This window comes from Microbacterium sp. Z6_144 (assembly GCF_057197625.1).
Genome location: NZ_JBXVPT010000001.1, coordinates 2,021,894 through 2,078,941, shown reverse-complemented (window position 1 = coordinate 2,078,941; position 57,048 = coordinate 2,021,894). Strand labels below are relative to the sequence as shown.

Below are 57,048 nucleotides of genomic sequence, written 5' to 3'. Positions count from 1 at the left end.
CGACGACAACGACGACGACACCCTGATCGTGCCCTACGGCGAGGGCCAGCTGGTCTACCGCCGCGAGGGCGAGTTCGAGAACACCGGCGATGACGACGGTCCTACGCGGGCGACCTACCGTTACGCCGAGGAGACCGAGGACATCAACCCGAATGAGGATGGACGCCTGGGGTGACCGAGGCCGCCGAGCCGCACCGCTCCGTCGAGGTCGAGCGCAAGTACGACGTCGATGCGCACACCGCGCTTCCGGACTGGTCGGCTCTGCCGGGGGTGGTGCGGGTCGGGGCACCGGAGGTACGCGAGCTGGACGCGCGCTACCTCGACACCCCTGACGCCGCGCTCGCGCGAGCCCACGTCGCGGTGCGGCGCCGATCCGGCGGCCCCGACGCGGGATGGCACGTGAAGGTGTCGGCCCCGGACGGCCGCCACGAATGGCAGTGGCCGCTGGATGACTCGGACGGCGACCCCGTTCCCCCCGAGGGGCTGATCGCCGCGATCGCGGCGTGGGCGGCGCCGCCGCTGGCCCCGCTGGCGCGCGTCCGCAACACGCGCACCGCGTACGCGCTGCGGGATGCGGACGGGGAACTCGTGGCGGAATTCGTCGACGACCGCGTCCGGGCGCTGGACGAACGAGCGGGCCGAGAGACCCGGTGGCGCGAGTGGGAGGTCGAACTCGGCCCCGCCGCCCCCGCCGATCGGGCCTGGCGCGACGCATTCTTCGTGGCCGTGGACGCCGCGGTCGCTGCCGCCGGCGGCCGCCCCGCCGCATCCGATTCGAAGCTCGCCCGCACGCTCGGCCACTGACCCGTCGAGTCGCCAACAAACGCGCGGTTTCGCCCGCAACCCGACGTTTTCCGGCGACTCGACTGCGTGTGAAACGCCACGGCGCCGCCCCCGGCTTCGGACGGGGCGGCGCCGCAGGTCTGCTGTCCGGTCGCGCGGAGAGCGGCGACCGGGCGCGTCAGATGTTGATCATGTGCCCGGCGAGGCCGTGGAACGCTTCCTGAAGCGCCTCCGACAGCGTCGGGTGGGTGTGGACGTTCCGGGCCAGTTCGACCGCGGTGAGGTCCCACTTCTGCGCCAGCGTCAGCTCGGGCAGAAGCTCGGAGACGTCGGGGCCGATGAGGTGACCGCCGAGGAGTTCGAGGTGCTCGGCGTCGGCGATGAGCTTGACGAACCCGACGGGCTCGCCCAGGCCGTTGGCCTTGCCGTTGGCGCTGAAGGGGAACTTCGCGACCTTGATCTCGTGGCCGGCATCCCGGGCCTGCTGCTCGGTGAGGCCGAACGACGCCACCTGCGGGGTGCAGAAGGTCGCCCGCGGCATCATCCGGTAGTCGCCCAGCGTCATGGTCTCGGCCTTGCCGATGGTCTCGGCCGCCACGACACCCTGCGCCTCGGCGACGTGCGCCAGCTGGAGCTTCGCGGTGACGTCACCGATCGCGTAGATGTGCGGCACGTTCGTGCGCATGTAGTCGTCGATGCCGATGGCGCCGCGCTCGGTGAGCTTCACGCCGGTGCTCTCCAGGCCGAAGCCCTCCACGCGCGGCGCGAAGCCGATCGACATGAGCACGCGGTCGGCCTCGATCGAGCCGGCGGCGCCGTCCTTGCCGGTGTAGGTGACGGTGACCTTGTCACCGGAGTCGACGACGGTCTCGACCTTGGTCGAGGTGAGGATGTCGACGCCATAACCCTTGTACTGCTTCTGGATCTCCTTGGAGACCTCGGCATCCTCGTTGGGGAGGGCCCGGTCGAGGAATTCGATGATCGTGACCTTGACGCCGTAGTTGGTCAGCACGTAGGCGAACTCCATGCCGATTGCGCCGGCGCCCACGATGACCATCGATTCGGGCAACTCGCGGTTGAGGATCTGCTCCTCGTACGTCACGACGTTCTCGCTGAGGGTCACACCGGGCAGGAGCCGGACGGTGGAGCCGGTGGCGATGATCGCGTTGTCGAAGGTGACGCGCTCGACTGCGCCGTCGGCCTTGGCCACATCGATCGAGTTCGCGTCGACGAAGGTGCCGCGGCCGTCGTACTCGGTGACCTTGTTCTTCTTCATCAGGTAGTGGATGCCCTTGACGTGGCCGTCCGCGACCTTGCGGCTGCGATCCCACGCCGCGCCGAAGTCGAACGTGACGTCTCCGGAGATGCCGAAGAGGTCGGCCTTCGCGTGGAAGGTGTGCGCCAGGTCGGCGTTGCGCAGAAGCGCCTTGGAGGGGATGCAGCCCACGTTGAGGCAGACACCGCCCCAGTACTTCTCTTCGATGACCGCGACCGAAAGGCCGAGCTGAGCACTGCGGACCGCCGCGACGTAACCGCCGGGACCCGCGCCAAGGATGACGACGTCGTAGTGAGGCATGACTCCCAGCCTATCGGTCGGCGGAGGGGTCGGAGACGGCTCGGTTGCGCCGTGGACGCACCACGAGGAGGTAGAGCACGAGGGCGATGACGAGCAGCAGGACGACCACCCCGATGATCCACGGCAGCGGAGCGGCGGCATCCTCGGCCGGGGCGTCAGCGGGCGTTGCCGACGGCTCCGGCGCGGCGCTGGGGGTCGCGGTCTCGCGCGGCTCCGCGGTGGCGGCGCTCTCGCTCGGCGAAGCGGTCGGCTCGGGCGAGCCGGTGACGGTGAAGGCGAACTCGCCGGAGATGGGATGGCCGTCGCCGGACACCACCCGCCACAGCACCTGGATGCTGCCGCTGGCCTCACCGGCGAGGGTCTGGGTGAGCGTGGTTCCGTCCACGACCGCGGGCCCCTCGCTCAGCGTCGCCCCCGCCGCATCCGTCACCTGCACCTCGTTCGCGTCCTCGCCGCCGAGCAGCTCGCCGCTGAAGGTGAGGGTCACGGTCTCGGGGAGGGCATCCACGGCGGCGTCGGCCCCGGGGTCGCTGGAGAGCAGCTCGTCGTGGGCGGCAGCGGGGGAGGCGAACGCCCCCAGCAGGACGACGGCCAGCACGGCAGCGGCCACGAGAGCGGCGGCGGGACGGATTCGGAGCTGCGCGGTGATCACGTTCCGAGCCTAACTGGGGCTTCTGCGCGACGGTCCGGCGCCCTACCATGACGGGCAGGCGGGCGGTCCTGCCCGCCGCCGGAGAACACGGAGGCGCGCAATGGATGCTCGGATGATGGACGTGATGTCGGCCGACGGGATGTCGATGCCCGGCATGGACACGATGGACATGGAGGTGCTGCAGGCGTGCCTGGACGCGTGTGCGGCGTGCGAGCAGGCGTGCACCGTGTGCGCGACGCAGATGCTCTCGTGTGCGCCGGCCTGCATGAACTGCGCGGACATGTGCAACACGATGATGCGCACGCTGCTGCGGATGCAGGGCACCACTCCGGCGGCGATGATGGCGATGCTCGACGCATGCATCGCGATGTGCCAGGTGTGCGAGGAGGAGTGCCTCGAGCACGCCCCGCATCACGTGGTGTGCGACATGTGCGCTCAGGCGTGCCGCGCCTGCATCGACGCGTGCATGGCGCTCAGGGACTCGATGATGGCCGCGGCCTGACCGCGCCCCCGCGGGCGCTCAGCCGAGCCGTGCGACGTTCAGGCGCCGCCCGCGGGTCGCGAGCACCGCATAACGGGAGTGCAGCGTCACGGGCTCCCCGACGGTGAGGCCGAGCGGTGCGGCGTGCCACACGGTGAAAGGCGTGCCGTCGGCCACCGCCCGCAGCTCCACCTCACCGGCGCCGGCATCGACGGCGGCCACCAGCGCGTCGACCCACTCCGACGGCGTCGCCGCCGCCAGGCGCGCCTGGATGAGGTGCAGCGCGTGCCCGGGAGCGAACGAGGAGCACGCATCACCGGCCACGCACCTGCACGCCGCCCGCTCCCTCACCTCGAGGGGCGGGCGGCGGGGGGACGGGCTCGACACGGCGGACTCCTTGTCAGTAGGTTCGAAGTCCCGCCAGGCTAGGCGGAGACGACACACGGCGCTCCCGACGCCGTTACACAGCGCAACACTCCCTCTCGCCCGCCCTGGGGACGGACCTGGTGACACCCGGGCGATCGGATAGTGTGGACGCGGAAGGAGGACTCGTGGACGAAACACGTCGACCCGAGCCGGGCGAGATCCGGCGTGACGCCGATGACGGTACGCCGCAAGCGCGCTCACATGACACCACGCAGACCTTCGGCCACGACGCCGATCTGTCCTTCGTGCCGTTCGGAAGCGAACTCAACGAAGCCGAGGTCGAGGCGATCGGCGCCCTGCCTTCGGGCGCCGCGCTGCTGATCGTCCGTTCCGGGCCGACCGCGGGTGCGCGCTACCTGCTCGACACCGATGTGACCACGGTGGGGCGCCACCCCGAGGCCGACATCTTCTTCGACGACGTGACCGTGTCGCGCCGCCACGCCGAGATCATCCGCGAGACGCCGCGTTTCGACATCGTCGATCAACGGTCCCTGAACGGCACCTACGTGAACGGGGAACGGGTCGACCGCACCGCGCTGACCAACGGCGCCGAGGTGCGGATCGGAAAATTCCGGCTCACCTTCTTCGTCTCGCCGGCGGATCTCCCGCTGGTCGCCGACGCCTGATGCCCGCCGCCTCTGCCCGCGGTCGATCCTCTTCGTCCGCGGGACTTCTCAGCATCGGTCAGGTCCTCGCCCGGCTGACGCCGGAGTTTCCCTCCCTCACTTCCAGCAAACTGCGTTTCCTCGAGGTTCAGGGCATCGTCACGCCCACGCGGACCGACTCCGGGTACCGCAAATTCTGCGCGGACGACCTCGATCGGCTCCGGCTGGCACTGACCCTGCAGCGCGATCACTACCTGCCCCTGAACGTCATCCGCGACTACCTCGGCGAGCTCGATGCTGGGCGCGACCCGTCACCGCCCAACGCGGTCCCCTCGATCGTGCCGGCGGCGCGTCGCTATCGGCGCCCCGAGCTGCTGGCCGCTGCCGGTGCGGCTCCGCAGCTGCTCAATGACGCGATCAGCACGGGTGTGATCGCCGCGGCGGAGTCCTACACCGACCAGACCGTGGCCTTGCTGCGCGCGCTGGTGGCGCTGGACCGGCATGGGATCGAGCCGCGCCATCTGCGTTCACTGCGCCAGAGCGCCGAGCGCGAGGCCGCGCTCATCGAGTCGGCGCTGGCGACGCTGATGCGGCGGACGGATGCCGCGTCGCGCGCCCGTGCGAGCGAGCTGGCGCCCGAGCTCGCCAAGCGCCTGGAGGACGTCCGAGCCGTCTTCGTGCGCGACGCCATCGAACGCATCATGTCGTGATCGCTCGACACGCCGCGCCGGGGATGTCGTTGCCCGGGACCCCTCGCTCATCTAGCGTGGAGCTATCCAATTCGGTGAGGAGGTTTCCGGCATGACCGCTGATGAAGCTGTCGGCGAACCTCGGTTCGTCTCGGATCTTCTCTTCACCGATGGGTTGCCCGCGATGGATGACGAGGTCGGCTACCGCGGCGCCGTCGCCGCTCGGGCCGCGGGGATCACGTATCGCCAGCTCGACTACTGGGCCCGCACCGAGCTCGTCGAGCCCACCGTGCGCGGTGCGACCGGGTCCGGATCCCAGCGGCTGTACGGCTTCCGCGACATCCTGGTTCTCAAGCTCGTCAAGCGGCTGCTGGACACCGGCATCTCCCTGCAGCAGATCCGCACCGCCGTGGATCAGCTCCGTGCCGCCGGCATCCGCGACCTCGCCGGGACGACCCTCATGAGCGATGGCGCATCGGTCTACCTGTGCACCTCCAACGACGAGGTGATCGACCTGGTCAGCCGCGGTCAGGGCGTCTTCGGCATCGCCGTGGGCAAGGTGCTCCGCGAGGTCGAGTCCACGCTCGTGGAGTTCGACGCGACCGTACCCGACCCGGTCGACGAGCTCGCCGCTCGTCGGGTCAAGCGCAGCGCCTAGGCTCCCGGAACCGTCCCGGATTCCCGATCTCCCGGGATTGGGGAACGTCCGACGTGCATCTGTCCGGAGTCGGGCGGAGGGGACTGATCGGAGTGCGCCGCGGCGATCAGACGCTGGCGGCGTCGCCGGGAACCGGGATGCGGCCGGTGCGCATCACGCGGTCCAGTAGCGCATCGAAGTCCGCGGCCAGCTCCTGGGCCGAGTCGCCGGGCCATACGTGGAGGGGCTTGGCGGCGCCCTGCGCCTGCTGCAGCGACGTGCGCTCGGGCAGCTGCGGGTTCAGGACGAGCGGGCCGAACATGTCGCGCAGCTCCTTGATACGGAACTGGTGCTCGATCGACTGGGGACGCACGCGGTTGACGACCACCCCGAGCGGCTGGAGACGGGGGGACAGGCCGCGGCGGATCTCCTCGATCGCGCGCAGCGCGCGGTCGGCGGCGGCGACCGAGAACAATCCGGGTTCGGTGACGACGATGACCCGGTCGCTCGCGGCCCACGCGGTACGCGTGAGGGCGTTCAGCGACGGAGCGCAGTCGATGAGGACGAGGTCGTAGTCGGCCTCGATCGTGGCGAGGGCCTCTTCCAGCTTCCAGACGTCGCGCACACTCGGATGTGGGCCGTCGAAGTTGATCGCGGACGGGCTGCCGATGAGCACGTCGATCGTGCCGGGGTGCACCTTCGCCCAGCCGCTGCTGGTGATGGCCTGACGCACCACCTTCTCCCGGGGATTGGCGAGGACATCCGCGACGTTCAAACGCCCCGCTACCTGGATGTCCATCCCCGTGGAAACGTCCGATTGCGGGTCGAGATCGACGACGAGGGTGCGCACGCCGCGCGCGAAAGCCGCGGAGGCAAGCCCGAGTGTGACGGTGGTCTTGCCTACGCCGCCCTTGAGGGAGCTGACGGAGAGTACGTGCACAATCGTCTACGTTACCGTCCCATAAGCTGTGAGCACATTCCGGCCACCACCACCGTGAGGTGCGCATGTTCAAGAAGATCCTGGTCGCCAACCGCGGCGAGATCGCCATCCGTGCTTTTCGAGCCGCGTACGAGGTCGGCGCCCGAACGGTCGCCGTCTATCCCTATGAGGATCGCTTCTCGCTGCACCGGCTGAAGGCGGATGAGGCCTACCAGATCGGCGAACGGGGCCACCCGGTCCGGGCGTACCTCGATGTGGACGAGATCATCCGCGTCGCCCGCGAAAGCGGTGCGGACGCGATCTACCCCGGGTACGGCTTCCTCTCGGAGAACCCCGACCTCGCCGAGCGCGCGGCGGCCAACGGCATCGCCTTCATCGGCCCGCCCGCCCCTGTGCTGGAGATGGCCGGCAACAAGGTCACCGCCAAGGAGCACGCCACCTCCGCGGGGGTCCCGGTCCTCCGCTCCACGGGCGCCTCCGACGACGTCGACGCGCTGGTGGCACAGGCCGAGGACATCGGCTTCCCGTTGTTCGCCAAGGCGGTCGCCGGCGGCGGCGGGCGCGGCATGCGGCGCGTCGAGTCCCGGGGAGAGCTCGCCCCCGCACTGGCGGAGGCCATGCGCGAAGCGCAGAGCGCCTTCGGCGACGCGCGGATGTTCTTGGAGCAGGCCGTGCAGCGGCCCCGTCACATCGAGGTGCAGATCCTCGCCGACCGCACCGGGCACACCGTGCACCTGTTCGAGCGCGACTGCTCGCTGCAGCGGCGTCATCAGAAGGTCATCGAGATCGCGCCGGCACCCAACCTGTCCGACGACATCCGCACCGCCCTGCACCGCTACGCGGTCGCGTTCGCCGAATCGATCGGCTACCAGAACGCCGGCACGGTGGAATTCCTCCTGGAGACGGCCGGTCCCCGCACCGGCGAGGTCGTCTTCATCGAGATGAACCCCCGCATCCAGGTGGAGCACACCGTCACCGAAGAGGTCACCGACGTCGACCTCGTCCAGTCGCAGATGCGCATCGCCGCGGGGGAGACGCTCGACGAGCTGCACCTCGCCCAGAACGAGATCCGACTGCGGGGCGCCGCGCTGCAGTGCCGGCTCACCACGGAAGACCCCTCGCACGGGTTCCGTCCCGACACCGGCAAGATCACGACGTACCGCTCGCCCGGCGGCGCCGGCATCCGGCTGGACGGCGGGACGACGGCGGCCGGTTCGCAGATCAGCCCGCACTTCGACTCGATGCTGGCCAAGCTGACCTGCCGCGGACGTGACTTCCCCGCGGCCGTCGCGCGCGCCCGGCGGGCACTGGCGGAGTTCCGCATCCGCGGGGTCTCGACCAACATCCCGTTCCTGCAGGCGGTGCTGGATGACCCCGCCTTCCTCGCCGGCGATGTGAGCACGTCGTTCATCGACGAGCGCCCGGAACTGCTGCGCGGCCGGGAGTCGAAGGACCGGGGCACGAAGATCCTCAGCTGGCTCGTCGACGCCACGGTGAACCGCCCGAACGGGGAGAACCCGGTGACGGTGAACCCGAGGCTCAAGCTCCCCGCGCTCGACCTTCTGACACCCGCGCCGGCCGGTTCCCGCCAGCGCCTGGACGAGCTCGGCCCCGCCGGGTTCGCGCGGGCGCTGCGAGAGCAGACGGCCCTCGCCGTCACCGAGACGACGTTCCGCGACGCGCACCAGTCGTTGCTGGCCACGCGGGTGCGCACGAAGGACCTGGTCACCGTCGCCCCGTACGTGGCACGGCTCACGCCGCAGCTTCTGTCGGTGGAGGCGTGGGGCGGAGCCACCTACGACGTCGCGCTGCGATTCCTCGCCGAAGACCCGTGGGAGCGCCTCGATGCGCTGCGCACCGCTCTGCCGAACATCGCCGTCCAGATGCTCCTGCGCGGCCGCAACACCGTCGGGTACACGCCGTACCCGACCGAGGTGACCGACGCCTTCGTGGCCGAGGCATCCGCCAGCGGCATCGACATCTTCCGCATCTTCGACGCGCTCAACGACGTGTCGCAGATGCGTCCGGCCATCGACGCCGTGCTCGCGACGGGGCGTTCGGTCGCGGAGGTGGCCGTCTGCTACACCGGCGACCTGCTCGACCCGGACGAGACGCTGTACACGCTGGACTACTACCTGCGTCTGGCCGAGCAGATCGTGGATGCCGGCGCCCACGTGCTGGCGATCAAAGACATGGCGGGGCTGCTCCGGCCGGCCGCGGCGACGCGGCTGGTCGCGGCGCTGCGCGACCGGTTCGATCTGCCCGTCCACGTCCACACCCACGACACCGCGGGCGGGCAGCTCGCCACGCTCCTGGCCGCCTCGGCGGCGGGCGCGGATGCGGTGGATGCGGCGTCCGCGCCGATGTCGGGGACGACGAGCCAGCCGTCCCTGTCCGCGCTGGTCGCCGCGCTCGCGCACACCGAGCGCGACACCGGGCTCGATCTTCGCGCCGTGTCGGATCTGGAGCCGTACTGGGAGGCCGTCCGGCACCTCTACCGCCCGTTCGAGTCGGGCCTTCCCGGCCCCACCGGGCGGGTGTACCGGCACGAGATCCCGGGCGGGCAGCTTTCCAACCTCCGCCAGCAGGCCATCGCGCTCGGTCTCGCCGACGACTTCGAGCTGATCGAAGACATGTACGCGGCCGCCAACGACATCCTCGGCCGCGTCCCGAAGGTCACGCCGTCGTCGAAGGTCGTGGGAGACCTCGCCCTCCACCTCGCCGCCGTCAAGGCCGATCCGGCCGACTTCGCCGCCCACCCGGAGAAGTACGACGTCCCCGACTCGGTCGTGGGCTTCATGGCGGGGGAGCTCGGCGACCTTCCCGGCGGCTGGCCGGAGCCGTTCCGGACGAAGGTCCTCGCCGGTCGCGACGTGAAGATCGGCGTGACGCCACTGACCGAGGAGGATGCCGGGGAGCTGGCGGCGGATTCGCCCAGGCGACGCGACCGACTCAACCGGCTGCTTTTCCCCGCGCCGACCCAGGCGTACGCCGAGGCCCGGGAGAACTACGGCGATCTCAGCGCTCTCGACACGGCCGATTACCTCTACGGCCTCATGCCCGGCGCCGAGCACGTGGTGGAGATCGAGCGCGGGGTGCAGCTGTTCGTAGGCCTCGAGGCGATCGGGGAAGCCGACGACAAGGGCATGCGCACGGTCATGACGACGCTGAACGGCCAGCTGCGACCGGTCTTCGTCCGCGATCGATCGATCGCGGTGGAGACCCGCGCGGCGGAGCGCGCGGACACCTCCAAGCCCGGTCAGGTCGCAGCCCCCTTCTCCGGGGTCGTGACGGTCAAGACGGCCGTCGGCGACACCGTGGCAGCGGGACAGCCGGTCGCCTCGATCGAGGCGATGAAGATGGAGGCCGCCATCACCAGCCCCCTGGACGGCGTCGTGGAGCGGCTTGTCATCGACTCGACCCGGCATGTGGACGCGGGGGACCTTTTGGTCGTCATCCGCCCCTCGCAGTAACCTGGGGGGATGGGCGCGGCGCGCCCGACCCCGTTTGGAGACCTGCTGTGACGCCCGATCGACACGACGAGACGCCCGACGAAGAGACCGAGCACGGCATGCTGACCGATGCCGGCAGCCTCGACACGGCCGGCATCGGCATCCTCGGAGCCCGTACGGCGCGCGTGAGCCTGTCTCTTCCGGTCGACGATGACAACCTCGCCGAGGACGAAGCGGTCGACGACGTCGCGGTCGAGGAGATCGCGACCGGCGACATCATCCTCGAGCACGCCCCCGAGTCGTACACGCCGACCGGCGACATCCACGACGCCGACGAGGTCATCGACGAGCCCGCCGCGGACGAGGAATCCACGTCGCCCGCCGCGGGCATGCCGGCTGAGACGGCGCCCACCGGTTCCGACACCACTGCGGTGCCCGTGGCGCGCGCGACCGGCTCGATCCCGGTGGGCGACCCCGTTCCGCTGACCGGGGTCGTCCCCTCCAGCCGCCGAGCCGCTCATCACTCCGACGAGCACGGTCGCGGTGAGCGCGCGCACGCTGTCGAGCGGGTCCACCCCCCGCAACCCGAACTGGATCTCGCGTCCAAGCGCCTGGGCGAGTTCGACGCGAGCCGGGAGACCCCCGACCTACTGACGGCCGACCGGCTGCTCGACCGCGGTCAGATCAGCGGTGCGGAGCCGGAGGGGCTGTGGCAGCAGCTGGTGTACTCCCTCTCCCGCCACCGCATCAACCTCGGCGACAGCCGCAAGGCCCGTGCACGCAAGCAGCTGGATGTGCGCATCAGCGCGCCGCTGCCGGGCGGAGCGCGCTTCGTCCCGGTGCTCTCGCGCAAGGGCGGGGTGGGCAAGACGACCATCACGACGCTCCTCGGCATGGCGCTGGCGTCGGCGCGGGATGACCGCGTCATCGCCATCGATGCGAACCCCGATCGCGGGACGCTCGCCGACCGCATCGGAGGCGCCCGCGGGCGCACCGTGCGAGACCTGGCCCGCGTGCGCGGCGAGGTCACGGGCTTCAACGACATCTCCACGATCGTCGCGCGTGACACCACGCGCCTGGATGTCCTGGCCTCCGATTCCGACCCGCGGGTGTCCGAGGCCTTCAGCGACCGCGACTACCACGACGTGGCCGCCGTCGCCGCCCACTACTATTCGATCGTCCTGACCGACACCGGCACCGGCATCGTGCACTCGGTCATGGGCGCCACCCTCGAGATGGCCGATGAACTCGTCATCGTCGCGGGGCTGAGCGTGGACGAGGCGCGGCTCGCGTCCGAGACCCTCACGTGGCTGGAGACCAACGGATACTCCGACCAGGTGCGCAGCGCCGTGGTGGTGCTCAACAGCGCTCGACCCGGCCCCCCGCTCGTGAACGAGGACGAGCTCGAGGCGCACTTCCGCACGCGCGTGCGCTCCGTGGTGCGGATGCCGTACGACCCGTTGATCGGCTCGGGCAGCCACATCACGTTCCGCGACCTTCAGCCCGGCACCCGGCAGGCCGCGCGCCGGCTGGCCGCCGCGGTCGTCGAAGGCTTGCGCGACCCCGGTCAGGCCGCGTGAGGCGATGACTGTCCGCAGCATCCGCCTCTTCGGCGACCCCGTCCTCCGCGCGCCCAGCGCCCTCATCACCGACATCGACGACGGCGTCCGCGCGCTCGTCCGCGATCTCCTGGACACCGTGGAGCCTCCGGGCCGCGCGGGGGTCGCCGCGCCACAGATCGGCGTCGGCTTGCGGGCCTTCAGCTACAACATCGATGGTGACATCGGCTACGTCCTGAACCCCGTGCTCGTCGAGACCGACGGCGACCTCGTGCCGACGGCGGAGGGGTGCCTCTCCATCCCCGGCGTGTGGCACGATGCTCCGCGCCATCCGTACGCGAAGGTCGTCGGGATGGACCTCGACGGCGAGGAGCTGATCCTCGAGGGGGAGGGGCTCATGGCCCAGGCCCTCCAGCACGAGACCGACCACCTCGACGGGATGCTGTTCGTCCAGCGTCTGCCGGCCGACGTGCGTCGCCAGGCGATGCGCGAGATCCGCGAGAGCGCCTGGTTCTGACCCGCCCCACACGCGAGAAACCACATCTCGGGCGAGACACCCCGCGACGCGGGGTTTCTCGACCCGGATGTGGTTTCTCGCGGCGGGCGCGGGATGCGTCAGGGGAGCGTGACGTTGCTCGTGGTCACCGGCGCGGCGTAGATCTCCTCGACCTCGGCGGCGAAGTCGGTCATGATGACGCTCCGCTTGATGCTGAGCTTGGGCGTGAGGTGACCGCTCGCCTCGGTCCACTCGATCGGGAGGATCGTGAACTTCCGGATCGACTCGGCCCGGGACACGTGGGCGTTGGCCTCGTCGATGGCACGCTGGACGGTCGCGTGGACCGCCTCGTGGCGCGCGGCGTCGGCGAGCGTCATGTCCGCTGAGAGCCCGTTGTTGGCCAGCCATGCCGGGAGCATCTCGGAGTCGAGCGTGATCAGCGCCGAGATGAAGGGCTTCTGGTCGCCGACCACCACGACCTGCCCGATGATCGGGTTGGCGCGGATGGGATCCTCCAGCGCCGCCGGCGCGACGTTCTTCCCGCCGGCGGTGACGAGGATCTCCTTCTTCCGCCCGGTGATGGTGAGGAAGCCCTCGCCGTCGAACGCGCCGATATCGCCGGTCTTGAACCAGTCACCGTCGAACGCCGCGGCCGTCGCCTCGGGATTGCGCCAGTACTCCTTGAAGACGTTGATCCCGCGCACCTCGATCTCGCCGTCGTCGGCGAGGCGGACGCCCACCCCGGGCACCGCCGGTCCGACCGAGCCGATCTTGGACTTGGTCGGGAGGTTCACCGTCGCGGGGGCGGTGGTCTCGGTGAGGCCGTAGCCCTCCAGGATCACCACGCCCAGGCTGTGGAAGAAGTGGCCGAGACGCTCGCCCAACGGTGCCGAACCCGACACGGCGTACTGCACGCGCCCGCCCATGGCGGCACGCAGCTTCGAGTACACCAGGCGATCGAAGAGCCGGAACCGGAGCGTCAGGCCGAGCGGAACCTTCTTGCCCTCCTGCAGGAGCTTGGAGTGCTCCACGGCCACATGCGCCGCGGACCGGAAGATCTTGCCCCGGCCGCCGGCCTCGGCCTTCTGCTCGGCGGAGTTGTACACCTTCTCGAACACTCGTGGCACCGCGAGGAGGAACGTCGGCTTGAACGATCCGAGCGCGGGGAGCAACTGCTTGGTGTCGGGCTGATGCCCCACCTTCACCCCCGCGTGAACGGAAAGGATCGAGATGAAGCGCGCGAACACGTGCGCGGTCGTGATGAACAGCAGGGTGGAGGCGCCGGGCGCCACGACCTCATGGAGTGCCTTGGCGGCGTTCCGCGAGAGCTCGACGAAGTTGCTGTGGGTCAGCACGCACCCCTTCGGGCGACCGGTGGACCCCGACGTATAGATCAACGTCGCGATGTCGTCGCCCTGGGCGAGGCTGCGGCGGCGCTGGATCTCGGCCTCATCGACGGATGCGCCGGCCCTGCTGAGCTTGTCGAGATCGCCCAGGTGCATCCCCCACACGTCGCGGACGAGCGGCAGGTCGGCGCGCACCTCGTCCAGTCGTGCGGAATGGTCGGGGGATTCCACGATGACGGCGATGGCCCCCGAATCCGACAGCATCCAGTGGATCTGCGCGGGCGAGCTCGTCTCGTAGACGGGCACCATCACGGCCCCCGCGTAGAAGAGCGCGAAGTCCACCAGCGTCCAGTCGTACGTGGTGCGGGCGAGGAAGGCGACCTTGTCGCCGGGCTGGATTCCGGCGGCGACGAAACCCTTCGCGAGGTCGATCACCTGGCGCTGGAACTCCGCCGCGGTCACGTCACGCCAACCAGGGCCGTCCGGAACCGCGAAAAGCGGGCGGTCGGGCGTGCCGGCGGCGCGCTCGGCGAGCAGGTCTGAGATGTTCGCACTCGGGTCGGCGGGCACGACCACAGGGACATCGAATTGAATCACGGCAACTCCTTCGGTACCGGGAAGAACAGCCTTCCGATACTTGAGTGTATCGGGACGCGGGGACCCTTCGTGGGTACCTGCCGCGTGACTAGACTTTCAGGCGCCGTCGTCGGTCGTCGGCGGGGAGGGAGCACGGTGCTCAACGTCGGGATCGACATCGGCGGGACGAAGATCGCCGGGGCCGTCGTCGACGCCGCGGGCGGCGTCATCGAGAAGCTCCGTGTGGACACCCCGGTGGATGTGGATGCGCTGGTGGACGCCGTCGTCGCGATGGCCGACGCCTTGCGCTCGCGCCACGACGTCTCCGCGATCGGCGTGGCAGCCGCCGGGTTCATCGACCGCACCCGTGCCACGGTCATCCACGCCCCGAACATCGCCTGGCGGAACGAGCCGCTGCGCGCCGTACTGGAGGCGCGGCTGGGCACGCGCGTCTCGATCGAGAACGACGCCAATGCCGCCGGATGGGGCGAGTTCCGCTTCGGGGCCGCGCGGGGGCGATCGGACATGGTGATGCTCACGATGGGCACGGGCGTCGGCGGGGCGGTCGTGGCGGAAGGAAAGCTGTACCGCGGAGGGCACGGCATTGGCGGCGAGCTCGGCCACATCCGGTTCGCCCGCAACGGACTCCCGTGCGGCTGCGGACAGAACGGATGCCTCGAGCAGTATGCGTCCGGGCGGGCGCTCCAGCGGGAGGCGTCGTCGCTGGCGACTCAGGGCGGGATCGGGCAGGCCCTGGCGGACGCACGGGACGTGGACGGCACCATCCACGGGTCGGAGATCTCGCGTCTCGTGCTGGCCGGCGACCCCGGTGCGCTGGAAGCGCTCCGCCGGGTGGCCACCGCCCTGGGGGAGGCGTGCGGCGGGTTCCAGGCCGTGCTCGACCCCGAGGTGTTCGTCATCGGCGGGGGAGTCGCCCAGCTGGGCGATGTGCTCCTCGAGCCGGTGCGGATCGCCTACGAGACATCGCTCCCCGGATTCGGCGACCGCCCGGTCGCGGAGTTCGCGGTGGCGCAATTGGGCAACGACGCCGGGGTCATCGGTGTCGCCGATCTCGCGGGCAGGGACGGCTGAGCATGTTCTATTGGCTGATGAAGTACGTCGTGATCGGGCCGTTCCTCAAGGCGGTCTTCCGCCCCTGGATCGTGGGTCGCCGCAACGTCCCCACCGAGGGCGCGGCCATCCTCGCCAGCAACCACCTGTCCTTCGCCGACTCGGTCTTCCTCCCCCTCATGATCGACCGCCGGATGGCGTTCCTGGCCAAGAGCGACTACTTCACCGGCAAAGGCATCAAAGGCTGGGCGACGCGCGGGTTCCTCAAGGCCACCGGTCAGATCCCGATCGACCGCACCGGCGGCAAGGCCTCCGAGGCGTCTTTGAACACGGGCCTGCGCGTCCTCGGCCGCGGCGAGCTCCTGGGCATCTACCCCGAGGGCACGCGGAGCCCCGACGGCAAGCTCTACCGCGGGCGTACCGGGATCGCCCGGATGGCGCTGGAAGCCCATGTCCCCGTGGTGCCGGTGGTCATGGTCGACACCGACACGATCCAGCCGATCGGCACGCGCATCCCGCGGATCGGACGCGTGGGGGTCGTCATCGGAGAGCCCCTGGACTTCTCGCGCTTCGCCGGCATGGAAAGCGACCGCTACATCCTGCGGTCGGTCACCGACGAGATCACGGTGGCACTCCAGCGGCTGGGCGAGCAGGAGTACGAGGACGTCTACGCCTCCACGGTCAAGGACCGCCTCCTGGCGTCCCGCGGGAGCACCGGGGACTCCCCGCGCCGATAGACTTCGAGGATGCTTCAGCACCTCGACGGCCTCGATCACTGGCGCACTCTGCCCATCAAGCAGCAGCCCCAGTGGTATGACGCCGATGCGGTGGCCGCGGCATCCGCGGAGATCGCGAGCCTACCCCCGCTGGTGTTCGCCGGTGAGGTCGATCTGCTGCGCGAACGCCTCGCCCGGGCCGCGTCCGGAGAGGCTTTCCTCCTCCAGGGCGGTGACTGCGCCGAGACGTTCGCCGGTGCGACGGCCGATGAGATCCGCAACCGGGTCAAGACGCTTCTGCAGATGGCCGTCGTGCTGACCTACGGCGCCTCGATGCCGATCGTGAAGATGGGCCGCATGGCGGGACAGTTCGCCAAGCCCCGCTCGAGCGACACCGAGACGCGCGGAGACGTGACGCTGCCGGCGTACCGCGGAGACATCGTCAACGGGTACGACTTCACGGAGGAATCCCGTAAAGCCGACCCCGCACGCCTGTTGAAGGGCTACCACACCGCCGCGTCGACCCTGAACCTCGTCCGCGCCTTCACCCAGGGAGGCTTCGCCGACCTCCGCGAAGTGCACAGCTGGAACAGGGGCTTCGCCTCCAACCCCGCGAACCAGCGGTACGAGCGACTGGCGTCGGAGATCGACCGCGCCATGAAGTTCATGGAGGCCGCCGGCGCCGACTTCGACGAGCTGCGGCGCGTGGAGTTCTACACCGGCCATGAGGGCCTGCTGATGGACTACGAGCGGCCCATGACGCGGATCGATTCGCGCACCGGGACGCCCTACAACACCTCGGCGCACTTCGTCTGGATCGGGGAGCGCACGCGTGACCTCGACGGAGCGCACGTGGATTACTTCTCCCGCATCCGCAACCCCATCGGCGTCAAGCTCGGCCCCAGCACGACGCCGGAGACCGCGCTGGCGCTCATCGACAAGCTCGACCCCGAGCGCGAGCCCGGGCGTCTGACGTTCATCACGCGCATGGGCGCCGGACAGATCCGGGACGCGCTTCCGCCGCTCCTGGAGGCCGTGAAGGCTTCCGGCGCGACCCCGCTGTGGGTGACCGACCCGATGCACGGCAACGGCATCACGACGCCGACCGGCTACAAGACGCGCCGCTTCGACGACGTGGTGGACGAGGTGCGCGGGTTCTTCGAGGCGCACCGCGCCGTGGGGACCTTCCCCGGCGGCATCCACGTCGAACTCACCGGCGACGACGTGACGGAGTGCCTGGGCGGCTCGGAGCGGATCGACGAGGCCACCCTGGCGACCCGCTACGAGAGCCTGTGCGACCCGCGCCTGAACCACATGCAGAGCCTCGAGCTCGCCTTCCTGGTCGCCGAGGAGCTCGAAAGGCTCTGACGACACCGCGGAGCCCGTGCGCGCCGCGGACAGCTCCCGCGGCCCGGCCGAGGTCAACCGGTGGCGAAGACCCGCACCGCGGTGCCGGGGCGGTGGGATGTCCCGGCCTCGGGGTCGGTGCGGTTGACGGTGAAGATGCCCCACACCAGTTCGGGGAGGGCCGTGCCGGGCTCGAAGCCGGCGCGGCGCAGCGTGTTCATCGCATCCGCGACCGTGCTGCCCACCACGTCGGGCACCTCGATCGGGCGAGGACCCTCCGACACGAGCAGCGTCACGGCGTCGCCGGGGCGCCAGTTGCCGCCCTCCTCGCGATCCAGGATGCCGATGACATCCCCCTCGGCGATCGAGTTGCTGTAGTCCGACGGGCGGTCGCCGGAGACCTCGAGGCCGACGTCGGTCAACCGCTCCGTGGCACGGTCGACGCTGACACCGGAGACGTCGGGCACCGGGCCGAGGGACACCAGCAGCGACATCGTGTCGCCCTCGTGGGCCTCGCATCCCTGTGAGCAGTCGGCGGGTTCGCCGGCCCGGGGGGTCAACGTCGCGCCGATGACGGACCCCGCGGGCGCATCGGTGAATTCGGCCTGATCCGGTTCGCTCACGACGAGATTGACGCCGGTGAGGATGCCGCGGGCCTGCTCGGCCGTCATCCCGGACACCGGCTCCACCGTCTGCGGCCGCGGTCCGAGGGAGACCAGCACGGTCACGCTCGTCTCGCGGTCGACGCGGGAGCCGGCCGGCGGGTCGGTGGTGACGACCGTGCCGGCGGGGACCTCGAGGTTGTAGACGCCCTCCTCGACGGCGACGAGCGTGTCTTCGGCCAGCCGGGCCTGCGCGTCGGCGAAGGTCCCGTCCGAGACGTCCGTGACGACCACGAGGGACCCGGGGCCCGAACCGAACCACCATCCCGCGCCGCCGGCGAGCCCGGCCAGCAGAAGCACGAGCACGAACAGCCATCCGCCCTTCGCCGACCGGCGCTTCGTCCGCGCACGCAGGCGCGCGCCGTTGTCGGATTCTTCCACCGCCGTCGGTGCGCTGACGACGGTGTGCGGCAGCACCTTGGTGAGCTCGCGGGAATCCACCTCATCCTCGGTCGCCGTGGTCCCGACCGCGACGGCGCGGGCGACCTGGGGCGCGACGCCGAGCTCGCGCTCGATCTCGCGGAGGCGGGCGAGCATGACGCCGGCGTCGAGCGGACGATCGTCGGGCACCTTCTCGGTGGCCCACAGGACGAGCTCGTCGAGCTGCTCGGGGACGCCGGGGTTCTTCACGCTCGGCCGGGGCACGGAGTCCGTCGCGTGCTGGAAGGCGATCTGCATCGGCTGCTCGCCCTTGTAGGGCTGCTCGCCGGTGAGCATCTCGTAGAGCATGATGCCGAGCGAATAGATGTCGCTGCGGGCGTCGGCTGTGCCGCGGGTGACGAGCTCGGGGGCGAGGTAGGCGATCGTGCCCATGAGCATCTGGCCGGAGGCGGTGTTGGCCGTGGTTGCTCGTGCGAGGCCGAAGTCGCCGATCTTGATCCGGCCGTCCTCGGCGAGGAGGACGTTCTCGGGCTTGACGTCGCGGTGGACGATCCCGGCGCGGTGGGCCGCTGCCAGGCCCGAGAGCACCGCATCCATGATCGTCACCGTCTGCGGAACGGTGAGCCGGCGGTGCTCGCGCATGAGCTCGCGCAGCGTGATGCCGGGCAGGTATTCCATGACGAGGTAGGCCATGTCGCCGTCCTGGCCCTGGTCGAACACGTTCACCACGTGCGGGTCGGCCAGGCGCGCGGCGGAGCGGGCCTCCTGGATGAAGCGGCTCTGGAACACGGCGTCGTCGCTGAGGTGCCCGTGCATGACCTTGAGCGCGATCCGGCGCTCCAGGCGGAGGTCGGTCGCGACGTACACGGTCGCCATCCCGCCCCGCGCGATGCGCGCGCGAACCCGGTATCGGCCGTCGACGAGACGTCCGATCAGCGGGTCGGCCTGAGTCGTGCTCACGGGGAGAGTCTACGGAGGAGGCTGTGCGAGCCCCGGGAGCGCCTCACCGGCGTTACCCAGTCGTTCCCGGCGGATTCCCGGCGTCAGCCCAGCGCGGCCAGCCACACCGTGGCCGGCTGCTCCCACTGGGCATATCGGTCGGGGAATGCGGAGATCTGAACGGCTTGCGCTGCGTCGGCGTAGGCCATCGTCTCCCACCCGGGGATGTCCAGGAGCCCGCGGGTGTTGCCGCCGTTGGGGTCGCCGGCCCCGCCGAAGAACGCACGGGTGGATCGGACGGGGTCGAGGATCTCGGCGGCCGTTCCCCATCCGGTGCTCGGGCGCTGCTGGAAGAGCCCGAGCGAGTCGCGGTCTCCCCCGTCGAGGTTGCGCAACCACGACTCCTGCATCGCGGTGCCCAGGGCGATGACGATGCCCCGGTCGGACACCCCGACCTCGCGCCCGACGCGGATGATCGTCTGGGCGTTGGCGGTCTGCTCCGCGTCGAGCCCGGCGGCAGGGGCAGCAGGCGTGGATGACGCGGCCGGCGCAGCGGAGAGGACCGGTGCCGGGAGCGCCAGGGTCTGCCCGGGGTAGATGATCGATGCCCGCGTCAGGCCGTTGGCATCGAGGACCGCCTGCGTGCTCACCCCGTGGGCGGAGGCGATCGCACTCACCGTGTCACCCGCTCGCACCGTGTGCGCGGCGCTGGGTGCGGCGGGCGCGGGGGCGGCCGCCGCCGGGGCCGCCGGGGCGGCGGCGGAAGCGGCCAGTCGCAGCACCTGACCGGGGTAGATGATCGACGACCAGCTCAGGCCGTTCGACCTGAGCACGTCGCCGGTGCGGAGCCCGTGGCGGCCGGCAATGCTGCTGATGGTGTCGCCGGCCTGGACGACGTACTCGGCCGGCGCTGACAGTGCCAGCGGGGCGGCGTGCGCGGCCCTGGCCTTTCCCGTGGGGGCGGTGACAGGGCCGGGGGAGTCGCCCGAACGCGCGGGCTCCGGCGCGGACGGCGGCGCGACCGCGTGCGCGGATTCGGGAGTGAGCGCGAGCGCGATGGACCCGGCCAGTGCCAGCGGCAGACCGGAGGCCAACGAGCGGACGCGGGGGATTCGCCCGGAATGTCGCATGGGATGCTCCGTTTCTCGACTGCGGTCACGCTGTCACGGATGTGTTAATGATGTCAACCACTGTGACTGCTGTGAAAACTGTGACACCGCGAGCGCGGACGCCGCGTGAATGAGACGCAGGAAACCGCGCGCGGAGCGGAGAAAGCGGAGGACGGCGCGGACGGGGTGAGATAGTGAAATGGTGACCGGTACCCCCCTCGAAACCACGTGGCTGACCCTCCCCGAACTCGTCGACGCGCTGGGCGAACCACTGGGCCGCGTCCGGCGGCTCATCGACGAGCACCACCTCATCGCTTCTCGCCGTGAGGGGCCGATCAAGGTCCCGGCGCTGTTCCTCGTCGACGGTCAGCCACTGTCGTCCCTGCGCGGGACGGCGATCGTGCTGCATGACGCAGGTTTCAGCGACGACGAGGCCATCGACTGGCTGCTGACGCCGGAGGAGTCGATCGGTGTCGCGCCCCTGGAGGCGCTTCGCGCGGGGCGCAAGGCTGAGGTGCGACGGGTCGCCCAGACCCTCGCCTGAGTCCGCAGCAGGTCAGGACGAGCGCGTCGTGGCCGCGCGTGCCAGTTCGCGCAACTCGCCGACGGCGGCGTTGTCCAGGTGCGCGCCCGACAGCGCCCGATCCGCCTCGCGGGCGAAGGTGGCGATCAGGTCCTCGGTGCGCTGAAGGGCACCCGTCTCGGCGATGGTGCGCTGCAGCGAGGCGATCTGTCCCTCGTCCAGCCCGCGGTCGCCCAGAAGCTCATCGAACACCTGACGCGCGCCCGGCGAGAGCGCCTCCCGCGCGTAGGCGACGAGCACCGTGCGCTTGCCCTCCCGCAGGTCGTCCCCCGAGGGCTTGCCGGTGACGGAGGCGTCACCGAACACCCCCAGCACGTCGTCCCGCAGCTGGAACGCCATGCCGACCGGATGCCCGAACGCCGACAGCGCGGCATCCTGCGCGGCATCGGCGCCGGCCAGGGCCGCCCCGATCAACAGGGGCTGCTGGATGCTGTAGCGCGCCGACTTCAGCGACGCCACCCGCAGAGCGCGGTCGGCGTGCGCGACATCCGGCTGGCTCGTGAAGGCCGACTCCTCGGCCACATCGAGGAACTGCCCGACCGTGACGTCGCGGCGCATCCGCGCGTACGCCGCACGGGTGGCGGCGGCGCGTCCGGGCGGGAGGGAGGCGATCGCCTCCTCGAGCAGATCGTCGCTCCACGCCACGAGGAGGTCGCCCAGGAGGATGGCACCCGAACGGCCGAACGAGGCGGCGTCGCCGTGCCACTGCCGGCTCGCGTGCGCGGCCTCGAGACCGCGGTGCGCGGAGGGACGGCCGCGGCGGGTGTCGGAGTTGTCGATGAGGTCGTCGTGCACCAGTGCGGCGGCGTGGAAGATCTCGAGGGCGGCGGCCGCGCCGATGGCGGCGGCCGGGACGGGGTCGCCGTGCCGCGGGAAGGCGACGGCGCGCCATCCGGTGAGACAGAAGCGGGCGCGAAGTCGCTTGCCGCCTTCCACCGCGTGGGCGGCGGCCTCGATGAGGAGAAGGGCTTCGTCGCCGAGGTCGCCGGCCTCGGCCCGTCGATCCGCGATGAAGGTGCTCAGACGCTGGGAAACAGCCTCGATGGGATCCGGGGAGGGCGACACGGGCCTAGCCTAGTAACTCACCGCGCGCGTAGAATCGACGCCAAGATACACCGAGGGGGTTCCATGCCACTCTCCGAACAGGAGCAGCGCCTGCTGGACGAGATGGAACGCCATCTCATGCGCAACGACGCCGACGTCGTCACGGCACCCGTGCGTGCGCTCAGCTACCGCAACATCGTCTACGGCACGATCCTCGTCCTCCTGGGCCTCGGCGGCCTCATCTTCGGCGTGACGGTCGGCATGAACCCCCCCGGCATCGTGGTCGGCGTCGTGGGGTTCGCCCTCATGCTCGGCGGCGTCATCCTCGCCGTGACCCCCCTGCGCGGCGCCGCACCTCCCGCGTCCTCCACTTCGCGCCCCCGCCCCGCTCAGGCGACCGGCTCCTCTTTCATGGATCGCATGAACGACCGCTGGGACCGCCGCCAAGAAGGGCGCTGACCCGCATCTGACCGGGCGGGCAGCCCGCACGACACAAGCACCGACTCTGCGGAGTCGGTGCTTTTTTTGTGCGCTCCCGCGCCCGCTCCGCGGGGAATTTGCCGCTCGACGGGGAAAAAGCCCGCGCTGGGGTGGATTGTGATGGTTAAGTGGAGGAGAGTGGAGTAAAGTGGAGTCACTTCGCAGGGCCGGACGGAGGGGGTGTACGGATGCTGCTCGGCACGCACAACCCCAAGCTCGACGACAAGGGCCGCGTCATCCTCCCGGCGAAGTTCCGCGACGACCTCGGTGCAGGCGTGGTCGTCACCCGCGGACAGGAGCGCTGCCTGTACGTGTTCAGCACGACGGAGTTCGAGCGGGTGCACGAGCGCATCCGCGAAGCGCCGTTGAACAACAAGCAGGCGCGTGACTTCCTGCGCATGTTCTTGTCCGCCGCCAGCGCGGAGAAGCCCGATAGCCAGAACCGCATCACGATCCCGCCGGCACTGCGGTCATACGCAGCGCTCGAGCGCGACCTCGTCGTCACCGGCGTCGGCGCACACGCGGAGATCTGGAACGCCGACGCGTGGACCGCCTACGCCGAGAGCAACGAAGAGACGTACGCCGAGATGGAGCAGGAGGTGATCCCGGGCTTGTTCTGACCCCCGGCTGTGATTCCCAGCCGCTCGCCCTGACGCACTTCCCCGGCGCCAGGTCGAAGCGGATGGGGATCAGAGCTCGGGGCCGAGGCCCCTGCATCATGGACTCCCGCGACATCCACACTCCCGTCCTCCTCGAGCGCTGCCTCGAGCTGCTCGCCCCTGCCCTGGGCCGCCCCGGTGCCGTCTTCGTCGACGCGACGCTCGGCATGGGCGGCCACTCCGAGGCCTTCCTCGAGCGCTTCCCGCAGCTGCGGATGATCGGCCTCGACCGCGACACGGATGCGCTGCGGATCGCGGGGGAGCGGCTCGCGCCGTTCGGTGACCGCGTCACGCTCGTCCACACCGTCTACGACGGCATCGCCGCGGCGGTCGCCGGGGTCGGCGTCGACCGCGTCGACGGCATCCTGTTCGATCTCGGTGTCTCCTCGCTGCAGCTGGATGTCGCCGACCGGGGATTCGCCTACGCGAAGGATGCTCCGCTGGACATGCGCATGGACCAGAGCGCGGGAATCACCGCAGCGGACGTTCTCGCGACCTACGGCGAGGGCGACCTGCGTCGAATCTTCGAGCGGTACGGCGAGGAGAAGCTCGCCGGCCGCTACGCGCGCGCCATCATCGCCGCGCGAGCCGAGGAGCCCATCGTGCGCTCGGGCCGGCTCGTGGAGATTCTGTCGGCGGCCACCCCGGCCGCCCTGCAGAACGCCGGGCATCCCGCCAAACGGGTGTTCCAGGCGCTGCGCATCGAGGTCAACGGCGAGCTGGCAGCGCTCGATCGGGCCCTGCCCGCGGCGCTCGATCTCCTGGGGGTCGGTGGGCGCATCGTCGTCCTGTCCTACCAGTCGCTCGAAGACCGGTTCGTCAAGCGGGTGCTGGCCGAGGCCAGCCGTTCGACGGCACCGGCGGGCCTCCCCGTCGAGCTCCCCGAACACGCACCGCGCTTCCGGCTCCTGGTGAAGGGCGCCGAACTCGCCTCCGACGACGAACGCGCCCGCAACCCGCGTGCCACCCCCGTGCGCCTGCGCGCCGCCGAGCGGATCAGGGAGGCGGCATGACCGATCTCGCCACCGCGGTCCCGCTCCGGCGGCCCGCGCAGACGCCGCCGTCTCGACGGCTGCACGTCGTTCAGGAGCCCGTTCGCCGCCGCCGCCCGAAACTGGCCTACGGGATCATCTCCGTCGCCGGTGCCGTCGCGATCGCCCTCGCGCAGATGGGACTGTCGATCCTCACGACCCAGGGGACGTACGAGATGGCCGCGCTGACGCAGCAGCAGCGCGACCTCACGTACGAGAAGCAGATCCTCGCCGACGACGTCGCCGGACTCAACTCCCCGCAGTACCTCGCCGCCAACGCCGCGGCGCTGGGCATGGTGATCAACGAATCGCCCTCCTACCTCCGCCTCAGCGACGGAGCGATCATCGGGGCAGGCCACGCCGCCGCCGGAACGTCGGCGGTGGATGCTCTGAACCGTGGCGCCGTGCAGAACGCGCTCATCACCGACACGCCGCTGATCACCGCACCGGAGGCGACCATCCAGGGCGCTCCGCTCGTGGTCGAGGACGGCGCCGAAGCCGGGACGGCCGCCGACGGCACCGGTTCGACGACACCCCCGCCGATCACCGACGGCCTGCCCACTCCCGCGACACGATAGCCCCATGACCACACGCAGCACGAGAAGCCCCCGACGCCGCACGGTGGTCGCCCTCGCGGTGGTCCTCGCGGTGCTCGTCGGCTTCGTGGTGCGCCTGGTGGACATCCAGGTCGTCAACGCCCGCGAGCACATCGACGACTCCCTCTCGCTCGGCTTCGCCGCCGAGCGCAAGCTCCACGGCACCCGCGGAGCCATCGTCGATGAGACCGGCGCGACCCTGGCCGGCAGCATCCTGCTGTACGACGCGCAGCTGGACCCCTACCTCGCGCAGCAGGGCGTGAAGCGGACAGACCCGAACGGCGAGCGCGTGGAGGTCACGTGGGCCGAGATCGCCGTCCTCCTGGCCGGCGTGACCGGCCAGGAGGCAGCGGAGGTGGAGAAGATCGTTCCGGACGCCCTGGCCGAGGATCCCGAGAACAGGTTCGCCTACCTCCAGCGCGGTCTCACGACAGAGCAGTACCGGGCCCTCGCCGACCTGGGCATCCCGTTCCTCACGTTCGTTCCCCACCCGTCGCGGATGTATCCCGACGGGGCCGTTGCGGGCAACCTCATCGGCTTCGTGGGAACCGACGGCCAGCCCCTCGCGGGTCTCGAGCAGGCCCAGAACGACTGCCTGAGCGCCACCGACGGGCTGCTGCGGTGGCAGCGCGGCAAGGACGGCGTCACGATTCCGGGCACGGCGGTGGAGGAGCCCGCCGTGGACGGGGGGACGCTGCAGCTGACGATCAACCGCGACCTCGAGTGGTACCTGCAGCAGCTGATCGCCGAGCAGGTGCAGAACACCGGCGCGCAGTCGGGAACGATCACCGTCGCCGAGGTCGACACCGGCAAGGTCCGCGCGATGGCGGAGTACCCCACGGTCGACCCCAACCACGTCGACGGCGCCGAGGACGACGACCGGTACAGCCGCATCTTCAGCGGGTCCTTCGAACCCGGTTCCACGTTCAAGGCGCTCACCGCGGCGATCGCGATCGACGCGGGCGGGGCCACCCCCTCGTCCACCGTCACCGCCGCCACGAAGGAGTCGTTCCCCAACGGCGCGAGCGTGCGCGACCCGTTCGTCCACCCCACGAACACGTACACGCTCACCGGGGTGCTGATCGATTCGTCCAACGTCGGCATCTCGAAGTTCGGCGACACCGTCAACGCTCAGACGCGCTACGACTACCTGAAGAGTTTCGGCATCGGCAGCGGCTCGGCCATCGACTTCAACGGCGACAAGAAGGCCAAGGGCGAGCTGCGCCCGTTCGACCAGTGGGACAACCAGACCTACTACAACGTGAACTTCGGGCAGGGCCTCACCACGACGGTTCCCGAACTCGTGAACGCATACCAGACGCTCGCGAACGGCGGCGTGCGCATGCCGCTGTCGCTCGTGGAGGGGTGCACGCGCGCCGACGGCACGGTGACGGACGTGCCCGACGCCACCGGGCAGCAGGTGGTGGGCGAGAAGGCCGCCGACGAGGTCTCCCTGATGCTGGAGAACGTCGCCGCGCAGGGAACCCTGTCCAAGCAGATCGAGATCCCCGGCTACCGCCTGGCGGTGAAGACCGGAACGGGTGAGAAACCCGACGGCGCCGGCGGCTACAAAGCGGGTGCGTACTACACGACGATGATCGGCTTCGCTCCCGCCGAGGACCCGCAGTACGTCGTCGCGGTCACTCTCGACGAGCCCGCGACGGTAAAGTCGTCTGCGGCCAACGCGCCGGCGTTCCAGAAGGCGATGACGCAGGTTCTCAAGACCTACCGCGTCATGCCGTCGGGCTCCGCCACTCCCGAACTGCCCAAGTTCGGCTGACGCTCCGCCGCACACACCATGATCACCCTCACCCTCACACAGCTCACGGACGCCGTCGGCGGCGTCCTCCGTCTCGCCGGATCCGACACCCCCGAGACGGTCGTCTCCGGCGCCGTCGACACCGATTCCCGGCTGATCGAGCCGGGCGGAATCTTCGTCGCCAAGCCCGGCGAGACCACCGACGGGCATCAATTCGTGGATGCGGCGGTCGCGCGCGGCGCCGCCCTCGCGGTCGTCGAGCACCCGGTCGATGCCGCCGTCACACAGGTGGTGGTCCCGGATGCGGTGGCCGCCCTCGCCGACCTGGCGCGCGAAGTCGTCGCCCGCGTCCGCGAGCGCGGAGACCTGCGCATCGTCGGGATCACCGGGTCCAACGGCAAGACGACCACGAAGAACCTTCTCGCCCGCATCCTCGACGGCGAAGGGGAGACCGTCGCCCCGCGCGCCTCGTTCAACAACTCCGTCGGCGCCCCCCTGACGATGCTGCGCGTGAGCGAGCGCACCCGGTTCCTCGTGAGCGAGTTCGGGGCGAGCGGCCCCGGGGAGATCGCCCGGTTGGCCGGCCTCGTCACCCCCGACATCGGCGTGGTGCTCATGGTCGGAATGGCGCACGCCGGCGGATTCGGCGGCATCGAGGCCACGTTCGCGGCGAAATCCGAACTCGTCCGCGCCGTCCGCCCGGGCGGACTCGCCGTCCTCAACGCCGACGATCCGCGGGTGAGCGCGATGGCGCCGATCGCCGCCGAGGGCGACGTGTCGGTGCGCTGGTTCGGACGCGGCCCCGGCGCCGAGGTCCGCGCGATCGACGTGGAGGTCGGCGCGAGGGGCACCCGGGCCGACCTCGTCGTGGACGGCGTGGCGATGCCCCTTCGCCTCCAGGTCCTCGGCGAGCACCACGTGATGAACGCCCTCGCCGCCATCGCCGCCGCCACCGCGCTCGGGGTCACCGCCGCCGACGCGATCGCCCGCGTCGAGACGGTCGAGATCGCCGAGCGCTGGCGCATGCAGCCGCTGGGTTCGGACCGTGTCCGCATCCTCAACGACGCGTACAACGCCAGTCCCGACTCGATGGCCGCAGCCCTCCGCACCCTCGCGCAGATCACCGCACCCCACGAGCGCACCGTCGCCGTCCTCGGCGCCATGAGCGAACTGGGGGAGTACTCCGGCGACGAGCACGACCGCATCGGCCTCCTCGCGGTGCGCCTGGGCATCCAGCGCATCGTCGTCGTCGGCTCCGACGCGCGACGGATGTACCTGGAGGCGATCTCTCAGGGCTCGTGGGACGGCGAGGCGGTGTTCTTCCCGGACGCCGACGCGGCATACGACTACCTCCTCGGCGAACTGCGCGACGGTGACCGCGTGCTGGTGAAGAGCTCCAACTCCGCGGGCCTCCGGTTCCTCGGCGATCGTCTGGGAGAATCGTTCTCGTGAGATCCCTCCTGACTGCCGCGGCGATCTCCCTGGCGTTCACGCTCTTCCTCACCCCCGTCTTCCTGCGGCTGTTCCGCAAGTGGGGCTGGGGTCAGGTGATCCGCACGCCCGAAGACATCCGCAACCCCTCCCACGGCGCCAAGCGCGGCACGCCCACGATGGGCGGCACGATCTTCATCCTCGGCACGATCGTCGGCTACCTCGTCGGTTCTTTCACCGGCAACAACCCGCCCACCATCTCCGGCTGGCTCGTGATCTGGATGATGGTCGGGTTCGGCGCCGTCGGCTTCATCGACGACTACATGAAGGTCCGACGGCAGCGCAGCCTCGGCCTCACCGGCTGGCGGAAGATCGTCGGGCAGGTGATCGTGACCGTGCCGTTCGGCATCGTCGCCCTGAACTTCCCCAACCGGGCGGGGCAAACCCCCGCATCCGCCTACATCTCCGTGTTCCGCGACGTCCCGCTGCTGTGGCTGTTCGCCCTCGGCCCCGTCATCGGCTGGCTCCTCTACCTCGCGTGGGTCTCGCTCATCGGGGTCGCCACCTCCAACTCCGTCAACGTCACCGACGGGCTGGACGGCCTCGCGGCAGGCTCGGGCATCTTCGTCGTCGGCGCGTACAGCCTCATCGCCTTCTGGCAGGTGCAGCAGGTCTGCACGAACGTCGCAGAGGCCGTGCAACCCGCCTGCTACGGCACCCGTGATCCGTTCGACCTCGCCATCATCTCGGCGGCCTTCGTGGGCGCGCTCGTCGGATTCCTGTGGTGGAACGCGCCCAAGGCGAAGATCTTCATGGGCGACGTGGGCTCCATGGCCATCGGCGGCGTGATCGCCGCGATGGCGATCCTCACCCGCACCGAGCTTCTGATGGTTCTCGTCGCAGGCGTCTACGTCATCGCGTCCGGGTCGGTCATCCTGCAGCGCGCGTACTTCAAGATCACGCGCGGCAAACGGCTCTTCCTGATGAGCCCCCTGCATCACCACCTCGAGATGCGCGGCTGGTCCGAGGTCACCATCGTGGTGCGGATGTGGATCATCGCGGGCCTGCTCGCCGTCTCCGGCGTCGGATTCTTCTACGTCGAGTGGCTGTCGCGGGCATGAGCGCCGAGCGCCTGGACACCCTCACCAGCTGGCATGCCGACTGGCGCGGCCTGCGCGTCGCAGTGCTGGGCATGTCGGTCACCGGATTCTCCGTCGCCGACACTCTCGCCGAGCTCGGGGCCGTCGTCTTCGTCTTCACCGAGTCCGTCGACGACGAGTACGAGCGGCTCCTCCCGGTGATCGGGGCGCGGTTGTGGACCGGCGCCCTCTCCTCGGTGCCGGAGGAGCTGGTCGCCTTCGCCCCCGACGTGGTCGTCGCCTCGCCGGGGTTCTCGCCGCAGCATCCGGTGGTCGCGTGGACCCAGGACACCGGCACGGCGCTGTGGGGCGACGTGGAACTGGCGTGGCGCGTCCGCGACAAGGTGCTGCGCCCCGACGGCACGCCGGCGGACTGGATGCTGATCACCGGCACCAACGGCAAGACGACCACGACCCGGCTGACGGCGTCGATGCTCGCAGCCGGCGGGCTGCGCGCTGCCCCGGTGGGCAACATCGGCGTGCCGGTGCTCGACGCCGTCCGCGACCCCGCCGGCTTCGACGTGCTGGTGGTCGAGCTCTCCAGCCACCAGCTCTGGTACCTCGGGCGGCAGAGCGGACCCGACCCGCTGTCGCCGTACGCATCGGTGTGCCTCAACCTCGCCGACGACCACCTCGAGTGGCACGGCTCGTTCGCGGCGTACCGTGCGGCCAAGGCCGTCGTGTACCAGAACGTGCGCGTCGCGTGCGTCTACAACAAGGCCGATGCCGCGACGCGGGAGATGGTCGAAGAAGCCGACGTCGTCGAGGGCGCGCGGGCGATCGGATTCGACCTCGGCGTTCCGGGACCCAGCGACCTCGGCGTGGTGGACGGCATCCTCGTCGACCGCGCGTTCCTCCAGGAGCGGCGCACCTCGGCTCTGGAGCTCACCACGGTCGCCGACCTCGCCGCGGCAGGGCTCGGCGCTGCGCACATCGTCTCGAACGTCCTCGCCGCCAGCGCCCTGGCTCGCTCCCGGGATGTCGCGCCCGCGGCCATCCGCTCGGCACTGGCGTCGTTCACGCTCGACCCGCACCGCATCCAGGTGGTCGCCGTGCACGACGGCGTGACGTGGGTGGACGACTCGAAGGCGACGAATCCGCATGCCGCGGCATCCTCGCTCGCAGCGTTCCCCGGTGCGCTGTGGGTGGTGGGAGGACTCCTCAAGGGCGTCGACATCGCCCCGCTCGTGGCCGGGCGCGGTGCGGCGGCCAAGGCCGCGATCGTGATCGGCGTCGAGCGCGGCGCCGTGCTGGACGCGTTCGCGCGACACGCGCCCGGGGTGCCGGTGTTCGAGGTCGACCCCGCAGAGACTGAGAACGTCATGGCACGGGTCGTCGACCTGGCGATGGACGTCGCTCGCGACGGAGACGTGGTGCTGCTGGCACCGGCGGCGGCATCCTTCGACCAGTTCTCCTCCTACGCCGACCGCGGCAGGCGATTCGCCGATGCGGTGAACGAACGTATCGCCGGCCGCCCGCCGGCAGGGAAGGGGGAACCGCGTGACCACGACGACACCGCCCCCGACCCAGGCGCCTGACCCTGCCGACCCCTCTCGTCGCGGTCTCGCCGCGAAGGTGTCGCTCGGACGGGTCTTCGCACCGGTGCCGAGCGAATTCCTCCTCATCGCCTCCACCGCGCTCCTGCTCACCGGGTTCGGGCTCATCATGGTGCTGTCGGCGACGTCGGCGCTCGGAGGGGCGCAGAACCCGTTCGAGCATGTGATCAAACAGGGCGTCTTCGCGGTGCTGGGCATCCCGCTGATGTTCGTCATCAGCCGATTCCCGGTGACGTTCCTCCGCAGGATCGCGTGGCCGGCCCTCATCGGCGCGACCGTCTTCCAGCTTCTCGTGTTCGTGCCCGGGCTCGGCATCGAGTCGTACGGAAACCGTAACTGGGTCTCGATCGCCGGCTTCCAATTCCAGCCCGCGGAGTTCCTCAAGATCGCACTGGCGCTGTGGATGGGGGCGGTGATGTACCGCAAGCGCACCCTTCTCACGTCGTGGAGCCACGTCTTCATCCCGATCGTCCCGGTCGCGATCATGGTCATCGCGACGGTCCTGGCCGGACGGGACCTCGGCACCGCGATGATCCTCGTGCTCATCGTGCTCGCAGCCCTATTCTTCTCGGGCGTGAAGCTGCGGATCTTCATCCTGCCCGCTCTGGCCGCCGTGATCGCCGTGGTCTTCTTCGCCGTGAGCAGCCCGAACCGCATGGCGCGCATCATGAGCTTCGTCAACGCCGGCTCGCTCGACTGCTACTACGACACCTGCTACCAGTCGCTGCACGGCGTGTGGGGTCTGGCGTCGGGCGGCATCTTCGGACTGGGGCTGGGGAACTCGAAGGAGAAGTACGACTGGCTCCCCGCGGCGGCGAACGACTACATCTTCGCCATCGTCGGGGAGGAGCTGGGTCTCATCGGCTGCGCCGTGGTGCTGGCCCTGTTCGCGCTGTTCGCGGTGGGCGCCTTCCACATCGTGCGGAAGACCCACGACCCTTTCGTGCGGATCGTCGCCGGTGCCATCTCCATCTGGATCGTCGGGCAGGCGCTCATCAACATCGGCGTCGTCCTGCGGGTGTTCCCGGTGCTGGGCGTTCCGCTGCCCTTCATGTCCCAGGGAGGCACGAGCCTGCTTTCGGTGCTGATCGCGTGCGGCGTGCTGCTCTCGTTCGCCCGCAGCCTCCCCGTCCGCGTCCGCTGACGCTGTCGCCCTCCCCATCCGGGCCCGCTGCCGCGCTGCCCCCGTACCGTACTCAGTCTGAACGGCACTGGGTGCGGGACGAGTCCGCGTGTTCCTGCGGCCGAGCGCTCCGCCTGCGCGGTTCAGACTGAGTACGGTACGTGGTGCGGGTGCGGGGTCAGGCAGGAACGCACAGGCGGCGGTTGTTAGGGTCGGATGGTGACGACCTACCTCCTCGCCGGCGGCGGCACGGCCGGCCACGTCAACCCGCTGCTCGCCGTGGCCGACGGCCTGCGTGAGCGCGACCCCGACGCCGCCGTGTACGTGCTGGGCACGCGCGAGGGCCTGGAGTCACGCCTCGTCCCACTGCGCGGCTACGAGCTGCTCGTCGTCGACAAGGTCCCCTTCCCGCGTCGCCCCGACCGCGCCGCGGCGATGTTCCCGGTCCGCTTCCGCCGCGCCATCGCGCAGGTGCGCGCCCACCTGCGCGACCGCGAGGTGGACGTGGTCACGGGATTCGGCGGCTACGCGTCGGCCCCCGCCTACGTCGCCGCCCGGCGCGCGGGCGTGCCGGTCGTGGTGCACGAGGCCAACGCCAGACCGGGCCTCGCGAACGTGCTCGGCGCTCGCGGCGCGGCCGCCGTGGGCGTGGCGTTCGCCGGCACGCCGCTCCGGGGCGCACGCGTCGTCGGGATGCCGCTGCGCCGCGAGATCGTCGACCTCGATGCCGCGGCCTCCCGCTCCGCGGCGGCCGAGCACTTCGGGCTCGACGCCGGTCGCCCCACGCTCCTCGTCTTCGGCGGCTCGCTGGGCGCCCAGCGGCTCAACGAAGCCTTCGGCGGCTCGTGGCAGGACGTCCTCGCCGCCGGCTGGCAGCTGCTGCACGTCACCGGCGAGCGGTCCGACCTCCCCGATCCCGGCGCGCCCGGTTACGCCGTCGTCCGCTACGTCGACCGGATGGATCTGGCCTACGCCCTCGCCGACGTCATCGTGTCGCGGTCGGGGGCGGCGACCGTCAGCGAGGTCAGCGCGCTCGGGATCCCCGCCGTCTACGTGCCCTACGCCGTCGGCAACGGCGAGCAGCGCCTCAACGCCGCCGCCGCCGTCCGCGCGGGAGCTGCCCGCATCATCCCCGACGCGGAACTCACGCCCGACCGCGTGCGGGCAGAACTGGTCCCGCTGCTGCAGGATGCCGGCGCACGGCGGGCGATGCGGGATGCGGCGGCCTCCGCCGGCACGCGCACCGGAACGCAGAACGTCATCGACCTGATCGACGAGGCCCTTGCGGGCCGGAGCGACGGTGCCTCCGCGCGCCGGGGCCGACGCCCAGGAACGCCGACCTAGGATGATCGGGTCATGATTCGACCCGACTTGAGCCTGCCCATCCCCGAGAACATCGAAGCCGCCCACTTCATCGGCATCGGCGGCTCGGGGATGTCGGGGCTGGCGCGCATGTTCCTCGAGCGCGGTATCCGCGTGTCGGGGTCCGACCGCGCCGACAGCCCCGGGCTGCGTGCCCTGGAGAGCCTCGGGGCGACCGTGCACGTCGGTCACGACGCCGCTCATCTGGGCGACGCCGACACGGTCGTCCACACCGGCGCCATCTGGCCGGAGAACCCCGAGTTCGTCACCGCCAAACAGCGCGGGCTCGCCGTGATCCACCGGTCGCAGGCGCTGCACTGGCTCATCGGCGGACGCCGGCTCGTGTCGGTCGCCGGTGCCCACGGCAAGACGACCTCCACCGGCATGATCGTCACGGGCCTGCGCGCCCTCGACGCCGACCCGACGTTCGTCAACGGCGGGGTGATCGCCGACTACGACGCCTCCAGCGCGACCGGCTCCGACGATCTGGTCGTGATCGAGGCCGACGAATCCGATGGCACGTTCCTGCTCTACGACACGGCGGTCGCGCTGATCACGAACGTCGATCCCGACCACCTCGACCACTACGGCTCGTTCGACGCGTTCGATGCCGCCTTCGCGCAGTTCGCCGACCGGGCGCGCGAGGCGGTGGTGATCTCGGCCGATGACCCCGGCGCGCAGCGCGTGCGCGCACGCCTGTCGCACCCTCGCGTCATCACGTTCGGGCTGGATGCTTCCGCCGACGTCCGCGTGGCCGACATCCGCACCGACGGACCCGTCTCCTTCACCCTCACGACCGCCGGCACGACCGTTCCGTTGCAGTTGCGGGTTCCCGGCGCGCACAACGCCGTCAACGCCGCGGGCGCCGTCGCGGTGCTGGTCACGCTCGGGTACGACGTCGCTGCGGCGGCCCGAGCGGTCTCCGGGTTCGGGGGCACCGCGCGGCGGTTCGAGCTGCACGACGTCCGGCGCGGGGTGAGCGTGTACGACGATTACGCGCACCATCCGACCGAGGTCGCCGCCGCCCTCGCGGCCGCCCGTACCGTCATCGGCGACGGCCGCATCATCGCCCTGCACCAGCCGCACACCTACTCGCGCACTCAGGCGATGTACCGCGAGTTCGCCGAGGTGCTGGAGTCGTACGCCGATCACACCGTCGTGCTGGACGTGTACGGCGCCCGCGAAGATCCGGTACCCGGTGTCACCGGAGAACTGGTCAGCGGTGCCTTCCGCGATCCCGACCACGTCCACTTCGTCGCGGACTGGCAGGAGGCCGCCGACTACACCGCGGCGGTGGCGCGCGGCGGCGACTACGTCATCACCCTCGGCTGCGGCAACGTGAACCTCATCATCCCGCAGGTGCTCGAGGCGCTCTCGCGCACCGCCGAGATCGCCGAGGAGTGACGCGGATGCGCCGGCCGAGCCCCCTGCCGCCGCCGCCCGCGGAATCGTCGCCCGCCCGACGGACCACCGAGAAGCCGGCCGCCGCGCGCGAACCCACCGCCCCGGTCATCCCGCTCCTTCCGGGCGAGGAGCGGTGGAGCCCCGCCCGCCCGTCCGCGCCGACCGCTCCGGAGGACGCCGGAACCCCTGACCGACTCGGTCTGCGCGACGTGTGGCGCGCCTCCCGTGCCCGCCGGCGGGCGCTCCGCGCCGAGGTGCGCCGGTTCACGGTGCGCCAGCGCCGCCGGCGGATGCTGTGGATCGGTGCCGCCGCGGCGGTGGCGCTGCTCGTCCTGGGCACGGTGGGTGCCGCCTACAGTCCGCTGTTCGCCGTGGAGCGCATCGAGGTCGCCGGGACGAGCACGCTGGATGCGAACGCCGTCGCGGAGGCCCTCGACGACCAGCTCGGCACGCCGCTCCCGCTCGTGGACGACAGTGCCGTGAAGGCCGCGCTCGTGCGCTTCCCGCTCGTGGAGTCCTACACGCTCGAGGCGCGCCCGCCGCACGACCTCGTCGTACGTATCGTCGAACGCACCCCGGTGGGGGCGATCGGATCCGCCGCCGGCTACACGGTCGTGGATGCCGCGGGCGTCGCGCTGTCGACGACCCCCTCGGCGCCACCGGGTCAGCCGGTGCTCACCATCACCGGCGGCGTGGGGTCGGCGGCGTTCCAGGCGGCGGGGCGGGTCATGCGGTCGCTGCCCGACGCGATCCGGATGCAGGTGACGGCGGTCTCGGCCACCACGGCCGATGACGTCACGCTGACCCTGGGCGCGACCGAGACGACGGTCGTGTGGGGGAGCGCCGACCGATCCGCTCTCAAGGCCCTCACCCTGGAGCGCGCGATGCAGGGCCGTCCGCCTGCCGACACGAGCGTGTACGACGTCTCCTCCCCGTCGGCCATCGTGGTGCGCTGACGCTTTATCCGCGGGTTGTGGCGACACGCCGCGTCGCTCCGGCTGACGCCGCGTCCGCCACCTACGTTCGGAATCAGGAATTGCATACCCAGCAATTCTTTAACCCTCTAGATGAGGTTTAAGGTTCGGGATATGGAGGCCGGCATGAGCCAGAACCAGAACTACCTCGCCGTGATCAAGGTCGTGGGAGTCGGCGGTGGTGGCGTCAACGCCGTCAACCGCATGATCGAGCTCGGCCTGCGCGGCGTGGAGTTCATTGCGATCAACACGGACGCTCAGGCGCTGCTCATGAGCGACGCCGACGTCAAGCTCGACGTCGGACGGGAACTCACGCGCGGCCTCGGTGCCGGCGCCGACCCCGAGGTGGGTCGCCGCGCCGCAGAGGACCACGCGGAAGACATCGAAGAGGCATTGGCCGGCGCCGACATGGTGTTCGTCACGGCCGGCGAGGGCGGTGGCACGGGCACCGGTGGCGCACCGGTCGTCGCACGCATCGCCAAGTCGATCGGCGCGCTGACCATCGGTGTCGTCACGAAGCCCTTCTCCTTCGAGGGGCGTCGCCGCCAGCAGCAGGCCGAGACCGGCGTCTCCAAGCTCAAGGAAGAGGTCGACACCCTCATCGTGGTGCCGAACGACCGGCTCCTGGAGATCAGCGACCGCGGCATCTCGATGATCGAGGCCTTCGCCACGGCCGACCAGGTGCTCCTGGCCGGTGTGCAGGGCATCACCGACCTCATCACTACGCCGGGTCTCATCAACCTCGACTTCGCCGACGTCAAGTCGGTCATGCAGGGTGCGGGATCCGCGCTCATGGGCATCGGCTCCGCGCGCGGCGCCGATCGCGCGATCAAGGCCGCCGAACTGGCGGTCGAGTCCCCGCTGCTGGAGGCGTCGATCGAGGGCGCCCACGGCGTCCTGCTGTCGATCCAGGGCGGCTCGAACCTCGGCATCTTCGAGATCAACGACGCCGCGCAGCTGGTGAAGGAGGCCGCGCATCCCGAGGCCAACATCATCTTCGGAACGGTGATCGACGACACTCTCGGCGACGAGGTGCGGGTCACGGTCATCGCGGCAGGCTTCGACGGCGGAGAGCCGTCGCTGCGTCTGGATGCCGTGGGTGCTGCCCAGCGGCCGGCAACGCCCGTCCTCCCGCCCCTGCCGCTGCCCACCGAGGAGACCACGCCCTCGGCGCCGGTCGCCGAGGAGGAGCGCGTGCGCGAGTCGGTGCCGGTCGCTGCCCGCCATCCCGAGCCTGCCTACGACTCGGCATTCGGCGACGACGACCTGGACATCCCCGACTTCCTGAAGTAGGAGTCCTCAACAGCGGTGGCGGGTCCGGCATGCCCCGGGCCCGCCACAGCGTTTCCGGGAGGAATCGTGGACCGCGAACTGGCCGACCGTCTGGCCGCCGTCGATGAGCGGATCGCCGCATCCGCCCGGGCCGCCGGGCGCGATCCCGCGGAGATCACTCGCATCGTCGTGACGAAGTTCCACCCGGCCGCCCTCGTGCGCGACCTGTACGCGCTGGGCGTGCGAGACGTGGGGGAGAACCGTCAGCAGGAGCTGACGGCGAAGGCGGCCGACTGGACGGCGCTGACCGACCTGCGGTGGCACTTCATCGGGCAGGCGCAGACCAACAAGGCCCGGGCCATCCGTGCCGTGGCATCGGCGGTGCACTCGATCGACCGTGCGCGGCTGGCCGACGCCCTGGATGCGGCGGCCCCGGACCCGGCGGACGTCCTGGACGTGCTCGTGCAGGTGAACCTGACCGACGATCCCGGTCGCGGCGGTGTCGAGCCGGCGGCGGTCCTCGGCTTGGCCGAACACGTGGCTGCGCTGCCTACCCTGCGCGTCCGGGGGGTCATGGCCGTCGCTCCGCTGGACGAGGAGCCCGAGCGCGCCTTCTCGCGGCTGCGTGCCGCAGCGGACGCCGTGCGCAGCGTGGCACCGGAGGCGACGTGGATCTCGGCCGGGATGACCGGAGATTTCCCCGAAGCGATCGCAATGGGCGCGACACACCTGCGGATCGGCTCGGCAATCACGGGCCCGAGGCCCGTGCGCGGATAGCCTCGGAACAGACGAGCGAACGGAGGATGCGATGTCGAACCCGCTCAAAAAGACCATGGTGTACCTGGGCCTCGCTGACGAAGAGGAAGCCTTCGACGAGCCGGCGACGCAGCCTTCGAGCCGCAAACCGCAGGCTGTCGAGAAGGCCGCACCGGTGACGCCGATCCACCGCCCCTCGGTGGTGCGTCAGCCGACCCCGGGCCCGATCAGCGAGATCCTGACGGTGCACCCCAAGCAGTACCGCGACGCGCAGGTGATCGCCGAGAACTTCCGCGAGGGCGTTCCGGTCATCATCAACCTGTCGCAGATGAGCGACGCCGACGCGCGCCGCCTGATCGATTTCGCCAGCGGCCTGTCCATGGGGCTGTACGGGCGGATCGAGCGGGTCACGAGCAAGGTGTTCCTGCTGTCCCCGGAGAACATCGCCGTATCCGGCGACGGTGCGCTTGCGCAGGGGGACCCCGAGTCCGTCGCGTTCGCTCAGCCGTAACCGACCGTGGACGTGCTGCGCCTGGTCGCCACGATCCTCAACGGGCTGCTCTTCCTGTACGTCATCGTGCTGCTCGTGCGACTCGTGCTCGAATACATCCCGATGTTCAACCGGTCGTGGCGACCGCGCGGTGGGGCACTGATCGCGGCCGAGGTCGTCTATACGGTGACCGACCCGCCGATCCGGCTCTTCCGTCGCTTCATCCCGCCCTTGCGTGTGGGGCCCGTCGCCATCGACTTCGCCTTCGCGTTGACGATGCTGCTGTGCTTCCTCCTGCTGGGGATCACGCGCTCGATCGCCGGAGGCTGACCGACCCCCGGCTCGACCGCAAGGCTTCGACAGCCTGCGGAGCCGCCGACTATGCTTGCTCGAAGCACGCACGGCCCGGAGCGCCGTCAGAACCCCGGCCCGAGACCAGCTCTCGAAAGAGGAATCACCATGCCATTGACCCCTGATGACGTCGTCACCAAGCAGTTTCAGCACGTCCGGTTCAAGGAAGGCTTCGACCCGGACGAGGTGGACGACTTCCTCGACGAGATCGTCGTCGAGTGGCGTAAGGCCCTCGCCGAGAACGAGGAGCTGAAGGCCCGGCTCGCCGCCTATGAGTCCGGTGAGCAGCCCGTCGCCGAGCCGCGCGCGGAAGCACCGGCCGAGCCGGTCGTCACCGACGTCCCCGCGCCCACCCCGGTGGCCGCACCCGTCTCCTCCGCGGACCCGGCCTCGACGTCGGCGGGCATCATCGAGCTGGCCCAGCGCCTGCACGACGAGCACGTCGCCGAGGGCAAGGCGCAGCGCGACCAGCTCATCTCCGAAGCCCAGTCCCGCGCGGCGGCCATCCTGGCCGAGGCCGAGGCGAAGGGCCGCGACGAGATCGCGCGCCTGGAGAAGGAGCGCGTCGCGCTGGAGGGCCGCATCTCCGAGCTGAACGCGTTCGAGCGCGACTACCGCGCACAGCTGCGCAGCTACATCGAGGGCAAGCTCCGCGACCTCGATACGACCGCAACGCCGTCCGGATCCACCCCGGTCTCGGCGATCGGGCTCTAGGCCCGCTCGGTGCGCAGCCGAGCACCCCTGCATAAGGCGGCGGCCGGCATCCTCATCGCGATCCTCGCGGTGACGGTGCTGGCCGCCGACCAGTTCACGAAGTACCTCGCCATTGCGAACCTGCCTCCCGAGGAGCCGGTTCCCGTGCTCGGCGAGTTCCTGCAGTTCTACCTGGTGCGAAACCCCGGCGCGGCGTTCTCGCTCGGGCAGGGTGTCACGTGGGTCTTCACGATCGCGCTGGCCGTCGTCGCCGTCGTCATCGTCTGGCTCGCCGTGACACGCGTGACCTCCCGCGCGTGGGCGGTGACCCTCGGACTGCTCCTGGGCGGCGTCCTCGGGAACCTCACCGACCGGCTGCTGCGGTCACCGGGATTCCCCGTAGGACACGTGGTGGATTTCATCTCCACGCCCTGGATGATGCCGGCCATCTACAACGTCGCCGACATCTTCATCGTCACGATGATGATCGCCGTGGCGCTGCTCGTCCTCATCGGGCTGCGCCTGGACGGCACGCGGGAGACCCGTGCCGCCGCCGGGGATGACGCCGCCGGGGATGACGCCGCCGGGGATGACGCCGTCCGGGATGACGAGGAGCCGGGCGCGGTCGCCGATCAGACCGACCCCGGGCCGACGCCGCGCTGATGACGGAGTCACGGAGTCTTCCCGTCCCCGACGGGCTCGACGGCACCCGGGTGGATGCCGCGCTGGCCAAGATGCTCGGATTCTCCCGCACCTTCGCCGCGGAGGTGGCCGACGCGGGGGGCGTCGAGCAGGACGGACGGACGGTCGGCAAGTCCGACCGGCTGCACGGCGGCGCGTGGCTCCAGGTGACGTGGACGGCCAAACGCGAACCCGAGATCGTGCCCGTCGAGGTGCCGGGCCTCGGCATCGTGTACGACGACGACGACATCGTCGTGGTGGACAAGCCCTCGGGGGTGGCGGCGCATCCGTCGATGGGCTGGGAGGGGCCCACGGTGCTCGGCGCACTGGCGGGGGCCGGGTTCCGCATCTCCACCAGCGGCGCCGCCGAGCGGCGCGGGATCGTGCATCGTCTGGACGTCGGGACGAGCGGGCTCATGGTGGTGGCGAAGACCGAGCACGCCTACACCGTCCTCAAGCGGGCGTTCAAGGAACGCGAGGTGGAGAAGATCTACCACGCCGTCGTGCAGGGCCACCCCGATCCCCTCGCCGGCACGATCGATGCGCCGATCGGTCGTCATCCCACGCACTCGTGGAAGTTCGCCGTGACGCCCGCCGGCAAGGACTCCGTCACCCACTACGAGACCCTCGAGGCGTTTCCCGGCGCTTCCCTGCTGGAGATCCACCTCGAGACGGGGCGGACGCACCAGATCCGCGTCCACATGGCCGCGCACCGGCATCCCTGTGTGGGCGACCCCCTCTACGGGGCCGACCCGACGCTGTCGGCCCGCCTCGGCCTCACCCGCCAGTGGCTGCACGCCCGCCAGCTGTCCTTCGCACACCCCGAGACGGGGGAGTGGTCGACGTTCACCTCCGAGTATCCCGCCGACCTGGCCCGCGCCCTGGAGATCCTCCGCGCCGACTGACCGCGTCTGGGCGTTCCGCTTCGTCGGAGCATTTCGCCTTCGTCGGAGGATCCTGCGCGCATCCTCCGACGCGCGCAGCATCCTCCGACCTCGGTGGGGACAGTGTCGGGGAAGGCGGCACACGGCGATCAACCGTGGACGTACGCGCCGCGAGGTCGTTCGACGTGGTTGCGACGAGAAGGTCGACCTCACGATGGCCTATGTCGGGAGGAAGCGGCTGTTCCAGAAGGCCGCGGCACCCTCGCGGCGCCCCGTGTCCCAGCTGGCGGTTTTCCTCGGGTGCGGATGCGTCGGACTCCGTAGCGCCCGCGGCCCGCGCATCCGCCCCGTCGCCGGCGGCTCGCGCGTCGGAGGACGGCACCGTCGTCGGAGGATGACGGGTGGATGCTCCGACCTCGATGCGATCCTCCGACCGCGGGCCGCGCATCCGCGCTAGCGGCCGCCGGAGAAGGTCGCCGGGTCGTCCTCGGCCATCGCCAGGGCGATCCGGCGGACGTGCTCGTGGGCGACATCGGTCAGCTCGCCCAGGCCGTAGAAGCCGACCTCGGTCACCTCGCCGTCGGCGGGATGCGGCTCACCCGAGATCCAGTCGCAGCGGAACACGAGATCGAGGTAGTCGACCTGGTCGCCGTTGGCGTAAGTCATGCGGGGGATCTGGTGGACGAGGGCCAGGCGGGTGGCGCGGACGACGACTCCTGCCTCTTCGAGGCATTCCCGTACCGCGGTGTCGGCGGGTTCCTCGCCCGGTTCGACGATGCCCGAGACCGGCGCCCACCGACCGTTGTCGGTGCGCTTGCCCAGCAGCACCTTCTCGTCGCGGAACACGACGGCCGTGACCCCGACGAGGGGGAGCGGGGCTTGCCCGATCTTCTCGCGCAGGGACAGGACGAATTCGGGGGTGGCCATGCGTCCACGGTAGCGGGGGTGGGGACCGAGCCGGTCCCCACCCCCGATCCGGCTCAGCTCAGGCGTCGCCTCCGGCGCGCCGTCAGGAGCACGGCTCCGACGACGAGCAGCGCGGCGGCGGCGGTGAGGCCGACGAGCGCGAGCGCTCCGCCGCCGGTGGCGGCGAGACCGGACGCGATGGCTCCCACGCCGCCCTCACGCTCGTCCGTCACCGGGGTGTCCGCGGGGATGACCTCCACGGTGACGCTCGAGGTCAGGCCGTTCACCGTCGCCGTGATCGTGTGCGGGCTCGCCTGCGGGAAGCTGACCGTGTTCCCCGAGAAGACATCCGTCGCCACGGAACTGGTGAGAACCGCCAACGACGTGACATCACCGAGGCTCTCGCCGTCGGCGTCGAAGCCCTCGACCGTCGCCGTCAGAGTGCCGCCCTGCGGCACCGACGGGGCGCTCATCTCGAGTTCGATCGACGCGATGCGTTCGGCGACGGTGAGCCACCGCGCATAGGCGGTGGTGCTGGCCGTCAGCGGCGACGAGAAGTCGAACGGCGTGGTGAGCGCGGCATCCGCGTACCAGCCGCCGAAGCCCAGGCCGTCGGCGGTCGGGTCGGCCGGGGCCGTCGGCGCGCTGCCGTACGCGACCTCTTGGGCGGCTGGTGCCGTCCCCTGACCGCCGACGTCGAAGCTCAGGGTGACCGGCGCCGGAGCTCCGAACGCGCCCGAGCGTGCGGCGGCGTCGAGGCCGCCGACCACCGGCAGAACGAGGGAACTGCTCGTCGCGTCGATCGTGACGGTGGCTCCCGGGGATCCTGCGACGAACCCGGACATGTTGGTCGTCAGGACCAGGCCGATGCGGCTGCCGGCGCGGAACGTGTAGTCGTACGGCTCCAGCGTCCAGTCGAATCCGTACATCTGCCCGGGGACCACCGGCGTCGCCTGGCCGTCGACCAGGGTGTCGCGGTTGGATGAGTCCAGCACGCCGCGTGAGACGCGCCAGAAATCGGTGGTGGCCGACCGTCGCTCCACCTCGAGGTAGCACGCGTTGTCGAACGCGCTGGCGCCACCCCAGCAGGTGCGCGTGGCGAGGTTCTGCACTCCGTCCCCGGTGCCACGGGGTGTCCGGGCGGCGGTGCTGTAGTCGACCAGCAGCGCGCCGAGATTCGTCTGCTCCTGGCTCAGCGACGCGTCGAGGCGGACGGTGGGGGTGCCGGAGATGCGCAGGTCCTGTTCGAGCGGCTCGGACAGCATGACCAGCCGGGAGGACTGCTGACCCTCGGGGCCGGTGATCAGCGCGGTTTCGTTCGGGCTGTTGCCGGGGCCGGTGAAGGCGATGGTGGTCGCTCCCTCCGTCGGCGCCAGGGCGAGCGAGCCTTCCGTCCCCGGCTGCCCGGTGACATGGACATCGACCTGCTCGGCACCCGGCGCGGGCCAGGAGACCTCGTCCAGGTAGACGGCGGGGTCGGATTCGACCGTGGACTGCGGCTCCGACATGATGCCGTTCTCCAGGCCGTACAGCCAGTAGTCGAACCAGCGGTGCAGCGTGTCGACCCATACCTCGCGGCGGAAGTCGAACGGATCGACGTGACCCACGCGCGGCAGCCATACCTTCCGCGGGACGTCGCTGGCGCCCAGGGCGTCCCAGTACTCGGCGAATTGACTCATCCGCACGTTGTCGTCATTCAGGCCGTGCACGGCGAACACGGACGCGCGCACCTTGTCCGCGTCGGCGCGGTAGTCGCGCTCCTGCCAGAACGCGTTGATGTCGCCGGTCTCGTCGCCGTCGATCGCGTTCATCTCGTCCCGGGTCGGCGCGCACACCGCGCGACGATCCTCGTTCGTGACGTTGCTCGACAGGCTCGCGGGATAGTCGGTGTTGTGCCGGATGCCGTTGGTCCGCGAGTAGCGGTACCACTCGCTGATGGCATCGATCGGGACGATCGTCGAGAGCCCGTCGACGCCGGTGGCGGCGACGCCGTTGGCGAGGGTGCCGTCGTAGGACTTGCCGATCATGCCCGCCCGGCCGTTGTGCCAGTCGGCGGTGACGGGGTCGCCCGCGGCGTCGAATCCGGGGACGCGGCCCTGCAGCCAGTCGATGACGACCTTCATGCTCGCGATGTCGCCGGAGCCGCCGTGCAGGGGGCAGCCGGTGGAGAACCCCGTGCCGTTCATCTGTGCGTGGATGACGGCGTACCCGCGGGGGACGAAGTAGTTGTCGTAGAACAGCGGGAACAGATCGGTCACGCCGTCGCCGTCCTGATCCGACAGCTTCTGCGATTCGTTACCGCGCCCGACGGTGGTGAAGTACGGGCTGGGGTCGATGATGGCGGGTACCGCGAGCGTCGCGGGGTCCACGTCCGGACGGACGATGTCGATGGCCGTGCGGTCGGTCACCCCGTCGCGGTCCTGGTCGACGCCCTCGACGGGGATGTACACGCGCTCACGGATCGCTTCGGCGTACTCGAAAACCGGCTGCGTCGACGTTCCGACGATGGGGGTGGGTGCGGGCACGGGCGCGGCGGTGGCAGCCGTGGCCGGTGCCACGAGCGTGGCGGCGATGCCGACGGCGATGGCCGCGGCGGTGATCCTGCGGGGGACAGTGCGTCGATGTGGCCGCGCGGGGGGCGCATTTCGTAATAATTCCATAACCAATTCATAACGCCGCGCCGGGGCGCCGATGTCCCCGCAGCGCCCCTCTGCGGAAACGTGACCAGACCGTTATGTTCGCCGGTCGGGCGTCACGAAACCGTAACCGGTCACTGAAGAACGCGTCGCTGCCCGTAACACGACGCAGGGACAATGCGCGCGCGCGGCGAGCGCGTTGCGGAGCAGCCCGTGTCCGAGGGCGCTCGTAGACTCGATGCGTGGCATCCGACTCCTTCGCTCACCTGCATGTCCACAGCGAGTACTCGATGCTCGACGGCGCCGCGCGTATCGGCCCGATGGTCCAGGAGGCCGTCCGGCAGGGCATGCCGGCGATCGCGGTGACCGATCACGGCAACACGTTCGCGGCGTACGAGTTCTACAAGACCGCGAAGGATGCCGGAATCAAGCCGATCATCGGCATCGAGGCGTACGTGACCCCGGGTACCCACCGCGCAGACAAGGCGCGCGTGCGCTGGGGCACGCCCGAGCAGAGCAACGACGACGTCTCGGGTTCGGGCGCCTACACGCACATGACCCTGCTGTCCGAGACCACCGAGGGGATGCACAACCTCTTCCGCCTCTCCAGCAGGGCCTCGATCGAGGGCTACTACTTCAAGCCGCGCATGGACCGCGAGCTGCTGCAGACCTACTCGAAGGGGCTCATCGCGACCACCGGTTGCCCCTCAGGGGAGGTGCAGACGCGGCTGCGGCTCGGCCAGTACGACGCGGCGCGTGCCGCGGCGGCCGAGTTCCAGGACATCTTCGGCAAGGAGAACTACTTCGCCGAGATCATGGATCACGGGCTGTCGATCGAGCGTCGGGTCATGAGCGATCTCCTGAAGATCGCCAAAGACCTGAACATCCCGCTCGTCGGCACCAACGACCTGCACTACACCCACCAGCACGACGCCACGAGCCACGCGGCGCTTCTGTGCGTGCAGTCGGGGTCCACGCTGGACGACCCCAAGCGGTTCAAGTTCGACGGCGACGGGTACTACGTGAAGTCTCCCGCCGAGATGCGGCAGATCTTCCGCGACCACCCGGAGGCCTGCGACAACACACTGCTGATCGCCGAGCGCTGCGACGTCGAGTTCAACACCTCCGCGAACTACATGCCCCGCTTCCCGGTCCCGGCCGGAGAGACCGAGGAGTCGTGGTTCATCAAGGAGGTCGAGAAGGGGCTGGAGTTCCGTTACCCCGACGGCATCCCCGCCGAGGTGCGCACGCAGGCCGAATACGAGACCGGCGTCATCACGCAGATGGGCTTCCCCGGTTACTTCCTCGTGGTCGCCGACTTCATCAACTGGGCCAAGGACCACGGCATCCGGGTCGGCCCCGGCCGTGGCTCGGGGGCCGGGTCGATGGCTGCCTACGCGATGCGGATCACCGACCTCGATCCGCTGCGGCACGGCCTCATCTTCGAGCGCTTCCTCAACCCCGATCGCGTGTCGATGCCCGACTTCGACGTCGACTTCGACGACCGTCGCCGCGGCGAGGTCATCCAGTACGTCACCGAGAAGTACGGCGACGAACGCGTCGCGCAGATCGTGACCTACGGCACGATCAAGGCGAAGCAGGCCCTCAAGGATGCCGGCCGCGTGCTGGGTTTCCCGTTCAGCATGGGGGAGAAGCTCACCAAGGCGATGCCCCCGGCCGTGATGGGGAAAGACATGCCGCTGGACGGCATGTTCGACAAGGAGCACCCGCGCTTCAAGGAGGCCGCGGAGTTCCGGACCCTCATCGAGACCGACACCGAAGCCAAGACGGTCTTCGACACCGCCGTCGGCCTCGAGAACCTCAAGCGTCAGTGGGGTGTGCACGCGGCGGGCGTGATCATGTCGAGCGAACCGCTCATCGACATCATCCCGATCATGCGCCGCGAGCAGGACGGCCAGATCGTCACGCAGTTCGACTATCCCGCGTGCGAGTCCCTCGGCCTCATCAAGATGGACTTCCTCGGGCTTCGCAACCTCACGATCATCAACGACGCCGTCGACAACATCGAGGCCAACCGCGGCGAGAAGCTCGTCCTGGAAGACCTCCCGCTCGACGACGCGGACTCCTATGAACTGCTCTCCCGCGGTGACACGCTCGGGGTGTTCCAGCTCGACGGCGGCCCGATGCGGTCGCTCCTGCGGTTGATGAAGCCCGACAACTTCGAAGACATCTCGGCCGTCATCGCGCTGTACCGCCCCGGGCCCATGGGGGCGAACTCCCACATCAACTACGCGCTGCGCAAGAACGGCCAGCAGGAGATCACGCCGATCCATCCCGAGCTCGAAGAGCCGCTCAAGGAGATCCTCGAGGCCACCCACGGCCTGATCATCTATCAGGAGCAGGTGATGGCCATCGCCCAGCGGGTGGCGGGGTTCTCGCTCGGCCAGGCCGACATTCTCCGTCGCGCGATGGGCAAGAAGAAGAAGTCGGAGCTGGACAAGCAGTACGAGGGCTTCCACGGCGGCATGGTGGAGCGCGGCTTCGGGGAAGCGGCGATCAAGGCTCTGTGGGACATCCTCCTCCCGTTCTCCGACTACGCCTTCAACAAGGCGCACTCCGCGGCGTACGGACTGGTCTCCTACTGGACGGCCTATCTGAAGTCCCACTATCCCGCCGAGTACATGGCGGCGCTGCTCACCAGCGTCGGCGACTCCAAGGACAAGATGGCGGTCTACCTGAACGAGTGCCGCCGCATGGGGATCCAGGTGCTCCCACCCGACGTGAACCAGTCGATCCGGTATTTCGCCGCCGTCGGAGAAGACATCCGCTTCGGCCTCGGCGCGGTACGCAACGTCGGTGCGAACGTCGTCGACGGGATCGTCGCGGCGCGGCAGGCGGTCGCCTTCACCTCGTTCCATGACTTCTTGGCCAAGGCGCCGTTACACGTGGCGAACAAGCGCACGGTGGAATCGCTCATCAAGGCCGGCGCTTTCGACTCGCTCGGGGCGACGCGCCGGGCGCTTCTGGAGATCCACGAGGACGCGACCGAGGGGGCCGTGCTCGACAAGCGGCGGGAGGCCAACGGCGAGGTCGGTTTCGACTTCGACTCGCTGTGGGACGAACCGCAGCTGGACGCCAAGGTGCCCGACCGGCCGGAGTGGACCAAGAAGGACAAGCTCGCCTTCGAGCGCGAGATGCTCGGTCTCTACGTCTCCGACCACCCGCTGGCCGGCCTCGAGGTCTCCCTCGCCAAGCACGCGTCCACCAGCATCCACGACCTGCTCTCGTCCGACGACGTGCAGGACGGCGACCAGGTCACCATCGCGGGACTGGTCACCAGCGTGCAGCACCGCGTCGCCAAGCAGAGCGGCAACCCCTACGGCATGATCACCGTCGAAGACTTCAACGGCGAGGTCACCGTGATGTTCATGGGGAAGACCTACCAGGAGTTCTCCCCGGTCCTGCAGGCCGACGCCATCCTCGTGGTCCGCGGCAGGGTGTCCCGGCGCGATGACGGTCTGAACCTGCACGCCCAGTCGGCGTTCTCGCCGGATCTGGGGTCGATGGATGACTCGGGCCCGCTGGTGCTGTTGATGCCCGAGCAACGCGCCAGCGAAGACCTCGTGAGCGAGCTTCTCCAGACTCTGCACCGTCACCGCGGCGACACCGAGGTGACGCTCAAACTCCACAAGGGCGGCACCGCGAAGGTGTTCGACGTCCCGCATCCCGTGCGGGTGACCGCCGATCTGTACGGCGAGCTCAAGGGTCTGCTCGGCCCGAACTGCCTTGGCTGATGTGCCGGATCTGCGTAAGCCCTGTCAATGCACCGGCGCCTGCCTGGGATGCGTCGGCGACCCTCGGTAGGATCGTCCCCGCCCCCTTGAGAGGAACATCGTGACTGACGCCGAACTGGACGACACCACCATCGCCCGCGCCCCCGCTGCCGACGACGCGGCTCGCACCGCCGCCGAGCACGACGCGGCTCGCACCGCCGCCGAGCACGACGAGGCTCCGACCGCCTCCGAGCAGGAGACCCCGCCGCAGTACGGCGTGGGTCCGTTCTCGATCCGCGAGGTCGCCCTCGTGGGCGTCTGGCTCGTGGCCTTCATCGTCTCGTTCTTCCCGCTCAACATCGTGGAGGGCAACGCGCGGCCGCTCTTCGGTGGCGACAACGTGTGGGTGTCGGGCCTGTCCTGGATCGCGACGATCGGCCTGCCGACCGTCGCCGTGTTCCTCCTGGTCCTCCGTCGCCTCTCTCCCGAGGGCATTCGCCGAGTGGGGTCCCTCGCCATCGACCAGTTCGCCTCGGTCGCCTTCTCCGTGGCGGCGCTGGTCTGGCTCACCGAGCTGTGGGAGACGATCGCGATCGTGATGGAGACCGGGTTCTGGACCCGCTCCTGGGTGGTGTGGGTCGAAGTCGTGCTCATGCTCGCCGGCGTCGTGCTGACCGTCTTCGCGCCGATCATCCCGGTGCTGGAGCAGGACTTCCAGGGCCGTCGCGAAACGCCCGCGCACCGCAATGCCCGCCCCGTCCGGCCGGTGACCCAGCGCCCCGCGCGCGAGCGGCCTGCGCCTGCCGCTGCCCCTGCTCCCGTCGAGGCCGCAGCCGTCCCCTCCGGGGCACCGCAGACCACGGCCTACGACACCGGTGCGTACGGCACCGGTGCGTACGGCACCGGTTCCGCCTCACCGGCCCCCTCGCCCGCCGGTACGTCCGGTGACACCGGTTCGTACGACACGGACGTCTTCGCCCCTCTCCGCGAGGAGCCTGCCGCGCAGGAGCCTGCCGCGCAGGAGCCGCAGACGCGCGAGTGGTCGATGGCGGACGAGACCGTCACCTCCGCGCAGGCCGCTCCGCCGCAGGTGCAGGCGTTCTGGGCGCTCGTTCCCGTCGAGCGCGACGTGGTCGACGACTACGGCAACCCGCTGTTCCGCATCGGTCCCACCGCGTGGGCGCTGGTGATCGAGGACCGCGGTGAGGTCTTCGTCATCCGCCACGAGGACGGCCGGGTGGGCTACCTCCACGACGTGACCGGGGTCACGCGCGGCTGAGCCGCCGGTAGCCTGGACGGATGCTCCGCACCATCGACCTGCGCGGTCGGAATCTGACGACGGCCGATCTCCTCGACGCCGTCCCGCGTGCCGTCGCGGCCCGTGACGAGGCTCTCACGACGGCCGCGGCGATCGTTGCCGACGTGGCACAGCGCGGCGAGACGGCGTTGCGCGAGCAAGCCGAGCGGTTCGATAGGGTCTCCGGCCACGACGTGCGCGTCCCGGCGGAGCAGCTGTCCGAGGCCGCCGCTTCGCTGAGCCCGGCCGTGCGCGCGGCGCTGGAAGAAGCCATCCGCCGCGTCCGGGATGCCTCCGCGGCGCAGGTGCCGCCGCCGGTGACGACCCACCTCGGCCCCGGGGCGCTCGTCACCCAGCGGTGGCAACCGGTGCGCCGGGTGGGCGTGTACGTGCCCGGGGGGAAGGCGGTCTACCCCTCGAGCGTCGTGATGAACGTGGTGCCCGCCCAGGTCGCCGGGGTGGGGGAGGTCGCGCTGGCCTCGCCGCCGCAGCGCGAGTTCGACGGGCGTGTGCACCCCGTCATCCTCGCCGCGGCGCACCTGCTGGGCATCACCGAGGTCTACGCGATGGGCGGCGCCGGGGCCATCGGCGCGTTCGCGTACGGGGTGGCCTCCCTGGGGCTGGAGCCGGTCGATGTCGTCACCGGGCCCGGCAACAACTTCGTCGCGGCCGCCAAACGCGCCGTCGCCGGTCGGGTGGGCACGGACGCCGAGGCCGGCGCGACCGAGATCCTCGTCGTCGCCGACGACAGCGCCGATCCGGTGCTGGTCGCCGCCGACCTCGTGAGCCAGGCCGAACACGACGAGCAGGCCTCCGCGGTCCTGGTGACCGAGTCGCCCGCGATGGCAGCGGCCGTGGCGGATGCGGTGGCCGAGCGCGCGGCGCAGACCCGTCACACCGCGCGGGTGCGCGCAGCGCTGACCGGTCCGCAGTCCGCCATCGTCCTGGTGGACGATCTGGACGGCGCCGCCGCGTTCAGCAATGCCTACGCCCCGGAACACCTCGAACTGCACCTGGCCGACCCCCGCCCCGAGTTGTTCGTCCACGCCGGCGCCGTCTTCGTGGGGCCCTACTCGCCCGTGAGCCTCGGCGACTACCTGGCCGGAAGCAACCACGTGCTGCCCACGGGCGGGCAGGCGCGATACGCCGCGGGGCTCTCAGCGGCGACGTTCCTGCGCCCGCAGCAGGTGATCGAATACGACCGCGACGCCCTGGCAGCGGTGCGCGAAGGGATCGTGGCCCTCGCCGAGGCGGAGGCGCTGCCCGCGCACGGCGAGGCGGTCGTGGCGCGTTTCGCCCCCCGGCAGGCCCAGGAACCGCGCGAGGACTGACGTCGTCGCGTAGTCTGTCGATGCCATGCACTGCCCGTTCTGTCGCCACCCCGACTCCCGCGTCATCGATTCCCGCACGAGCGACGACGGTCTCAGCATCCGTCGCCGCCGTCAGTGCCCCGAGTGCGGGGGCCGCTTCTCGACCGTGGAGACGGCCAGTCTCAACATCATCAAGCGCTCCGGCGTCATCGAGCCCTTCAGCCGCGAGAAGGTGATGGCGGGAGTGCGGAAGGCCTGTCAGGGCCGACCGGTCACCGAGGCCGACCTGGCGATGCTGGCGCAGAGCGTCGAGGAGACCGTGCGTCAGACCGGCGCCTCGCAGATCGAGGCGAACGAGATCGGCCTGGCGATCCTCGGGCCGCTGCGCGAGCTGGACGAGGTCGCCTACCTCCGCTTCGCGAGCGTCTACCAGGGGTTCGAATCGCTCGAAGACTTCGAGTCCGCGATCGGGCTGCTGCGCGCCGATCACTCCGCCCGCCGAGCCGCCGACGAACCGGCCGGCGTCGCAGAGTAGCGCTCCGTCCCGGGGGGCCTAGGCTGGCGGGGATGTACCCGCTGCTTTTCCGCCTCGTACTGTCGCGGATCGACCCCGAACGTGCGCACCACCTGGCCGTCCCGGTCATCCGCCTCCTGGGAGTCCCCCCGTTCTCATGGGTGGCTCGGCGCTTCACCGCACCCCGCCCAGGGCTGCGCATCGAGGCGCTGGGCGAGACGTTCGACTCGCCCTTCGGCGTCGCCGCGGGTTTCGACAAGGACGTGCGGATGGTGCCGGGGCTTCACGCTCTCGGCTTCGGGCACGTCGAGGTCGGCACGGTCACCGCGATCCCGCAGCCGGGCAACCCTCGCCCCCGGCTCTTCCGCCTCGTCGCCGACCGCGCCGTGGTGAACCGGATGGGGTTCAACAACGGCGGGGCCGAGGCTGCGGCCCGGCGCCTCGAGCGGCTGCGGCGGCGGCGCATCCGCCCGGTCATCGGGGTGAACATCGGCAAGAGTCGCGTGGTCGAAGTCGCAGAGGCCACCGCCGACTACGTCCGCAGCACGCGGCTGCTCGCGCCGCTGGCCGACTATCTCGGGGTGAACGTCTCGTCACCGAACACGCCGGGTCTCCGCGGGCTCCAGGCGCTCGACACGTTGCGCCCCCTGCTGACGGCGGTGCGGGATGCCGCGGGGTCGACCCCCCTGCTGGTGAAGATCTCACCCGACCTCGACGACGATGAGGTGCAGGCGATCGCCCGCCTCGCCGTGGACCTGGGACTCGCGGGGCTCATCGCCACGAACACCACGATCTCGCGCGAGGGTCTGCGCACGCCGCCGGCGATCGTCGCGGCGGCGGGGGAGGGTGGCCTGTCCGGCGCCCCGCTGAAGCTGCGCGCGATGGCCGTGCTGCGCCTCGTGCGCGCCGTGGTGCCGCCGGAGTTCGTCGTCATCTCCGCCGGCGGGGTCGAGACCGCCGCCGATGTGCGGGAGCGCCTGGACGCCGGCGCGACCCTCGTGCAGGGCTACACCGCGTTCCTGTACCGCGGCCCGCTCTGGGCCCGCCAGATCAACCGCGGCCTCTGACGCCCCTCCGCTCCACGCACGACGCCCCTCCGCTCCACGCACGACTCGGGTCCGCGAGACCGCAGCCTGCCGACGAGAGTGCGACATAATGCCGCTGCCTCGTCGGCAGCGTGCAGTCTCGCGGTCGGGCCGCGGGCGGCCCGGGCGGTCAGGCGGGGTGCTGGCCGCGCTTGACCTGCGGCTTGGGGAGACGCATGAAGCGCATCTGGACCGTCCGCATGGCGGAGTACCACCCGAGGCCCTTCTCCATGCGGTCGGCACCGAACTTCTCCCGGGCGGCGCGCTTGACGCGGATCGACGTGATGATCATGTCGCCGATGACGAAGAGGACGAAGATCCACAGGGCGACGAACGCCCAGTACTGGAACATCGGCACGGGGATGATGGTCGCCACGATCACGAGCACCATGAAGGGCATGACGCCCTCGCCCAGGTGCCAGCCCGAGTCGACGAAGTCACGCGCGAAGCGCCGCTGCGGACCCTTGTCGCGCACCGGCAGGTAGCGGTCGTCCCCGGCCGCCATCCCCAGCCGCGCCTTCTCGCGGCGCGCTGCCAGCTCGGCGCGAGCGCGGGCCTTCGCCTCCTTGGTGTCAGCGACGAGCGGGCGCTTGCGTGCGGCCTCCCGCTCGGCACGCGTCGGAGTCGCACGTCCCTTGCCCGAACGGGCAGGGTCGACGGGGGCGTCGTTGGACGCGGGGACGGGGGTCTTGGCCACGGGGAACCTCGGCAGACAGTGGATGGGGCTCTCTAAGATTACTCGCATGACCCCCGAACACTCCCGCAGAGATGCTGTGCGCGCAGCCGCAGCATCCGTGATCCCCTCCGCACTGGCCGATCTCGGGTCCCTCGTGCGCATCCCCTCCGTCGCGTGGCCCGCCTTCGACCAGGCGCAGATCGCCCGCAGCGCCGAGGCGGTGGCGGAACTCTTCCGCGGACTGGAGTTCTTCGACAGCGTCGAGGTGAAGACCGCCGCGATCCCCGGCACCGACGAGCACGGGCAACCGGCCGTCCTGGCCACCCGCGCCGCCCGCAACGGCCGGCCCACGGTCCTGCTGTACGCCCACCACGACGTGCAGCCCGCCGGCGACGAGGCGCTGTGGGAGACGCCCCCCTTCGAGCCGACCGTGCGCGACGGCCGTCTGTACGGCCGCGGGGCCGCCGATGACAAGGCCGGGGTCATGGCTCATGTCGCGGCTCTTCGCGCGCTGATCGAGGCGCTCGGGCGGGACGTCGACCTCGGTGTCGCCGTGTTCATCGAGGGTGAGGAGGAGTACGGCTCGCGCTCATTCGGCCAGTTCCTCGCCGACAACGCCGACGCGCTGCGCGCGGACGCGATCGTCGTGGCCGACTCGGGCAACTGGGACGAGCGCACCCCGGGTCTCACGGTGTCGCTCCGGGGGAATGCCCGCTTCACCCTGCGGGTGCGGACCCTCGACCACGCGTCGCACTCCGGGATGTTCGGGGGAGCGGCGCCCGACGCCATGCTCGCGACCGTGAAGCTCCTCGCGACCCTGTGGGACGACGAGGGCGCGGTCGCCGTGCCGGGACTTTCGATCCGGGATGCGGCGACCCCCGAGTACACCGAGGAGACGTTGCGGGGCGAAGCCGGGCTGCTCGAGGGCGTCACGCCCATCGGACGCGACGCGATCCTCAGTCGCATCTGGAACCAGCCCTCGATCACGGTCACCGGCATCGACGCGACCAGCGTTGCCGCCGCATCCAACACCCTGGCGCCCGAGATCACGGTCGTGGTGAGCGCCCGCGTGGCGCCCGGCCAACCCGCCGTCGAGGCGTTCGAGGCGATTCAGGCGCACCTGCGAGAGCGCGCGCCCTTCGGTGCCGAGCTGACCTTCTCCGACGTCGACTGCGGCGACGGCTTCCTCGTCGACACCGGCGGGTGGGCCGTCGAGGACGTGCGCCGGGCCTTCGAAGAGGGGTACGGCGTCCCGAGCATCGACGTCGGTGTCGGCGGGTCGATCCCCTTCATCGCCGACCTCGTCCGCGAATTCCCCGAAGCCCAGATCCTCGTCACGGGCGTGGAAGACCCCAACTCGCGTGCACACAGCCCGAATGAGTCGCTGCACCTGGACACCTTCCGGCACGCGGTGGCCGCCGAGGCGCTGCTCCTGGAGAGCCTCGACGCGCGCACCGTGTGAGACGCGCGGATGCGGCGGCGGGGCGCGCTCGCGCCGGGCGGCGTAGAATCATCGTGTCCGAACCGCGACGCGCTCCGATGAAGAGGGGGATGTCATGACCGACACCGCGCTGTCCACCGACCAGACCGTCCGCGAGCACGGGGTCGGGCTCACCGACGCCGCCGCTCTGAAGATCAAGAACCTTCTCGACCAGGAAGGGCGCGACGACCTCCGTCTCCGCGTGGCCGTGCAGCCCGGCGGATGCTCCGGGCTCATCTACCAGCTCTACTTCGACGAGCGCTACCTCGATGGTGACAAGGCCGTCGACTTCGGCGGCGTCGAGGTCATCGTCGACGACATGAGCGTGCCGTACCTGGACGGGGCGACCATCGACTTCAAGGACACCATCTCGGAGCAGGGGTTCACGATCGACAACCCCAACGCTGCCGGCAGCTGCGCCTGCGGCGACAGCTTCCACTGATCTGACGCGGCCCGGGCCGAGCCCGGACCGACACGCCAGAACCCGCGGTACGCGAGCGACTTTCGCCTCGTCCCGCGGGTTTTCGCGTTTTCGCGGCTGAGCGGTTGTCCTGAGAAGCATGAGAGCTTGCCCTAGACTGAACGAGCAACATTCACGTCCGGAAAGGTGCACCGTGCCCTCGAAACGCCGCCTCCGCTGGGCCTTCCTTCCGGTTGGGATCGCCACGGCAGCAGTGCTCGCCGGCTGCAGCCCGACCCAGCTCCACGGCTACCTGCCGGGGTTCCAGGAAGACGGCGTCCCCACCACGAACCGCGTCGACATGGTCGCCGGGCTGTGGGTCAACTCCTGGATCGTGCTTCTGGTCGTGGGCCTGGTCACCTGGGGGCTCATGCTCTGGGCCGCCATCGCGTACCGCCGTCGTAAAGGCCAGTCGGGCCTTCCGGTGCAGCTGCGCTACAACATGCCGATCGAGATCTTCTACACGGTCGTGCCGCTGATCCTCGTCGTCGGATTCTTCGCCTTCACCGCGCGCGACCAGGACATCCTCGAGGACCAGTACGAAGACCCCGAGGTGTCGATCACCGCCTACGGCAAGCAGTGGGCATGGGACTTCCAGTACAACGGCGAGGCCGAGGACGCCTCCGACGCCGTGTGGACCATGGGCGTGCAGGCCGTGCCCGAGGGCGACGGCACCGTCGACCAGGACGCGCTGCCCACCCTCTACCTGCCGGTGGACAGGACGGTGCAGATCGAGCTGCAGTCGCGCGATGTCGCGCACTCCTTCTGGGTCATCGACTTCCTGTACAAGAAGGACATGTACATCGGGCGCGACAACTACTGGTCGTTCACGCCCACCCGCGAGGGCACCTACGCCGGCAAGTGCGCCGAACTGTGCGGCGAGTACCACTCCGCCATGCTGTTCAACGTCAAGGTCGTCAGCGACGCGGAGTACGAGGACTACCTCGACACGCTCCGCGCCTCGGGACAGACCGGTGACATCGACGAGGCCTATGACCGACTCCGGGGCAACACCGGGTTCGGCCGCGCCGAGGAAGGTTAAGCGAGCATGACCACCACGCTTCCGCCGAAGGAATCGGCGCCCGGCCGCCCGACGACGATCCCGCCCCGCCAGGCGGCGCTGCTGACCACGTCCCGCGTCGAGCACAAGGGCAACATCGTCGTGAAGTGGATCACCTCCACCGACCACAAGACGATCGGTTACCTGTACCTCATCTCCTCGGTGATGTTCTTCATGCTCGGTGGCGTGATGGCGCTGATCATCCGCGCCGAGCTGTTCGAGCCGGGCATGCAGATCCTGCCGACCAAGGAGCAGTACAACCAGCTGTTCACCATGCACGGCACGATCATGCTGCTGATGTTCGCGACGCCGCTGTTCGCCGGCTTCGCCAATGCGATCCTCCCGCTGCAGATCGGTGCTCCCGACGTCGCCTTCCCGCGACTGAACGCTTTCGCCTTCTGGCTGTTCCTGTTCGGCTCGCTCATCGCGATCTCCGGCTTCCTGACCCCCGCTGGTGCTGCCGGATTCGGTTGGTTCGCCTATCAGCCGCTCGCCAATGCCAGCTTCTCGCCAGGCGTCGGGGGAAACCTCTGGATGCTGGGCCTCGGCATGAGCGGTTTCGGCACGATCCTGGGTGCCGTGAACTTCATCACCACGATCCTCACGATGCGCGCGCCCGGCATGACCATGTGGCGGATGCCGATCTTCACGTGGAACACGCTGATCACCAGCATCCTGATCCTGCTGGCCTTCCCCGTGCTGGCCGCCGCCATCCTGGCCGCCGCCAGCGACCGCGTGCTCGGGTCGCACATCTACGACCCCGCTGCCGGCGGCGTGCTGCTGTGGCAGCACCTGTTCTGGTTCTTCGGTCACCCCGAGGTGTACATCATCGCGCTGCCGTTCTTCGGCATCGTGTCGGAGATCTTCCCCGTCTTCAGCCGGAAGCCGATCTTCGGGTACAAGACGCTGGTCTACGCCACGATCGCGATCGCGGCCCTGTCGGTGTCGGTGTGGGCGCACCACATGTACGTCACCGGTGCGGTGCTGCTGCCCTTCTTCGCCCTGATGACGATGCTCATCGCCGTTCCGACCGGGGTGAAGATCTTCAACTGGATCGGCACGATGTGGCGCGGGTCGGTGACCTTCGAAACTCCGATGGTCTTCGCCCTCGGCTTCCTGATCTCGTTCGTCTTCGGCGGCCTCACCGGCGTCATCCTCGCCTCACCGCCGCTGGACTTC

52 protein-coding genes (2 of these 52 only partly in view) are annotated in these 57,048 nt (G+C 70.2%); 41 read left to right on the top strand and 11 right to left on the bottom strand.

The features are described from left to right. Positions 1 to 175, top strand: the 3' portion of a protein-coding gene (locus AC2DGY_RS10165) for a response regulator (RefSeq protein ID WP_484509573.1). Its footprint begins 56 nt before the window's first position; only the last 175 of its 231 coding nucleotides appear in the window; the start codon falls outside the window, past its left edge; its stop codon occupies positions 173 to 175. After that, positions 172 to 804, top strand: a complete 633-nt coding sequence (locus AC2DGY_RS10160) for a CYTH domain-containing protein (RefSeq protein WP_484509572.1) — start codon at positions 172 to 174, stop codon at positions 802 to 804. Before AC2DGY_RS10165 ends, AC2DGY_RS10160 begins: the two co-directional genes overlap by 4 nt. A gap of 157 nt (positions 805 to 961) precedes the next feature. Here AC2DGY_RS10160 and lpdA read toward each other — a convergent pair whose 3' ends face one another. Both lpdA and AC2DGY_RS10150 read right to left on the bottom strand, forming a co-directional pair. Continuing rightward, positions 962 to 2,359: a dihydrolipoyl dehydrogenase gene (gene lpdA / locus AC2DGY_RS10155; RefSeq protein ID WP_484509571.1), complete on the bottom strand. Its 1,398-nt coding sequence runs from the start codon at positions 2,357 to 2,359 to the stop codon at positions 962 to 964. 10 nt (positions 2,360 to 2,369) lie between these two features. After that, positions 2,370 to 3,011 (bottom strand): copper resistance CopC family protein, encoded by a 642-nt coding sequence (locus AC2DGY_RS10150; protein ID WP_484509570.1) that lies wholly within the window; start codon positions 3,009 to 3,011, stop codon positions 2,370 to 2,372. 100 nt (positions 3,012 to 3,111) lie between these two features. Here AC2DGY_RS10150 and AC2DGY_RS10145 point away from each other — a divergent pair, with 100 nt between their 5' ends. After that, the gene (locus AC2DGY_RS10145; protein WP_484509569.1) at positions 3,112 to 3,513 is read left to right on the top strand and encodes a four-helix bundle copper-binding protein; all 402 of its coding nucleotides are present in this window, start codon (positions 3,112 to 3,114) and stop codon (positions 3,511 to 3,513) included. An 18-nt stretch (positions 3,514 to 3,531) separates the two neighbouring features. On the opposite strand, the gene AC2DGY_RS10140 is transcribed toward AC2DGY_RS10145, so the two are convergent. Then, entirely contained in the window at positions 3,532 to 3,879 is a 348-nt protein-coding gene (locus tag AC2DGY_RS10140) for a hypothetical protein (RefSeq protein ID WP_484509568.1), read from the bottom strand. Positions 3,880 to 4,043: 164 nt separating this feature from the next. On the opposite strand from AC2DGY_RS10140, the gene AC2DGY_RS10135 reads away from it, so the two are divergent. The 3 genes from AC2DGY_RS10135 to AC2DGY_RS10125 all read left to right on the top strand — a co-directional run bounded on the left by AC2DGY_RS10135 (position 4,044) and on the right by AC2DGY_RS10125 (position 5,870). Beyond that, entirely contained in the window at positions 4,044 to 4,544 is a 501-nt protein-coding gene (locus AC2DGY_RS10135; protein WP_484509567.1) for an FHA domain-containing protein, read from the top strand. After that, entirely contained in the window at positions 4,544 to 5,233 is a 690-nt protein-coding gene (gene ftsR, locus AC2DGY_RS10130) for a transcriptional regulator FtsR (RefSeq protein ID WP_484509566.1), read from the top strand. Before AC2DGY_RS10135 ends, ftsR begins: the two co-directional genes overlap by 1 nt. A 91-nt stretch (positions 5,234 to 5,324) precedes the next feature. Continuing rightward, on the top strand, positions 5,325 to 5,870 hold the full coding sequence (locus AC2DGY_RS10125; RefSeq protein WP_484509565.1) for a MerR family transcriptional regulator: 546 nt from the start codon (positions 5,325 to 5,327) through the stop codon (positions 5,868 to 5,870). Positions 5,871 to 5,976: 106 nt separating this feature from the next. On the opposite strand, the gene AC2DGY_RS10120 is transcribed toward AC2DGY_RS10125, so the two are convergent. Further along, entirely contained in the window at positions 5,977 to 6,789 is an 813-nt protein-coding gene (locus AC2DGY_RS10120) for a ParA family protein (RefSeq protein ID WP_484509564.1), read from the bottom strand. A gap of 65 nt (positions 6,790 to 6,854) precedes the next feature. On the opposite strand from AC2DGY_RS10120, the gene AC2DGY_RS10115 reads away from it, so the two are divergent. The 3 genes from AC2DGY_RS10115 to AC2DGY_RS10105 are packed head-to-tail and all read left to right on the top strand — an operon-like array spanning position 6,855 to position 12,317. Next, positions 6,855 to 10,262, top strand: a complete 3,408-nt coding sequence (locus AC2DGY_RS10115; RefSeq protein WP_484509563.1) for a pyruvate carboxylase — start codon at positions 6,855 to 6,857, stop codon at positions 10,260 to 10,262. Between the two features lie 47 nt (positions 10,263 to 10,309). Further along, positions 10,310 to 11,821 (top strand): MinD/ParA family ATP-binding protein, encoded by a 1,512-nt coding sequence (locus tag AC2DGY_RS10110; RefSeq protein ID WP_484509562.1) that lies wholly within the window; start codon positions 10,310 to 10,312, stop codon positions 11,819 to 11,821. Positions 11,822 to 11,825: 4 nt separating this feature from the next. Continuing rightward, positions 11,826 to 12,317: a peptide deformylase gene (locus tag AC2DGY_RS10105; RefSeq protein ID WP_484509561.1), complete on the top strand. Its 492-nt coding sequence runs from the start codon at positions 11,826 to 11,828 to the stop codon at positions 12,315 to 12,317. Between the two features lie 98 nt (positions 12,318 to 12,415). Here AC2DGY_RS10105 and AC2DGY_RS10100 read toward each other — a convergent pair whose 3' ends face one another. Next, positions 12,416 to 14,239, bottom strand: coding sequence for an AMP-dependent synthetase/ligase (locus AC2DGY_RS10100; RefSeq protein WP_484509560.1), 1,824 nt, complete (start codon positions 14,237 to 14,239; stop codon positions 12,416 to 12,418). Between the two features lie 135 nt (positions 14,240 to 14,374). Here AC2DGY_RS10100 and AC2DGY_RS10095 point away from each other — a divergent pair, with 135 nt between their 5' ends. The 3 genes from AC2DGY_RS10095 to AC2DGY_RS10085 are packed head-to-tail and all read left to right on the top strand — an operon-like array spanning position 14,375 to position 17,373. Beyond that, positions 14,375 to 15,310 (top strand): ROK family glucokinase, encoded by a 936-nt coding sequence (locus AC2DGY_RS10095; protein ID WP_484510000.1) that lies wholly within the window; start codon positions 14,375 to 14,377, stop codon positions 15,308 to 15,310. 2 nt (positions 15,311 to 15,312) lie between these two features. Then, the gene (locus AC2DGY_RS10090; RefSeq protein ID WP_484509559.1) at positions 15,313 to 16,026 is read left to right on the top strand and encodes a lysophospholipid acyltransferase family protein; all 714 of its coding nucleotides are present in this window, start codon (positions 15,313 to 15,315) and stop codon (positions 16,024 to 16,026) included. Positions 16,027 to 16,035: 9 nt separating this feature from the next. Further along, on the top strand, positions 16,036 to 17,373 hold the full coding sequence (locus tag AC2DGY_RS10085; RefSeq protein ID WP_484509558.1) for a class II 3-deoxy-7-phosphoheptulonate synthase: 1,338 nt from the start codon (positions 16,036 to 16,038) through the stop codon (positions 17,371 to 17,373). 53 nt (positions 17,374 to 17,426) lie between these two features. Here the strand turns inward: AC2DGY_RS10085 and pknB are convergent, their stop codons facing one another. Together pknB and AC2DGY_RS10075 are read right to left on the bottom strand one after the other, a co-directional pair. Continuing rightward, positions 17,427 to 19,355: a Stk1 family PASTA domain-containing Ser/Thr kinase gene (pknB, locus tag AC2DGY_RS10080; RefSeq protein ID WP_484509557.1), complete on the bottom strand. Its 1,929-nt coding sequence runs from the start codon at positions 19,353 to 19,355 to the stop codon at positions 17,427 to 17,429. 83 nt (positions 19,356 to 19,438) lie between these two features. Then, complete coding sequence (locus tag AC2DGY_RS10075) at positions 19,439 to 20,464, bottom strand: LysM peptidoglycan-binding domain-containing protein (protein WP_484509556.1); 1,026 nt, start codon at positions 20,462 to 20,464, stop codon at positions 19,439 to 19,441. A gap of 178 nt (positions 20,465 to 20,642) precedes the next feature. Here AC2DGY_RS10075 and AC2DGY_RS10070 point away from each other — a divergent pair, with 178 nt between their 5' ends. Then, complete coding sequence (locus AC2DGY_RS10070; RefSeq protein ID WP_484509555.1) at positions 20,643 to 20,987, top strand: Rv2175c family DNA-binding protein; 345 nt, start codon at positions 20,643 to 20,645, stop codon at positions 20,985 to 20,987. Positions 20,988 to 20,999: 12 nt separating this feature from the next. Here AC2DGY_RS10070 and AC2DGY_RS10065 read toward each other — a convergent pair whose 3' ends face one another. Continuing rightward, on the bottom strand, positions 21,000 to 22,091 hold the full coding sequence (locus tag AC2DGY_RS10065) for a polyprenyl synthetase family protein (RefSeq protein ID WP_484509554.1): 1,092 nt from the start codon (positions 22,089 to 22,091) through the stop codon (positions 21,000 to 21,002). Positions 22,092 to 22,154: 63 nt separating this feature from the next. Here AC2DGY_RS10065 and AC2DGY_RS10060 point away from each other — a divergent pair, with 63 nt between their 5' ends. The 19 genes from AC2DGY_RS10060 (at position 22,155) to AC2DGY_RS09970 (ending at position 40,732) form a co-directional block, all read left to right on the top strand. After that, a complete protein-coding gene (locus AC2DGY_RS10060; protein ID WP_484509553.1) occupies positions 22,155 to 22,529 on the top strand; it encodes a DUF3040 domain-containing protein in 375 nt (124 codons plus the stop codon). A gap of 209 nt (positions 22,530 to 22,738) precedes the next feature. Next, a complete protein-coding gene (mraZ, locus tag AC2DGY_RS10055) occupies positions 22,739 to 23,170 on the top strand; it encodes a division/cell wall cluster transcriptional repressor MraZ (protein ID WP_484509552.1) in 432 nt (143 codons plus the stop codon). Between the two features lie 98 nt (positions 23,171 to 23,268). Then, entirely contained in the window at positions 23,269 to 24,222 is a 954-nt protein-coding gene (gene rsmH, locus AC2DGY_RS10050; RefSeq protein WP_484509551.1) for a 16S rRNA (cytosine(1402)-N(4))-methyltransferase RsmH, read from the top strand. Then, on the top strand, positions 24,219 to 24,818 hold the full coding sequence (ftsL, locus tag AC2DGY_RS10045) for a cell division protein FtsL (protein WP_484509550.1): 600 nt from the start codon (positions 24,219 to 24,221) through the stop codon (positions 24,816 to 24,818). The genes rsmH and ftsL overlap by 4 nt, the downstream gene beginning before the upstream one ends. A gap of 4 nt (positions 24,819 to 24,822) precedes the next feature. Beyond that, the gene (locus tag AC2DGY_RS10040; RefSeq protein WP_484509549.1) at positions 24,823 to 26,616 is read left to right on the top strand and encodes a peptidoglycan D,D-transpeptidase FtsI family protein; all 1,794 of its coding nucleotides are present in this window, start codon (positions 24,823 to 24,825) and stop codon (positions 26,614 to 26,616) included. 18 nt (positions 26,617 to 26,634) lie between these two features. Next, positions 26,635 to 28,047, top strand: coding sequence for a UDP-N-acetylmuramoyl-tripeptide--D-alanyl-D-alanine ligase (locus AC2DGY_RS10035; protein WP_484509548.1), 1,413 nt, complete (start codon positions 26,635 to 26,637; stop codon positions 28,045 to 28,047). Continuing rightward, on the top strand, positions 28,044 to 29,147 hold the full coding sequence (gene mraY, locus AC2DGY_RS10030; RefSeq protein WP_484509547.1) for a phospho-N-acetylmuramoyl-pentapeptide-transferase: 1,104 nt from the start codon (positions 28,044 to 28,046) through the stop codon (positions 29,145 to 29,147). Before AC2DGY_RS10035 ends, mraY begins: the two co-directional genes overlap by 4 nt. Then, on the top strand, positions 29,144 to 30,703 hold the full coding sequence (gene murD, locus AC2DGY_RS10025; protein WP_484509546.1) for a UDP-N-acetylmuramoyl-L-alanine--D-glutamate ligase: 1,560 nt from the start codon (positions 29,144 to 29,146) through the stop codon (positions 30,701 to 30,703). The genes mraY and murD overlap by 4 nt, the downstream gene beginning before the upstream one ends. Beyond that, positions 30,666 to 31,865: a putative lipid II flippase FtsW gene (ftsW, locus tag AC2DGY_RS10020; protein ID WP_484509545.1), complete on the top strand. Its 1,200-nt coding sequence runs from the start codon at positions 30,666 to 30,668 to the stop codon at positions 31,863 to 31,865. Before murD ends, ftsW begins: the two co-directional genes overlap by 38 nt. 198 nt (positions 31,866 to 32,063) lie before the next feature. Beyond that, positions 32,064 to 33,188 carry a UDP-N-acetylglucosamine--N-acetylmuramyl-(pentapeptide) pyrophosphoryl-undecaprenol N-acetylglucosamine transferase gene (locus tag AC2DGY_RS10015; RefSeq protein ID WP_484509544.1) on the top strand — a complete coding sequence of 375 codons (1,125 nt, stop codon included), beginning with the start codon at positions 32,064 to 32,066 and terminating at the stop codon, positions 33,186 to 33,188. Between the two features lie 12 nt (positions 33,189 to 33,200). After that, entirely contained in the window at positions 33,201 to 34,610 is a 1,410-nt protein-coding gene (gene murC, locus AC2DGY_RS10010; RefSeq protein ID WP_484509543.1) for a UDP-N-acetylmuramate--L-alanine ligase, read from the top strand. A gap of 5 nt (positions 34,611 to 34,615) precedes the next feature. Beyond that, the gene (locus AC2DGY_RS10005) at positions 34,616 to 35,566 is read left to right on the top strand and encodes an FtsQ-type POTRA domain-containing protein (protein WP_484509542.1); all 951 of its coding nucleotides are present in this window, start codon (positions 34,616 to 34,618) and stop codon (positions 35,564 to 35,566) included. 144 nt (positions 35,567 to 35,710) lie between these two features. Continuing rightward, entirely contained in the window at positions 35,711 to 36,877 is a 1,167-nt protein-coding gene (gene ftsZ / locus AC2DGY_RS10000; protein WP_484509541.1) for a cell division protein FtsZ, read from the top strand. A 66-nt stretch (positions 36,878 to 36,943) separates the two neighbouring features. After that, a complete protein-coding gene (locus AC2DGY_RS09995; RefSeq protein ID WP_484509540.1) occupies positions 36,944 to 37,633 on the top strand; it encodes a YggS family pyridoxal phosphate-dependent enzyme in 690 nt (229 codons plus the stop codon). A gap of 31 nt (positions 37,634 to 37,664) precedes the next feature. Further along, positions 37,665 to 38,123, top strand: a complete 459-nt coding sequence (locus AC2DGY_RS09990) for a cell division protein SepF (protein WP_484509539.1) — start codon at positions 37,665 to 37,667, stop codon at positions 38,121 to 38,123. A 6-nt stretch (positions 38,124 to 38,129) separates the two neighbouring features. Next, positions 38,130 to 38,432, top strand: coding sequence for a YggT family protein (locus AC2DGY_RS09985; RefSeq protein WP_484509538.1), 303 nt, complete (start codon positions 38,130 to 38,132; stop codon positions 38,430 to 38,432). 129 nt (positions 38,433 to 38,561) lie between these two features. Next, a complete protein-coding gene (locus AC2DGY_RS09980; protein ID WP_484509537.1) occupies positions 38,562 to 39,167 on the top strand; it encodes a DivIVA domain-containing protein in 606 nt (201 codons plus the stop codon). A gap of 9 nt (positions 39,168 to 39,176) precedes the next feature. Beyond that, a complete protein-coding gene (lspA, locus tag AC2DGY_RS09975) occupies positions 39,177 to 39,809 on the top strand; it encodes a signal peptidase II (RefSeq protein WP_484509536.1) in 633 nt (210 codons plus the stop codon). Further along, entirely contained in the window at positions 39,809 to 40,732 is a 924-nt protein-coding gene (locus AC2DGY_RS09970; protein WP_484509535.1) for an RluA family pseudouridine synthase, read from the top strand. Before lspA ends, AC2DGY_RS09970 begins: the two co-directional genes overlap by 1 nt. A gap of 432 nt (positions 40,733 to 41,164) precedes the next feature. Here the strand turns inward: AC2DGY_RS09970 and AC2DGY_RS09965 are convergent, their stop codons facing one another. Further along, complete coding sequence (locus AC2DGY_RS09965; protein WP_484509534.1) at positions 41,165 to 41,638, bottom strand: NUDIX hydrolase; 474 nt, start codon at positions 41,636 to 41,638, stop codon at positions 41,165 to 41,167. A 53-nt stretch (positions 41,639 to 41,691) separates the two neighbouring features. Continuing rightward, positions 41,692 to 44,277 (bottom strand): CocE/NonD family hydrolase, encoded by a 2,586-nt coding sequence (locus tag AC2DGY_RS09960; protein ID WP_484509533.1) that lies wholly within the window; start codon positions 44,275 to 44,277, stop codon positions 41,692 to 41,694. Positions 44,278 to 44,543: 266 nt separating this feature from the next. Between AC2DGY_RS09960 and dnaE the strand changes: the two genes are divergently transcribed. From dnaE to AC2DGY_RS09935, 5 genes are all read left to right on the top strand, one after another. Then, a complete protein-coding gene (gene dnaE, locus AC2DGY_RS09955) occupies positions 44,544 to 48,008 on the top strand; it encodes a DNA polymerase III subunit alpha (protein ID WP_484509999.1) in 3,465 nt (1,154 codons plus the stop codon). Positions 48,009 to 48,108: 100 nt separating this feature from the next. Beyond that, entirely contained in the window at positions 48,109 to 49,266 is a 1,158-nt protein-coding gene (locus AC2DGY_RS09950) for a hypothetical protein (RefSeq protein ID WP_484509532.1), read from the top strand. A 20-nt stretch (positions 49,267 to 49,286) separates the two neighbouring features. Further along, positions 49,287 to 50,615, top strand: a complete 1,329-nt coding sequence (gene hisD / locus AC2DGY_RS09945) for a histidinol dehydrogenase (RefSeq protein ID WP_484509531.1) — start codon at positions 49,287 to 49,289, stop codon at positions 50,613 to 50,615. Between the two features lie 25 nt (positions 50,616 to 50,640). After that, entirely contained in the window at positions 50,641 to 51,129 is a 489-nt protein-coding gene (gene nrdR / locus AC2DGY_RS09940; protein ID WP_484509530.1) for a transcriptional regulator NrdR, read from the top strand. Positions 51,130 to 51,161: 32 nt separating this feature from the next. Further along, on the top strand, positions 51,162 to 52,175 hold the full coding sequence (locus AC2DGY_RS09935; RefSeq protein ID WP_484509529.1) for a quinone-dependent dihydroorotate dehydrogenase: 1,014 nt from the start codon (positions 51,162 to 51,164) through the stop codon (positions 52,173 to 52,175). A 148-nt stretch (positions 52,176 to 52,323) separates the two neighbouring features. On the opposite strand, the gene AC2DGY_RS09930 is transcribed toward AC2DGY_RS09935, so the two are convergent. Continuing rightward, positions 52,324 to 52,890 (bottom strand): DUF3043 domain-containing protein, encoded by a 567-nt coding sequence (locus AC2DGY_RS09930; protein WP_484509528.1) that lies wholly within the window; start codon positions 52,888 to 52,890, stop codon positions 52,324 to 52,326. A gap of 46 nt (positions 52,891 to 52,936) precedes the next feature. Here AC2DGY_RS09930 and AC2DGY_RS09925 point away from each other — a divergent pair, with 46 nt between their 5' ends. From AC2DGY_RS09925 to ctaD, 4 genes are all read left to right on the top strand, one after another. Next, entirely contained in the window at positions 52,937 to 54,331 is a 1,395-nt protein-coding gene (locus AC2DGY_RS09925) for a M20/M25/M40 family metallo-hydrolase (RefSeq protein WP_484509527.1), read from the top strand. Positions 54,332 to 54,425: 94 nt separating this feature from the next. Beyond that, positions 54,426 to 54,791 (top strand): HesB/IscA family protein, encoded by a 366-nt coding sequence (locus AC2DGY_RS09920; protein ID WP_484509526.1) that lies wholly within the window; start codon positions 54,426 to 54,428, stop codon positions 54,789 to 54,791. 172 nt (positions 54,792 to 54,963) lie between these two features. Continuing rightward, entirely contained in the window at positions 54,964 to 55,851 is an 888-nt protein-coding gene (gene ctaC, locus AC2DGY_RS09915) for an aa3-type cytochrome oxidase subunit II (RefSeq protein ID WP_484509525.1), read from the top strand. 6 nt (positions 55,852 to 55,857) lie between these two features. Then, positions 55,858 to 57,048: the 5' portion of an aa3-type cytochrome oxidase subunit I gene (gene ctaD / locus AC2DGY_RS09910; RefSeq protein WP_484509524.1), read on the top strand. 573 nt of this gene lie beyond the right edge of the window; 1,191 of the gene's 1,764 nt are visible here — the first part of the coding sequence; the start codon lies at positions 55,858 to 55,860; the stop codon falls past the right edge of the window.

What these genes read in the sequence shown, in the direction of transcription:
- hisD (WP_484509531.1), top strand. Translation starts at nt 49,287, where the DNA reads ATGCTCCGCACCATCGACCTGCGCGGTCGGAATCTGACGACGGCCGAT.
- ftsZ (WP_484509541.1), top strand. Translation starts at nt 35,711, where the DNA reads ATGAGCCAGAACCAGAACTACCTCGCCGTGATCAAGGTCGTGGGAGTC.
- AC2DGY_RS09965 (WP_484509534.1), bottom strand. Translation starts at nt 41,638, where the DNA reads ATGGCCACCCCCGAATTCGTCCTGTCCCTGCGCGAGAAGATCGGGCAA.
- AC2DGY_RS10075 (WP_484509556.1), bottom strand. Translation starts at nt 20,464, where the DNA reads ATGCGACATTCCGGGCGAATCCCCCGCGTCCGCTCGTTGGCCTCCGGT.
- AC2DGY_RS09920 (WP_484509526.1), top strand. Translation starts at nt 54,426, where the DNA reads ATGACCGACACCGCGCTGTCCACCGACCAGACCGTCCGCGAGCACGGG.
- dnaE (WP_484509999.1), top strand. Translation starts at nt 44,544, where the DNA reads ATGCTCGACGGCGCCGCGCGTATCGGCCCGATGGTCCAGGAGGCCGTC.
- nrdR (WP_484509530.1), top strand. Translation starts at nt 50,641, where the DNA reads ATGCACTGCCCGTTCTGTCGCCACCCCGACTCCCGCGTCATCGATTCC.
- AC2DGY_RS10090 (WP_484509559.1), top strand. Translation starts at nt 15,313, where the DNA reads ATGTTCTATTGGCTGATGAAGTACGTCGTGATCGGGCCGTTCCTCAAG.
- ftsR (WP_484509566.1), top strand. Translation starts at nt 4,544, where the DNA reads ATGCCCGCCGCCTCTGCCCGCGGTCGATCCTCTTCGTCCGCGGGACTT.
- AC2DGY_RS09960 (WP_484509533.1), bottom strand. Translation starts at nt 44,277, where the DNA reads ATGGAATTATTACGAAATGCGCCCCCCGCGCGGCCACATCGACGCACT.
- AC2DGY_RS10115 (WP_484509563.1), top strand. Translation starts at nt 6,855, where the DNA reads ATGTTCAAGAAGATCCTGGTCGCCAACCGCGGCGAGATCGCCATCCGT.
- lpdA (WP_484509571.1), bottom strand. Translation starts at nt 2,359, where the DNA reads ATGCCTCACTACGACGTCGTCATCCTTGGCGCGGGTCCCGGCGGTTAC.
- AC2DGY_RS10005 (WP_484509542.1), top strand. Translation starts at nt 34,616, where the DNA reads ATGCGCCGGCCGAGCCCCCTGCCGCCGCCGCCCGCGGAATCGTCGCCC.
- mraZ (WP_484509552.1), top strand. Translation starts at nt 22,739, where the DNA reads ATGCTGCTCGGCACGCACAACCCCAAGCTCGACGACAAGGGCCGCGTC.
- murC (WP_484509543.1), top strand. Translation starts at nt 33,201, where the DNA reads ATGATTCGACCCGACTTGAGCCTGCCCATCCCCGAGAACATCGAAGCC.
- AC2DGY_RS09990 (WP_484509539.1), top strand. Translation starts at nt 37,665, where the DNA reads ATGTCGAACCCGCTCAAAAAGACCATGGTGTACCTGGGCCTCGCTGAC.
- rsmH (WP_484509551.1), top strand. Translation starts at nt 23,269, where the DNA reads ATGGACTCCCGCGACATCCACACTCCCGTCCTCCTCGAGCGCTGCCTC.
- AC2DGY_RS10125 (WP_484509565.1), top strand. Translation starts at nt 5,325, where the DNA reads ATGACCGCTGATGAAGCTGTCGGCGAACCTCGGTTCGTCTCGGATCTT.
- AC2DGY_RS09935 (WP_484509529.1), top strand. Translation starts at nt 51,162, where the DNA reads ATGTACCCGCTGCTTTTCCGCCTCGTACTGTCGCGGATCGACCCCGAA.
- murD (WP_484509546.1), top strand. Translation starts at nt 29,144, where the DNA reads ATGAGCGCCGAGCGCCTGGACACCCTCACCAGCTGGCATGCCGACTGG.
- ftsL (WP_484509550.1), top strand. Translation starts at nt 24,219, where the DNA reads ATGACCGATCTCGCCACCGCGGTCCCGCTCCGGCGGCCCGCGCAGACG.
- AC2DGY_RS09925 (WP_484509527.1), top strand. Translation starts at nt 52,937, where the DNA reads ATGACCCCCGAACACTCCCGCAGAGATGCTGTGCGCGCAGCCGCAGCA.
- AC2DGY_RS10145 (WP_484509569.1), top strand. Translation starts at nt 3,112, where the DNA reads ATGGATGCTCGGATGATGGACGTGATGTCGGCCGACGGGATGTCGATG.
- AC2DGY_RS09970 (WP_484509535.1), top strand. Translation starts at nt 39,809, where the DNA reads ATGACGGAGTCACGGAGTCTTCCCGTCCCCGACGGGCTCGACGGCACC.
- AC2DGY_RS10070 (WP_484509555.1), top strand. Translation starts at nt 20,643, where the DNA reads ATGGTGACCGGTACCCCCCTCGAAACCACGTGGCTGACCCTCCCCGAA.
- AC2DGY_RS10085 (WP_484509558.1), top strand. Translation starts at nt 16,036, where the DNA reads ATGCTTCAGCACCTCGACGGCCTCGATCACTGGCGCACTCTGCCCATC.
- AC2DGY_RS10035 (WP_484509548.1), top strand. Translation starts at nt 26,635, where the DNA reads ATGATCACCCTCACCCTCACACAGCTCACGGACGCCGTCGGCGGCGTC.
- AC2DGY_RS09980 (WP_484509537.1), top strand. Translation starts at nt 38,562, where the DNA reads ATGCCATTGACCCCTGATGACGTCGTCACCAAGCAGTTTCAGCACGTC.
- AC2DGY_RS10060 (WP_484509553.1), top strand. Translation starts at nt 22,155, where the DNA reads ATGCCACTCTCCGAACAGGAGCAGCGCCTGCTGGACGAGATGGAACGC.
- AC2DGY_RS10105 (WP_484509561.1), top strand. Translation starts at nt 11,826, where the DNA reads ATGACTGTCCGCAGCATCCGCCTCTTCGGCGACCCCGTCCTCCGCGCG.
- AC2DGY_RS10040 (WP_484509549.1), top strand. Translation starts at nt 24,823, where the DNA reads ATGACCACACGCAGCACGAGAAGCCCCCGACGCCGCACGGTGGTCGCC.